This is a genomic window from Bacillota bacterium, assembly GCA_018333655.1.
GTDB lineage: Bacteria > Bacillota > UBA994 > UBA994 > UBA994 > BS524.
Window position 1 is genome coordinate 1 of the sequence record JAGXTJ010000034.1, and the last position, 57,671, is coordinate 57,671.

The 57,671-nt window shown below is 52.8% G+C and carries 52 protein-coding genes, 4 tRNA genes and 1 pseudogene (1 of these 57 running past the window's edge); 39 read left to right on the forward strand and 18 right to left on the reverse strand.

Annotated features, from left to right (window positions below; translation table 11 throughout):
* From KGZ92_06750 to KGZ92_06770, 5 genes and pseudogenes are all read right to left on the reverse strand, one after another.
* A partial coding sequence (locus KGZ92_06750; protein MBS3888983.1) for a transposase occupies positions 1-226 on the reverse strand: 226 nt, incomplete at its 3' end.
* 128 nt (positions 227-354) lie between these two features.
* Complete coding sequence (locus KGZ92_06755; GenBank protein ID MBS3888984.1) at positions 355-1,092, reverse strand: hypothetical protein; 738 nt, start codon at positions 1,090-1,092, stop codon at positions 355-357.
* Positions 1,076-1,921 (reverse strand): DNA adenine methylase, encoded by an 846-nt coding sequence (locus tag KGZ92_06760; GenBank protein MBS3888985.1) that lies wholly within the window; start codon positions 1,919-1,921, stop codon positions 1,076-1,078. Before KGZ92_06760 ends, KGZ92_06755 begins: the two co-directional genes overlap by 17 nt.
* A pseudogene (locus KGZ92_06765) lies at positions 1,918-2,736 on the reverse strand (site-specific DNA-methyltransferase). The gene KGZ92_06760 and the pseudogene KGZ92_06765 overlap by 4 nt, the downstream one beginning before the upstream one ends.
* A gap of 142 nt (positions 2,737-2,878) precedes the next feature.
* Positions 2,879-2,963: transfer RNA gene (locus tag KGZ92_06770), tRNA-Leu, on the reverse strand.
* Positions 2,964-3,119: 156 nt separating this feature from the next.
* Here KGZ92_06770 and KGZ92_06775 point away from each other — a divergent pair.
* Together KGZ92_06775 and KGZ92_06780 are read left to right on the forward strand one after the other, a co-directional pair.
* Positions 3,120-3,464, forward strand: coding sequence for a DUF1657 domain-containing protein (locus tag KGZ92_06775; protein MBS3888986.1), 345 nt, complete (start codon positions 3,120-3,122; stop codon positions 3,462-3,464).
* A 78-nt stretch (positions 3,465-3,542) separates the two neighbouring features.
* Positions 3,543-4,325: a DUF421 domain-containing protein gene (locus KGZ92_06780; GenBank protein ID MBS3888987.1), complete on the forward strand. Its 783-nt coding sequence runs from the start codon at positions 3,543-3,545 to the stop codon at positions 4,323-4,325.
* Here the strand turns inward: KGZ92_06780 and yhbY are convergent.
* The 9 genes from yhbY to KGZ92_06825 form a co-directional block, all read right to left on the reverse strand.
* Entirely contained in the window at positions 4,322-4,618 is a 297-nt protein-coding gene (yhbY, locus tag KGZ92_06785; GenBank protein ID MBS3888988.1) for a ribosome assembly RNA-binding protein YhbY, read from the reverse strand. The genes KGZ92_06780 and yhbY overlap by 4 nt on opposite strands.
* A 77-nt stretch (positions 4,619-4,695) precedes the next feature.
* Positions 4,696-4,772 (reverse strand) — tRNA-Val (locus KGZ92_06790).
* Positions 4,773-4,849: 77 nt separating this feature from the next.
* Entirely contained in the window at positions 4,850-5,827 is a 978-nt protein-coding gene (locus KGZ92_06795; protein MBS3888989.1) for a dipeptide ABC transporter ATP-binding protein, read from the reverse strand.
* Positions 5,824-6,825 (reverse strand): ABC transporter ATP-binding protein, encoded by a 1,002-nt coding sequence (locus KGZ92_06800; protein MBS3888990.1) that lies wholly within the window; start codon positions 6,823-6,825, stop codon positions 5,824-5,826. Before KGZ92_06800 ends, KGZ92_06795 begins: the two co-directional genes overlap by 4 nt.
* A gap of 48 nt (positions 6,826-6,873) precedes the next feature.
* The gene (locus tag KGZ92_06805; protein MBS3888991.1) at positions 6,874-8,433 is read right to left on the reverse strand and encodes a hypothetical protein; all 1,560 of its coding nucleotides are present in this window, start codon (positions 8,431-8,433) and stop codon (positions 6,874-6,876) included.
* A complete protein-coding gene (locus KGZ92_06810) occupies positions 8,420-9,268 on the reverse strand; it encodes an ABC transporter permease (protein MBS3888992.1) in 849 nt (282 codons plus the stop codon). The genes KGZ92_06805 and KGZ92_06810 overlap by 14 nt, the downstream gene beginning before the upstream one ends.
* Before the next feature lie 71 nt (positions 9,269-9,339).
* Positions 9,340-10,311: an ABC transporter permease gene (locus tag KGZ92_06815; GenBank protein MBS3888993.1), complete on the reverse strand. Its 972-nt coding sequence runs from the start codon at positions 10,309-10,311 to the stop codon at positions 9,340-9,342.
* Positions 10,312-10,400: 89 nt separating this feature from the next.
* The gene (locus KGZ92_06820; GenBank protein MBS3888994.1) at positions 10,401-12,380 is read right to left on the reverse strand and encodes a hypothetical protein; all 1,980 of its coding nucleotides are present in this window, start codon (positions 12,378-12,380) and stop codon (positions 10,401-10,403) included.
* 321 nt (positions 12,381-12,701) lie between these two features.
* Positions 12,702-14,672, reverse strand: coding sequence for a hypothetical protein (locus KGZ92_06825; GenBank protein ID MBS3888995.1), 1,971 nt, complete (start codon positions 14,670-14,672; stop codon positions 12,702-12,704).
* 307 nt (positions 14,673-14,979) lie between these two features.
* On the opposite strand from KGZ92_06825, the gene KGZ92_06830 reads away from it, so the two are divergent.
* From KGZ92_06830 to KGZ92_06910, 17 genes are all read left to right on the forward strand, one after another.
* Entirely contained in the window at positions 14,980-16,269 is a 1,290-nt protein-coding gene (locus KGZ92_06830; protein MBS3888996.1) for a L,D-transpeptidase family protein, read from the forward strand.
* Between the two features lie 146 nt (positions 16,270-16,415).
* On the forward strand, positions 16,416-17,042 hold the full coding sequence (locus KGZ92_06835; GenBank protein MBS3888997.1) for a sigma-70 family RNA polymerase sigma factor: 627 nt from the start codon (positions 16,416-16,418) through the stop codon (positions 17,040-17,042).
* 5 nt (positions 17,043-17,047) lie between these two features.
* Positions 17,048-17,626: a zf-HC2 domain-containing protein gene (locus KGZ92_06840; GenBank protein MBS3888998.1), complete on the forward strand. Its 579-nt coding sequence runs from the start codon at positions 17,048-17,050 to the stop codon at positions 17,624-17,626.
* Between the two features lie 193 nt (positions 17,627-17,819).
* Positions 17,820-18,590 carry a glucose-6-phosphate isomerase gene (locus KGZ92_06845; protein ID MBS3888999.1) on the forward strand — a complete coding sequence of 257 codons (771 nt, stop codon included), beginning with the start codon at positions 17,820-17,822 and terminating at the stop codon, positions 18,588-18,590.
* Between the two features lie 170 nt (positions 18,591-18,760).
* On the forward strand, positions 18,761-21,358 hold the full coding sequence (gene polA / locus KGZ92_06850; protein ID MBS3889000.1) for a DNA polymerase I: 2,598 nt from the start codon (positions 18,761-18,763) through the stop codon (positions 21,356-21,358).
* Positions 21,351-22,175, forward strand: a complete 825-nt coding sequence (mutM, locus tag KGZ92_06855) for a bifunctional DNA-formamidopyrimidine glycosylase/DNA-(apurinic or apyrimidinic site) lyase (protein ID MBS3889001.1) — start codon at positions 21,351-21,353, stop codon at positions 22,173-22,175. The genes polA and mutM overlap by 8 nt, the downstream gene beginning before the upstream one ends.
* 24 nt (positions 22,176-22,199) lie before the next feature.
* On the forward strand, positions 22,200-22,802 hold the full coding sequence (locus KGZ92_06860; protein ID MBS3889002.1) for a dephospho-CoA kinase: 603 nt from the start codon (positions 22,200-22,202) through the stop codon (positions 22,800-22,802).
* A 41-nt stretch (positions 22,803-22,843) separates the two neighbouring features.
* Positions 22,844-23,365, forward strand: coding sequence for a lytic transglycosylase domain-containing protein (locus KGZ92_06865; GenBank protein MBS3889003.1), 522 nt, complete (start codon positions 22,844-22,846; stop codon positions 23,363-23,365).
* Between the two features lie 52 nt (positions 23,366-23,417).
* A tRNA-Leu gene (locus tag KGZ92_06870) sits at positions 23,418-23,504 on the forward strand.
* A 28-nt stretch (positions 23,505-23,532) separates the two neighbouring features.
* Positions 23,533-23,615: transfer RNA gene (locus KGZ92_06875), tRNA-Leu, on the forward strand.
* 68 nt (positions 23,616-23,683) lie between these two features.
* The gene (locus KGZ92_06880) at positions 23,684-24,517 is read left to right on the forward strand and encodes an MBL fold metallo-hydrolase (protein ID MBS3889004.1); all 834 of its coding nucleotides are present in this window, start codon (positions 23,684-23,686) and stop codon (positions 24,515-24,517) included.
* Positions 24,518-24,533: 16 nt separating this feature from the next.
* Positions 24,534-24,758 carry a DUF3006 domain-containing protein gene (locus tag KGZ92_06885; GenBank protein MBS3889005.1) on the forward strand — a complete coding sequence of 75 codons (225 nt, stop codon included), beginning with the start codon at positions 24,534-24,536 and terminating at the stop codon, positions 24,756-24,758.
* A 149-nt stretch (positions 24,759-24,907) separates the two neighbouring features.
* Entirely contained in the window at positions 24,908-25,720 is an 813-nt protein-coding gene (locus KGZ92_06890) for a hypothetical protein (protein MBS3889006.1), read from the forward strand.
* Positions 25,721-25,795: 75 nt separating this feature from the next.
* Entirely contained in the window at positions 25,796-27,346 is a 1,551-nt protein-coding gene (locus KGZ92_06895) for a spore germination protein (GenBank protein MBS3889007.1), read from the forward strand.
* A complete protein-coding gene (locus KGZ92_06900) occupies positions 27,343-28,425 on the forward strand; it encodes a GerAB/ArcD/ProY family transporter (protein ID MBS3889008.1) in 1,083 nt (360 codons plus the stop codon). Before KGZ92_06895 ends, KGZ92_06900 begins: the two co-directional genes overlap by 4 nt.
* A gap of 4 nt (positions 28,426-28,429) precedes the next feature.
* Entirely contained in the window at positions 28,430-29,632 is a 1,203-nt protein-coding gene (locus KGZ92_06905) for a Ger(x)C family spore germination protein (protein MBS3889009.1), read from the forward strand.
* 130 nt (positions 29,633-29,762) lie between these two features.
* Positions 29,763-30,275 (forward strand): GerMN domain-containing protein, encoded by a 513-nt coding sequence (locus tag KGZ92_06910; GenBank protein ID MBS3889010.1) that lies wholly within the window; start codon positions 29,763-29,765, stop codon positions 30,273-30,275.
* Here the strand turns inward: KGZ92_06910 and KGZ92_06915 are convergent.
* A complete protein-coding gene (locus KGZ92_06915) occupies positions 30,262-31,524 on the reverse strand; it encodes an anion permease (GenBank protein ID MBS3889011.1) in 1,263 nt (420 codons plus the stop codon). The genes KGZ92_06910 and KGZ92_06915 overlap by 14 nt on opposite strands.
* Before the next feature lie 276 nt (positions 31,525-31,800).
* Here KGZ92_06915 and murA point away from each other — a divergent pair, with 276 nt between their 5' ends.
* Together murA and KGZ92_06925 are read left to right on the forward strand one after the other, a co-directional pair.
* A complete protein-coding gene (murA, locus tag KGZ92_06920) occupies positions 31,801-33,048 on the forward strand; it encodes a UDP-N-acetylglucosamine 1-carboxyvinyltransferase (GenBank protein MBS3889012.1) in 1,248 nt (415 codons plus the stop codon).
* Positions 33,049-33,143: 95 nt separating this feature from the next.
* Positions 33,144-34,952, forward strand: a complete 1,809-nt coding sequence (locus KGZ92_06925) for a GGDEF domain-containing protein (protein MBS3889013.1) — start codon at positions 33,144-33,146, stop codon at positions 34,950-34,952.
* On the opposite strand, the gene KGZ92_06930 is transcribed toward KGZ92_06925, so the two are convergent.
* Positions 34,939-35,406, reverse strand: coding sequence for a pyridoxamine 5'-phosphate oxidase family protein (locus KGZ92_06930; protein ID MBS3889014.1), 468 nt, complete (start codon positions 35,404-35,406; stop codon positions 34,939-34,941). The two genes, KGZ92_06925 and KGZ92_06930, sit on opposite strands and share 14 nt — an antisense overlap.
* A gap of 89 nt (positions 35,407-35,495) precedes the next feature.
* Here KGZ92_06930 and KGZ92_06935 point away from each other — a divergent pair, with 89 nt between their 5' ends.
* From KGZ92_06935 to KGZ92_06965, 7 genes are all read left to right on the forward strand, one after another.
* Complete coding sequence (locus KGZ92_06935) at positions 35,496-35,708, forward strand: DUF1450 domain-containing protein (protein ID MBS3889015.1); 213 nt, start codon at positions 35,496-35,498, stop codon at positions 35,706-35,708.
* Positions 35,709-35,743: 35 nt separating this feature from the next.
* Positions 35,744-36,634, forward strand: coding sequence for a DUF4392 domain-containing protein (locus KGZ92_06940; protein ID MBS3889016.1), 891 nt, complete (start codon positions 35,744-35,746; stop codon positions 36,632-36,634).
* 17 nt (positions 36,635-36,651) lie between these two features.
* Entirely contained in the window at positions 36,652-37,479 is an 828-nt protein-coding gene (locus tag KGZ92_06945) for a hypothetical protein (GenBank protein ID MBS3889017.1), read from the forward strand.
* A 33-nt stretch (positions 37,480-37,512) separates the two neighbouring features.
* Positions 37,513-38,691, forward strand: a complete 1,179-nt coding sequence (locus tag KGZ92_06950; protein ID MBS3889018.1) for an LL-diaminopimelate aminotransferase — start codon at positions 37,513-37,515, stop codon at positions 38,689-38,691.
* A gap of 461 nt (positions 38,692-39,152) precedes the next feature.
* Positions 39,153-40,562, forward strand: a complete 1,410-nt coding sequence (ltrA, locus tag KGZ92_06955; protein MBS3889019.1) for a group II intron reverse transcriptase/maturase — start codon at positions 39,153-39,155, stop codon at positions 40,560-40,562.
* Between the two features lie 167 nt (positions 40,563-40,729).
* Positions 40,730-42,127: a TldD/PmbA family protein gene (locus tag KGZ92_06960; GenBank protein MBS3889020.1), complete on the forward strand. Its 1,398-nt coding sequence runs from the start codon at positions 40,730-40,732 to the stop codon at positions 42,125-42,127.
* Positions 42,128-43,474, forward strand: coding sequence for a TldD/PmbA family protein (locus KGZ92_06965; GenBank protein MBS3889021.1), 1,347 nt, complete (start codon positions 42,128-42,130; stop codon positions 43,472-43,474).
* A gap of 65 nt (positions 43,475-43,539) precedes the next feature.
* Here KGZ92_06965 and KGZ92_06970 read toward each other — a convergent pair whose 3' ends face one another.
* The gene (locus KGZ92_06970; GenBank protein MBS3889022.1) at positions 43,540-44,859 is read right to left on the reverse strand and encodes an RsmF rRNA methyltransferase first C-terminal domain-containing protein; all 1,320 of its coding nucleotides are present in this window, start codon (positions 44,857-44,859) and stop codon (positions 43,540-43,542) included.
* Here KGZ92_06970 and KGZ92_06975 point away from each other — a divergent pair.
* Positions 44,838-46,115 carry a sensor histidine kinase gene (locus KGZ92_06975; GenBank protein ID MBS3889023.1) on the forward strand — a complete coding sequence of 426 codons (1,278 nt, stop codon included), beginning with the start codon at positions 44,838-44,840 and terminating at the stop codon, positions 46,113-46,115. The genes KGZ92_06970 and KGZ92_06975 overlap by 22 nt on opposite strands.
* Positions 46,112-46,972, forward strand: coding sequence for a response regulator (locus KGZ92_06980; GenBank protein ID MBS3889024.1), 861 nt, complete (start codon positions 46,112-46,114; stop codon positions 46,970-46,972). Before KGZ92_06975 ends, KGZ92_06980 begins: the two co-directional genes overlap by 4 nt.
* Before the next feature lies 1 nt (position 46,973).
* Here the strand turns inward: KGZ92_06980 and KGZ92_06985 are convergent, their stop codons facing one another.
* Complete coding sequence (locus tag KGZ92_06985; protein MBS3889025.1) at positions 46,974-48,575, reverse strand: aminotransferase class I/II-fold pyridoxal phosphate-dependent enzyme; 1,602 nt, start codon at positions 48,573-48,575, stop codon at positions 46,974-46,976.
* A 61-nt stretch (positions 48,576-48,636) separates the two neighbouring features.
* Between KGZ92_06985 and KGZ92_06990 the strand changes: the two genes are divergently transcribed.
* The 9 genes from KGZ92_06990 to KGZ92_07030 all read left to right on the forward strand — a co-directional run.
* A complete protein-coding gene (locus KGZ92_06990; protein ID MBS3889026.1) occupies positions 48,637-51,111 on the forward strand; it encodes a hypothetical protein in 2,475 nt (824 codons plus the stop codon).
* Positions 51,112-51,200: 89 nt separating this feature from the next.
* Entirely contained in the window at positions 51,201-51,575 is a 375-nt protein-coding gene (locus tag KGZ92_06995) for an NUDIX domain-containing protein (protein ID MBS3889027.1), read from the forward strand.
* Positions 51,576-51,601: 26 nt separating this feature from the next.
* The gene (locus KGZ92_07000; GenBank protein MBS3889028.1) at positions 51,602-52,780 is read left to right on the forward strand and encodes a glycine C-acetyltransferase; all 1,179 of its coding nucleotides are present in this window, start codon (positions 51,602-51,604) and stop codon (positions 52,778-52,780) included.
* A gap of 151 nt (positions 52,781-52,931) precedes the next feature.
* Complete coding sequence (locus KGZ92_07005) at positions 52,932-53,918, forward strand: HD domain-containing protein (GenBank protein ID MBS3889029.1); 987 nt, start codon at positions 52,932-52,934, stop codon at positions 53,916-53,918.
* Entirely contained in the window at positions 53,908-54,321 is a 414-nt protein-coding gene (locus KGZ92_07010) for a thioredoxin family protein (protein MBS3889030.1), read from the forward strand. Before KGZ92_07005 ends, KGZ92_07010 begins: the two co-directional genes overlap by 11 nt.
* On the forward strand, positions 54,309-54,986 hold the full coding sequence (locus tag KGZ92_07015) for a sulfite exporter TauE/SafE family protein (GenBank protein MBS3889031.1): 678 nt from the start codon (positions 54,309-54,311) through the stop codon (positions 54,984-54,986). The genes KGZ92_07010 and KGZ92_07015 overlap by 13 nt, the downstream gene beginning before the upstream one ends.
* Before the next feature lie 97 nt (positions 54,987-55,083).
* A complete protein-coding gene (locus KGZ92_07020) occupies positions 55,084-56,220 on the forward strand; it encodes a glycosyltransferase family 4 protein (protein ID MBS3889032.1) in 1,137 nt (378 codons plus the stop codon).
* 89 nt (positions 56,221-56,309) lie between these two features.
* Positions 56,310-56,558 (forward strand): hypothetical protein, encoded by a 249-nt coding sequence (locus KGZ92_07025; GenBank protein MBS3889033.1) that lies wholly within the window; start codon positions 56,310-56,312, stop codon positions 56,556-56,558.
* Between the two features lie 137 nt (positions 56,559-56,695).
* Positions 56,696-57,671 carry the 5' portion of an FMN-binding protein gene (locus KGZ92_07030; protein ID MBS3889034.1) on the forward strand. The gene runs 125 nt beyond the window's last position, so the window shows 976 of its 1,101 coding nt (coding positions 1-976); it begins with the start codon at positions 56,696-56,698; its stop codon lies beyond the right edge, outside the window.

Here is a 57,671-nt window from a genome sequence, read left to right on the forward strand (position 1 = left end):
TCATATGCTTGATGTACTCCAAAGACAACATAATATTCACCGGAAAGTTAGGCTTCCCGGTCGTCCCATATAAAGACGCAAAAGGTTCTTCGTCTATTTTGCAGAAGACCTGCTCGTAGAAGATCGGCGCCCAAGACTTATAGAGTTTTTCACGAATCCTAGGGTTCATCCACTGAATGCTCTCAAACAGGGACTGTTGGGCATGATTGTCGTTAGCTCTAAACAAGGATATCCCACCTTTTTATGCTATTAATGTTTAATTGTTCTATAACAATTATAGCATAAAAAAGCAGAAAAACCTAGCAGCATCAATGGTCTTAAGCGAATTTTGCTGACGCTCTCAAAAAACAAGGCCTAGGTAAGAGTTATTGCAGTGGAATCAAAGCTGTATTCGTACAAATGGTAGATCCTGTTGGAGTAAACCATAAACACAGGTGTGACCTGCTTAGTGACCTTGCCAGTCCAGAGTCGGTACGGGTAGTACAATTGCCTAACTAAGAAGTCTTCTGACAGAAAGCTCTTGGCCTCAACTATGGCTAGCTGACGAAACCCCTCGTATCCTCCATCTATCTCAATTTGTGAGTTGGTTACGGAGAGAGCAACTAGCTGGCCACTTTTTGTGTGCCTGATGCGGTAAGAGAATATATCGGAGCTCATCCTGCCGCTAACGGTGGGCAGAAGCCCCTCGTCCTCGAGGAAGTCTGCCATAATTCCTGCAGTGTAGGCACAATTGAGGGCTAGCGCCTCGCTAGTTATGTCGTCGACGGTAATGCTGCTAATGTGCGTAGGTAGAGAAGCGGAGACAATGTCGGAATTGCTGGAGACTTCGAAGTTCATGTACGCATCGAAGTGGGAGATTGCGTAACTGCCTCGGGATATGGGTAGAATAGCGAGTTCGTTTTCCTTAAACAACCTAGGTAGGTTGATGCGATGATCAAATTTTGTCATTAGCCTGGCTTCTCGATACTCATTGATTTGCGTGGCGGTAATTTCACACAATCCTCTGTCCTTCACCTGCTGTAGAATGCGATAATGGTCGAACAACTTTGCCCAAGCCACATCATTCTTGGTAAGCTCAGTACCCAACGCCATAGTTCCTCACCAACACCTCGTCTACTTCGCCACGCCTATCCGCTTTAGAGTTGATGGCCCGCTTAGCTTGCACGACTTCTACACGAAATTCAGCGTACAACTCCCTGATGAAGGAAGTGGAAGAGTTAGACAGTAGAAACTTCACTCCTCTAGCATGTAGGTCGTTGCAAAGTAACTTTAGCCGCTTTTGCTCCTCTTGATTAAACCCTCCCTTGTCATAACCAGTAAAGCTAGAAGTATCAGAGACAGGGTCATAGGGTGGATCAAGATACACAAAATCGTCCTTGCTAGCCGATAATAGAGTGGTGGCAAAATCCAGACATAAGAACGAAACCTGTGCACTCCTGAGATAACTACTAACGGCACGCAGCGTAACTTCGTTGATGATATTGGGGTTCTTGTAATTGCCGAAGGGGGTGTTAAACTCACCTGCTCTGTTCACGCGAAACAAGCCATTAAAGCACGTTTTATTCAGGAACAGTAGCCTCGAGGCACGCTGAACTGGCGTAAGCTTCGCATACAAGGCCTTGTCCCGGTCCTTCTCTCTCACTTCATAAAAGTATTCTGCAGAGTTCTTGTGCTGTTTTAGGTCCTCAACCAAGGCATCTGGCTCATCCCTGATCACTTCATAGAGATTGATGAGTTCAGCGTTAATGTCGCTAACCACAGCCCGAATTGGCTGCAGCTCAAACAATACTGCCCCACCTCCAATAAAGGGCTCATAATATGTACCAAACTTCTTAGGCACGTACTTCTCTATTTCGCCCAAAATTTGCCTTTTACCCCCTACCCACTTGACGACAGGGGCGACAAGTTTGTTTTTAGTCATATAGATCCCTCCGAATCATCATTTATGGTAGCAGATATGATGGCGCTGGGGTACGTAAGTCTTCTAGCGTATCTCCTAGGAGATAAACAGAACGGCCGAATATCATAGCTGGCTGTCTCTTCCTTAATCATGCTCAATTGAACTTCGCCCATCCGTCTCTCAGCAAGCTGTAAGTACTCAGGACTCAAGTCAATGCCGATAAAGCGGCGTCCGAGTTCTAGTGCTGCTACCCCCGTGGTGCCGGAACCACAAAATGGGTCCAAGATAAGGTCTCCCGGCTTGGAGCTGGCACGGAGGATGCGTCTAAGAAGCCCTAGAGGTTTTTGTGTTGGGTGTTTGCCATGTGTTTTCTCCCTTTGCGGAGTGCTAACTATCGGCCACACGCTTCGCATTTGCAGGCCGCCATTCTCAGCCTTCATGGCCTCATAGTTAAAAGTATGGCGCGATGACCTAGCACGAGCAGCCCAAATGAGTGTTTCGTGGCTAGCGGTAAAGTAACGCCCGCTTAGATTCGGCGACGCATTTGGCTTGAACCAACAAATGATGACATGGTAAGTCCCTGACACCCATATAGTCCCATTTGGTTTAAGCACGCGTTTGCACTCCGCTAACTAATTCAGGTTGAAGGCGTGGTCCTCAGCGAACCCCCGGGATTTATCCCACTCGCCCTTGTCAACACTAGCCCACTGCCCTCCTTGGCAGGTCCCACCGCCGTTACTAAGGTTGTAAGGCGGGTCCGCAAACACTACGTCAACGCTTTCAGCGGGTAAGCGTTGCATTATCTCTCTGCAATCACCCACAAACAGCTCGATCATCAGTCGTACTCCGTTCTGCTTCGTTGAGATGATGTTATCACAAACAAATGTTCGTGTATACTGAAAACGTACTTCTTGCGGTTGCACTTAGAGGATGATAGCTAAAAAAGGACCCTCAAGGGTCCTTTGCTGTGGATAAGGGTGGTGCCGAGAGTGGGACTTGAACCCACATGTCCAGAGGACGCTTGATTTTGAGTCAAGTGCGTCTGCCATTCCGCCATCTCGGCACGTCTGCTCAAACAGTATAGCACCGCAAAAAATATTTTTCAATAGCTAGCTGCTACCAATACAGCCAGCAAATACATGGGTTGAGGGCAGAAAGTTCGTCAAATACTAAGATTGGTTCGCCAGCGCGGGCCAAACAAACAAGGAGGTGGCAGATCTTGACCATTGCTAGTCAATTATCTCAGACCCTTGCCAACATGGAAGGGGCAGCCGCTAGTCTAAAGACATTTTCTCTGCAAACACAAGACCAGCAGGCCAAGCAGCTGTTTCAGCAGCTAAGTCAGAGCATGGACCACTCTGTGCAGCAATTGCGGGGCCGTCTCGACTATATCACTCAGGAGGAACCCCAGTACAGGAGTGAAATTGGTGGCACCTATGCCAGCTCCACGGGCTCCACTGGCAGCACTGGCAGCAGTCTAGGCGCCTCAACACTAACCTCAAACCAAACCACCGCCTTGCCAGGCGGCACACAGCGCAAAGGCGGTAAGAACCCGACAAAGTAGTGTGGTAAAGGGGCGGGCCTCTCGGGGCTAGGCAGCCCCTTTTTAGTCGCGGCAGAAAATTAGTCTGGAGGTGTGCAGATGACATTACTTGGCGTGGTCCTACGCACAGGGCTGTCGTTCATGTTGCTATTCTTAATGGTGCGCCTAGTGGGGAAGCAGCAACTCAGCCAAATGACATTCTTTGATTTTATCTCGGGCATTACCATTGGCTCCTTGGCTGCTATTTCGGCCACGGACTTAGAGGCGGCCTGGAAAGCATGGCTGGCAATAGTAATATGGACCGCGTTTACCATTTTAGCCGCGAAAATTGCCCTATACAATCGACAGTGGCGCAAGTTAATCGATGGAGAGCCTACGATTCTCATTCATAAGGGAAAAATCCTCGAGAATAATTTAGGAAAAGTGCGCTACACCATGGACGACTTAAGAACCCAACTCAGGGTCAAAGGGGCCTTTAGTTTAGGGGATGTAGAATATGCTATCTTGGAGACCACTGGTGAGATCAGTGTTATGAAGAATCCGCAGCAAGAACCGCCAGTGCGGCAGGACTTTCTCTTTGTGGGGCAGTACACGGGCTTGGAGACAGAGCTCATTGTCGACAGCGAAATTGTCTACGAGAACCTTAAGTCCTTGCAGAAGGACGAAAAATGGCTGCGTGACATGCTCGCAGCCTTTGGAGTGCAGTATGTTTCTGAAGTAGCGTACTGCTCGGTCGATGAAAGAGGCAAGTTCTACGTAGACCGTTATGACGACAAAATGCTACATATGACTGACCCGAGTGACTACAAAGTAGACGAGTTCATCAATTCTGACTTGCCCCAGGGAAAATCTCAAGCTGCGACAAAGAACCCAAAGATCTAATGAGCCGGTAGCTCGATGACTGGTTTCTCGACGTTCATTCGGTACAAAACAAAGTTTCGGCCAATCACTTGCACCACTTCGGCGTCTATCATGGTGGCGAGTTCGAGTGAGAGTACCTTGATATCGGCCTCATTATTCTTGAGTAAGCGCAATTTGATTAATTCGCGCGCCTCTAGTGCTTCGCTGACGGCGTTTGCCACTGCCTCGGTGAGGCCGCCTTTACCGACATGCATGATGGGGTCGAGAGGGTTGGCGAGACCCCTTAAATAGGCACGCTGCTTGCTTGATAACATATTCTTTCACCTCCTCGATAACTGCATTAACAAGAAAAAATACCAAGGGCACGACCCTTGGTATTGCTGGTTCGCTATGGTGGGAGCAACAGGGCTCGAACCTGTGGCCTCTACCGTGTCAGGGTAGCGCTCATCCCAACTGAGCTATGCCCCCAGCGCTTATGATTATAACGCCTGCGCCCGGGCTTTGTCAACCAGAAGAGTTGCGCCAAATACGGGCTATATTACAAGCTAGTTTGCCAAGTGACAGGCCACATAATGCTCCGGGCGTACTTCCCGCCACTCGGGGGCATCAACTCTACAGCGCGCCACAGCCACGGGGCATCTAGTGTGAAAACGACAACCGGCGGGTGGGTTAATGGGGCTTGGTATATCGCCCTCTAATGGTATGCGCGTTCTCTTGCGCCCTGGGGACGGCTCTGGAATAGCCGAAAGCAGGGCCTGCGTATAAGGATGAAGAGGGGACTTATACATTTCGGCCGAAGAAGTCATCTCGACCATTTTGCCCAAGTACATAACACCAACGCGGTCTGAGATATGCTTTACGACACTCAAGTTGTGGGCAATAAAAAGATAGGTAAGGTCAAATTCTTGTTGTAGATCCTCTAGGAGGTTGAGAATCTGTGACTGAATAGAGACGTCTAGGGCCGAGACTGGTTCGTCACAGACGATAAGTTTGGGGTTTAAGGCTAAGGCGCGGGCTATTCCGATGCGCTGTCTCTGCCCGCCGCTGAATTCATGTGGGTAGCGGCGAAAGTGGTAGGAGGCTAGGCCGACAATGGACAATAGTTCCTTGGTGCGGGCTTCTTGACTGGCGCGGTCACCAATGCCATGCACAAGTAAGGGCTCGCCAATAATCTGCCCGACGGTGAGGCGTGGATTTAAGCTAGAATAGGGGTCCTGAAATATGATTTGCATGTCTCTGCGTTTTAGACGCATGTCGCGTTTGTTAAGGGCATAAATGTTCGTCCCCTCGAATTCAACCCTCCCCGCAGTTGGTTCGTGCAAGCGGAGAATGGTGCGGGCGACGGTAGTCTTTCCACAACCACTTTCCCCTACTAGTCCTAGCGTTTCGCCGCGGCGGATGAAGAAACTGACATCATCGACCGCCTTTAGGTGATTGACTACCCTGCGGAAAAGACCTGCGCGCACGGGGAAAAACTTGCTGAGGCTCTCCACGTTGAGCAGTACATCATTGGTGTTAGTCATGCGGACACCTCCTGTGGGGCACTAGGGGATAAGGGGAAGAAACAGCTAACCTTGTGTGTGGGGCTTGTCTCCATAAGCTCGGGCGCTTCGTTACGGCATTTATCTTCTGCGTAGGCGCAACGCGGATTAAAGCGGCAGCCAGTGGGCATGTACAGAGGGTGGGGGACGACCCCCTCAATGACGTACAAACGACTGCTATCTCCTGTGAGCTTTGGTATCGAATTGAGGAGCCCCTCTGTGTAGGGGTGTTGAGGCGAATTAAACAGGGTGAGAGTATCTGCTTCTTCGACAATCTTGCCGGCATACATGACTATGACGCGGTCGGCAGTTTCGGCCACCACGCCGAGATCATGGGTAATGAGCACCACGCTCATTTCTAGTTCATCGCGGAGTGACTTTATTAGCTCGAGTATTTGAGCTTGAATCGTTACGTCAAGCGCAGTTGTAGGCTCGTCGGCAATGAGTAATTTAGGGTTGCAGGCGAGAGCCATGGCGATCATTACTCTTTGGCGCATGCCTCCCGAGAGTTGATGGGGGTACTCTTTGGCTCGCCGCTCGGGCGCGGGAATGCCCACCTTCTTAAGCATTTCTACCGCCTTGGCCAAGGCCGCCGCCTTGCTGAGACCCTGATGCAGAGCGACCGTCTCGGCTACTTGGTCGCCGACGGTAAAGACAGGGTTTAGGCTGGTCATCGGTTCTTGAAAGATCATCGAAATCTCATTGCCGCGAACTTTTTGCATTTCTTTATCTGTCAGTTGCAGCAAGTTTCGGCCTTCGAGAGAGATACTAGTCGCGTCAATGCGCCCTGGGGGGATGTTAATAAGTTGCATCACCGAGAGCATAGTGACGCTTTTGCCGCACCCGCTCTCGCCCACAATGCCAAGCGTTTCGCCTTTACTAACATAAAAGCTGATGCCATCAACGGCAGGCACAAGGTTGCCGTCTTTGTCCTTGAAGGTGGTTCTTAAGTTGGTTACTTCTAACAGTTTCTCGGTCAATCTCGTATACCTCCTTGCGAAGATTACTAGGCCTTGCTCTGGTAGGTCCTAAAATATAAGTGAAGCGAAAAAAAGACAGTAGGCGTAGGTGTGGCCGAAGGCGCATAAGGTGAGTACATCACCTTGATCTAGTCTGGCGAAGTAAATGACGAGCCAGGCGACTAGGGCACTTGCTGTCATGAGAGAAAGGCCTAGGAAGCCCGGAAGGAGAACCCTGCCCGCATAAGACTTAGCGACAGTGAGCAGAAGAAAGCTGAAGACCACCACCAGCGCCATGTAGTGCGCGTAACGCAGGGGGGGTAGCAGGGCGAGAAGACCTGCCACAGGGAGCAAGATGAGTGCTGAAAGTGCGGTGAGGGCGAGAGCACCCACCATGACGGAAGCTAGGGTGTAGAAGGCGTCGATGAAGGGGCTACTTGGATCTAGCCCGAGCCGGGCAGCGAAGGGTTTCTTAGCTATGTGGCTTTCTTCGGTGTACATTACGGCCAGTTCTTCCCCGTGCATTTCATAAAATAGGATGATGTTTTTATCGTTGCCATGTACTCTGGCGTCAAACTTATGGCCGCCACTTTGTGTTACCGGCCCGTGTTCTAGCATCTGCCCTGAGGCGTCAAGGGTGAGGTGGTAGGCTTGGAAAACGCCAGAGGCGTTGTTTAACCAAACTAGGGTATGCCCGTCGCCGTGATTCTTAGCTATCGCTAACGCAGCGCTGTGGCCGCTTAGTTCCATTATAGTAGTTGAGGTAAGGGCTTCGCCCTGTGACGCTAATTGTCCGGAGATTAACCTGCTTTGTCCGACTTGCCCGCGGCTAAGCGAAGGGCGCAGCCAGAAATACTTGGCGGAACCATCTGCCATTAGCGCTAGCAGGGGCAAATCATCGACATCTCGGCCTGTTTCGCCGATTGTGGCCAGAAGGGTGGCCTGGCGGCCCTCTAGGTCGATGCGCATGTAGCGCACTGCGGCGTGTACAACGAATTCTTGCTTGTATAATAGATGAATTACTCCGGCGTGAACCAGAAGAGAAGGCAGGCGGTCCTGTAGGCCGCCAAAAGTGAGCTGCCTAGGGATGGTGGGGGCCGCGCTGTCCACCTTGAGAGTGGAAAAGAAGACCCCTGCCGTGCTAGGGCTGCCACCTGTCCAAGCTAGGTACAGGTTGCCGAATTCATCCTGGGTGGTGGTTAGATCGGCTATGAAGTGGGGGCTTTGCGTGACCAGCAGTGGCGGTGAGCCAGCAACTTGCAGCCACAAGTAGGAGTAATCGTTTTGGCGCTCATGCCAGACGAGGGCCCAAGAGGCTTGAAATGCGGACAAACCATACCCCACCAGGCCCCTAACGGGGACGCTGGCAGTCTCCCTTTGGCCCCTCTCGGCCACAACTAAGGCCGTAACAGCTGGGTTTAAGGTGGCGACGATGAGGCCTCCATGGTCGGGCATGGCGCTACTAAAGCCGTGTTGACGGCTGCCGGCAGCAAACTTCTGCGGTGTAGACCAGTTCGGCCACTCTTCCGTTAGGGCACGATTGGCTGAAAGAAATAGAAGTGTGGCAAAGAGCCCGCTAAAGACGGCCAGAAAGGCGAGTAGGCGGAGTAGGCGCCTACTTAGTGGCACGAGGGTCTAGGGCGTCGCGCAAGCCATCGCCCACATAGTTAAAGGCCAGCACAGTTACAAAAATAAAGATTCCTGGGATAGTTGTAATCCACGGCGCACTTCTTAAGAGGGGGCGACCACCATTGAGAATGGTGCCCCAGCTCGGCGGTGTGGTCACTCCGAGGCCCAGGAAGCTTAAGCCAGACTCAGTGAGAATGGCGCCACCAATACGCAGTGAAGCATTAACTATAATCGGCGCCATAGTGTTGAGGAGTACATGGGTAAAGACGATGCGCGAATCGGTGGCACCAATGGCCTTAGCCGCTTCCACATAATCCATTTCTCTAAGTGATAAAAACTGGCCGCGTACGAGGCGGGCCAGGCCTGGCCAGGAGGTGGCACCGATGACGATCATGATGTTCATGATGCTGCGGGGCAAGACAGCGATGATGGTCAAGAGGAGGAACATGGTGGGGAAGGAGGCGACAATTTCGGTGAAGCGCATAAGCACGTCGTCAATGATGCCCCCAAAGTAGCCAGAAATGGCGCCTACGACGGTGCCAAGCACGATGGCAATACCTGCCGCGGCAAAGCCCACGCTGAGACTGATGCGGCTACCCCAGATGACGCGGCTAAAGAGATCGGCGCCGATTCTGTCCGTGCCGAACCAGTGCTCTGCGGAAGGGGGCTGACTAATTTTAGTAAAATCCATGTGATCGTAGTGGTAGGGTGCAACCCAGGGTGCCAGTATGGCCATGCCGTAAAGGACAATGAGAATGCCAAGGCTTACCATGGCCAGTTTGTGGCGGCGGAAACGGCGCCAGACCATTTGGACGTAAGTCTCTTCTTTGGGCATCAGTTTCGCTGCGGCCGGGGCAGGTGTCACCTGCTGGGGCATTAATTTTGCTTCCATATCTGTCACCGCCTCTAATTGTATTTGATGCGTGGATCAACAGCTAGATAGAGCATGTCGGCGATAAAAGAACCAAGAACCATCATGGAGGCGCCTAAGAGGTTGAAGGCCATGATAACTTGGTAGTCTCTTTGCATAACCGCATTCCAGCTTAAGAGACCCACGCCCGGCCAAGCAAATATTGTTTCAATGATGACCGAGCCGCTAAAGAGTATGGGTAGTTCAAAGCCGAGCATGGTGACAAGGGGGAGGAGTGCGTTTCGGAAGGCGTGTTTTAGGATGACCTTGCGCTGCGATAATCCCTTGGCTTTTGCGGTGCGCACATAGTCTTGGTTGATGACATCGAGCATGCTCGCGCGCATGTAACGTGTAATGCTTGCCAAATTACCGAAACTAACCACGGTCAAAGGCAAGATTAAGTAGCTTGTTCTGTCCACAATAACTGCCCAGAGCCCCTCAGTCGCGACCGTCACGCCATAACTAGACATACCTGCGGTCTGAATAAAGGGGAAGCGCAGTCCCACATAGTAGAGGAGTAGCAGCGACAGCCAGAACTGTGGCATGGACTGCCCTAAGAAGGCGTAGAAGGTCACGATATGGTCAAACCAGGAATATTGTTTGACCGCCGATATTATACCGATAGGAATGGACAAGGCGTAGATGATGATCAGGGTAAGGAAATTAAGAAAAAGAGTAGCAGGCAGGCGTGCCGTGATCATATCTAGCACCTTTTCGCCAGTGACGAAGGAGCGGCCTAAATTCCCCTGCAGGACTTGGCTGGCCCAGATGACATACTGGACGTGAATAGGTTGGTCAAAGCCGTAGATGGCGGAAATGCGCGCCTTTTCCTCGGCGGTGGCTAGGCGGTCGGTCATGAGGTCCACCGGGTCGCCTGGCGCGATGTGCATAATGGCAAAAGAGACTAGGCTTATGCCAACGAGGAGAATGAGCATTTGTGAAAAACGTCGTGCGATATACCCAAGCAAGTACAACACCCTTTCCTCGCAGAATAGATTGTCAGAGTAACGGGCAGGGAGCGACCCTGCCCGTTACTCTTAGACTGAATTTTGCCTTACTATCTCAAAGTAGCTGGGTCGATGAACCACTTCTCAAAGTGAGTGGTGCCAATCTCTGTCCAGACTATCCCGCGGATGCGATTGACATGGGCGGCGATGTTGTTGCGATTGTAGAGGAAGACGTAGGGCAAGTCGCGATTTAGGATCTCTTGAATCTCCCAGTAGATTTTGCGGCGTTCCTCTTGGTTAAAGGTGGCGCGCCCTCTCTCAATGAGTCTGTCAACGGCGGGGTTTGAGTACCCTACGTCGTTAAAGCCCATGAGCACGCCCTCGGCATTGAAGCCTGATGTGGAGTGGAAGAAGATGAAGTTGTCGGGGTCAATGCCTAAATTCCATCCCCATTGGTAAATCTCAAACTGCCCGGTGTCTAGCTTGCCGAAGTACACAGAGATCTCGATAAGCTCTATGCGCATATCTACTCCGACAGCGCGCCATTGGTTGCGAATGATGTTGAGCATATTCTCGCGGGTTTGGTCGCCAGACGCGCTGATAAGCTCGAATGTGAGACGCTGACCGGCGGCATTCATGCGGATGCCGTCAGTGCCGATGCGACTCCAACCGGCTTGGTCGAGTAGCTGACGGGCCTTCGCTTGGTTGAAAGGATAGGTGTAGAGGTTGGGATTGTGGGCCCACGATACGGGCGGCTTGTCGCCGTGGATAACGGTGCCGTAGCCCTTGAAGAGGGTCTGGACCATGCCCGGGCGATCTAGCGAGTACATAAGTGCTTGGCGCACTCTTAGGTCACGGAAGATCGGGTGATCTTGCTTCATGCCGATGTGCCAGTAGCCGTTTTGCTTAACTTCTCTAAACTGCAGTCTATTGGCGTGGGTTCTGCGCACGCGCTCGATGTCATCGACGGGGATGCTGCCCATATAGTCAATCTGGCCTGCTTCTAGTGCCACTAGTTGGGCTTGTGTGTCGGGAATAATGCGGAAGCGCACGCGCTGAATGTATGGCTCCTGGCCAGCCCAGAAGTAGTTGGGATTGCGGTTTAGTACAACTTGTTGCTGAGGTAGCCAACTGCCGAAGTGGTAGGGGCCGGTGCCGATGGGACTGCGACTATTGGGGTGCTCGCGCAGCCTGGCTACCGGGTGCCCTTGGAAGATATGGCGAGGAATAATGCCGATAAAGAGTTTGCTAAGGAGAGAGGCATCAACTTCGCTTAAACGCATGACTAGCGTATGGTCGTCGGGTGTAGTAATCTCGCGCACTGCCCTGAAATCGCGTCGGCGTACGCCGGTGTAGTCGGGATGCATAATGGTGTCGTATGTAAACTTGATGTCTGCGGCAGTGAGGGGTTTGCCATCATGCCACTGTACACCACGGCGAATGCGGAAGGTGAGTGTCAAGTTATCAGCTGAGACAGTCCAGTCTTCCGCGAGGTCGCCCGTAATCTCTAGGCGCTCATTGGTGCGCAGGAGGCCGCTGTGAATCATGCTAATAACAAAATTGCTGGCGGTATCAGTGCTTAAGAGGGGGTTTAGGGTAGTGGGGTCACCGCTTAGTGCGTAGACCATTTCTCCCCCGACGCGAGGCTCCACAGGTGATGTTATGGCAACGGTGTTGGTCGCGGCATTCCACTCGACATTGCTGCCAAGGGTCTCTGCCACAAAGCGGCCCGGGACCATAGTGCGGCCACTGATTATCTGCGGGGCAACGTCAATGTTAACTGGCGCGCCGTTGACGAAGGCCATTCGTTGGCCTATGGGCAGGGTAACGGTGATATGGCCTCTAGTACCGCGCACGGTAGCCGTTCTTTCGTCCCACTCCACGGTAGCGCCTAGGGACTCAAAGATAGCGCGGAAAGGAACTAGGGTGCGTCCGCCGCGAATTTCAGGGGCGACATCGGTCACCAGGGCTCGGCCATTGACCGTTACCGCAATGCGCGGTGACGCGGTCGCGGGTGGGGCTTGGTAGCTCAAGAGTATACCGCACAAGAGCGTGGCCACGACCAGGATGCCTAAAGCTTTTCTTGACATTAACAGACCTCCTCTTCTTGACTCTGGAACTGCCTTTGATAGAAGCGACACCATGCCATCGCAGGTCCCTGTTCCTTAATTTAGATATACGCCTTGGTAGACGTTAATCCTGATAGAAGTGTGAATTTCGCGAAAAAAGCATTGAAAAGTAAAAACTCATAAATATGCGAGCTATATAGCATAGTGCTGAGTTTAACACAAAAAAGTCCTTGATGCAACAGAGAATTGCATCAAGGACAAATGCGATTTTATGCATGCTTATGCATATATGTGCAGAATATTGTGATTAGTCGCCTCCCAGCGTCATGGCTTTAGGGCAGTCTAGTGCCTGACATGCCAACGTTCAGGGTGAACTGAGCCTGTAGGAGACCAAATAACGCCCTGCACCCGATTGGCGATCGCTGTAACTCCGGTGCGCTGGAACAGCCAGAAGTAGGGCAGCTCGCGATTGAGGATGACGTCGATTTGCTGGTATATACGGCGGCGCTCAGCCATGTCGAGGGTGGCTCGGCCGGCATCGATAAGGGCATCAACCTCCGCATTGCGGAATTGCGGGTCGTTAAAGCCGAGGGTGCGTCCAGCAGGGCTACGTGCAGCCTGAGAGGAGTGGAAGAAGCTGAACGGGTCGGGATCGACACCTAGTGACCACCCGCTCACGACTAAATCGAAGCGCCCGTGTTCCCAACGGTCAAGGAGGACCGACCATTCTAGAATTTCTTCAATTGTTTCTACGCCGATGCGTCTCCAATAGCTGGCCATTAAGGTCACGACGTCGGTGCGAATGACATTGCCGGAATTTGTCTTGAGACGCAGGGTCAAACGCTGGCCGTCTTTCATACGCACGCCATCGCGGCTACCCGCCGGTACGCGCCAGCCCGCGGCATCCAGTAACTGCCGTGCTCTAACTGCGCTATGGGTGTATTCGTTAAGTCCCTGTGCGCCAAAAGCCCAGGAAGTGGGAAGTTGGTGGCTGTGGATAACGCGGCCGCGGCGGTCAAGCACAGTTGCGATCATGGCTTCGCGATCGAGGCCTGTCACTAGTGCTTCGCGCACCCGGCGGTCGCTTAAAATGGGGTGGTCAAGATTGACGGAGACATAGTCGTAAGCATGACTTGGCACTTCCCTAAAGTAGGCGCGATTGGCGTGGTCGCGCAAAATGCGGTCGATGTGGTCGGTCATGAGGGCGCCGAACCAGTCTATGTCGCCGTTTTCCCAGGCGGCCTGCATAACGTTTAGGTCAGGGTAGTTTCTAAAGATGACTGTTTCGATATAGGGGCGTGGCGACTGGAAAAACTGAGGGTTGCGTGTCATTTCGACAAACTGACCGGATACCCAGCGTGACAGTAGGTAGGGTCCGTTGGCGAGGGGGTTGCGGTTAAAGGCATGAGCGCGAAGTTCTCTTACTGGGACATTGCCGAGCACATGGTGCGGCAGTAGCCCTAGGCCGATGTTGAACAAGAAGGGGGCATCAACTTGCCGCATCTTGAAATCGACAATGCGGTCGTTGACGACAACGATCTCTTGCACATGGCGGACGGCACCGCGCCGTGGTCCATCGTAGTCGGCATGTATGATTGAATCGAAGGTGAACTTGACGTCGCGTGCAGTAACGGGAACGCCGTCCTGCCACTTGGCGTTAGGGTTCAGCCAAAAGCGCCAGGTCAGTGTGGCGGGGTCCCATGCCCAACGGTCGGCGATGGCGTTCATGGGCTCGAGGTTCTCGCTTAGCCTGACAATCCCCCAGTTGGTGCGTAAGTGGATCGCAGCCGAAGCTGTGTCGGAGGAGAGTATGGGGTTAAGAATGACTGGGTCCGCAGTGGCGCCAAATACCATGGAGCCGCCCACTCGAGGGGCAACATAGGGGGTGTGGTTGACCGTTACCGTCACTGCGCCGTCCCAAGTAACTTCTGCACCTAGCGCTTCAGCCACAAAGCGCAAGGGAACCATGGTCCTTCCCCCGACAATGGCGGGGGGTACCTCTAGTTGTCGCGATGGACCGTTTACCCAAGCGGTGCGGTTGCCAATTTGCAGCACCACAGCCGATTCCCGCCGATAGGCGTTAATGGTGCTAGTGGCGTCTTCCCAGTGGACCTGTGCGCCGAGCGCTTCAAAGATGGCGCGCATGGGCACAAGGGTGCGTCCTTGCTCAATGCGTGGAGGCACTTCCATGGGTAGGGGCCTACCATTAATGAGGACGCGCCAGGGAGAGTTTGCTTGGGCGAAAGACAGGCCACTGAACAGTGCGACGACCATGAGAACGGCGAGAAGGCTGGCTAGGAATCGTTTGGGCACAATTAATCACTCCTCTATTTGTTTTTGGGCAATGCCCCACTGGCAGGTTTTTGCGACAGGAAAAAAGTTCTTGTGCATAACATTTTAGCAACACAACAGGCCTTATAGTATTGAATATTGAGAAAGTAACAAAAACTTAATGTGATGATCGCAATTTCGACAATATTTGTGCAAGTTCCTGCATGTCGCTGCATATACTAAACAGGCATTAAGCAAAGGAGGTGTGGCCTTGGCAGAGAGGCGCGTTATGGTGACTATTTTATTGGTGGTGGTGCTATTTATCACATCACTAGGGGTGGGGAGTGCGATGCCACCGGCACATCGCATTGTCATTAATCTGCCAGCCTACCGGCTTTATCACTACGTAGGCGATGGGCGGGCAGGCGTGTACGATATTTCTATCGGCCATGTATCCACGCCTACCCCGGTAACGAGCAGTAATAGGCGCTTTGAGATTTTTCAAATGGTAAAAAACCCTGTGTGGCGTAATCCGCGTACGCGTCAGCTGGTGCCGCCTGGGCCTAGTAACCCTCTTGGTACGAGATGGCTCGGTCTCATGAAAATTGACAGGGTAGTGCTCACCGGGCGCGAAACATGGGAAGCTTTGGCGCGTCAGTACAGAACCACGGTGACAGAAATATTGCGGGCCAACAACCTGCGCCAAGGTGCTGTGGTACGGGCGGGGCAGGTGGTGGAGATTCCTTATCACAATGGCTATGGTATTCATGGCACTAATGTACCTTTATCCATCGGTACGGCAGTATCGCTTGGCTGCATGCGCATGCGGAATGCAGACGTAGAAAGACTCTTTGACGCCTTGCCTAGTGGTCGTCGCGTTCCGGTAACAATTCTTTACGAGCCCTGGCGCGAGTACCGCGACTTGGTCTCTTTGGAGCCCTACATCGAAGTATTCTTTGATGTATATCGACGAGTGCCTGACTGGAGCGCAGGACTCACGGCAGCTGCGGCTCGCATCAATGCACCCATTTCGAGATGGCAACTCGAGGCGTTGCTGCAGCGATTTACAGGTTCGCACATCTTAAGTCACAGTCCCTTGGTGCACAACAACAACACCTTGGTCATGGTCGGTGCGCGCCATGTAGAGGGAGAATTCTACTTGCCGCCGAGAGTGGTGGAGCAGATGCTAGGGGTCGAGTACCGTGCCGTCTACGGGGAGCATTTTCTGGGGGAGTGGCGGCTAAAGGAACGAGATATCTACCATAAGGAGACGGGGGTCCTGGTGTCGGCCCGTGTCATTTCGGAAATAGCAGGTAGAGCCTACTTCTTCGATGAGCTACGCAACACGCTTGAATTTTCCGTAACACGACTGGCTGTTCAGGGTAATTTTCTTGGTTATAATCGTGTTTTGCTGCATCATGATGCTGGTCCGATGGTTGCTGTGGCGGATGTAGCGCCTCATCTCGGTCTTGCAGTGCAGGGGGCGCAAGAGGGACGAGTGCGAGTGGGGGGCCTTGAGTTAGTTGGTTTGTCTTTTGGTGAACAGACTTTTGTCTGTTTGCGCGAACTGCGCAGGCTGCCCCTAAACGCAGAGTGGGACCCGCGAAGCGGCTTGCTAGCCATCAGTCACAGGCGGTAGTCATGGCTTGTCCTAGGCATCAGTTAGCTCTGATGCCTTTTTTTCGTTAAGGCTGTTATAATGAAATTGGGAACTCGCAGGACTTAGAAAGCGTCATTATATAAAGCGGTTCAGATAAAGCGGTTGAGAAAGGGCGTGGCAGTATCTTGCGCTCTCATGAAGATGACAGAGAATTAGTAGCTAAGTCTCTAAGGGGAGATACCGAGGCTTTTCGGACGATTGTGGAACGCTATCAAGAACGAGTGTACAATGTGGCCTTTCAAATGACTGGCAGCCATGAAGATAGCTTGGATCTCGCCCAAGATAGCTTTTTGCGGGTTTTTCGTGCGCTCAGCAGTTTTAAGGGTGATAGTTCGCTTGGCACTTGGATACATCGCATTGCCCATAATATTGTGATTGATGAGCTCCGCAAGCGCCGTAGGCGCCCTGTTGTAGCCATGAGTACGGATACCGTAGTGATTACAGAGGACGGCGAACACATGCTTGAGTGGAGCGCACCTATGGATGAGGCTCCTGAAGAGCAGTTGTTGCGCGCGGAAAAGAAGCGCGAAATTGAGCAAGCTCTGCAAAGAATTTCGCCCGAACATAGGTCGGTTCTCGTCATGAGAGACATTGAAGGTTTGACGTACGAGGAGGTTGCGGAAGTGCTGGGCCTTAACGTCGGTACAGTAAAATCGCGCCTCAATCGGGCGCGTTTAGCGTTACGAGAAAAACTCAAGGTAATGGAACAAGGCACAGGAATGCGGCGTCTAATAGAACAGAAGGGGGGGTAGTAGATATGAACTGCACTTGGGTCAAAAACAATCTCTGCGACATATTGGACGGTCTACTGCCTTCTGACACTGAGGAACAGTATCAGGAGCACTTGGCTGACTGTGCTGAATGCCGCATGTTGCTGGCAGAAATTGCTCTCGACCAGCAAGCCTTGACTAGTTTGCCCCGTGTGTCTCCACCCGCCGAACTGATTGCCGGTGTACTAAGCGCTATTCGCCAGCCTGTAAAAAAAGCTCTCTGGCCATTTTTTGCCCCTCGCTTTGCCCCTGTAGCCGCCGCGCTAGCGATTATGGTCCTAGGTCTCAATTTCTGGATGGCCTACTTTCCCCATCCGTCAGCGACTCGCGAATCGGCCCTGATTGAGACGCAGATGGCGCCGCGCCTGTTTGTGGCCGGAGGCGAGGAACCGGATTCAGAAGCCCCTGCAGCGACGGACAAGAGAATGGGCACAGCATCGCTAGATGCCGCCAGCGAAAGTGCCCTGCCAGAGCGGCCCTCGTTCCTCCTTGTATCATCTGCGCTCGGTGGCAGTATTTTCGTGGTGTGGGGTGCCATCGTCTTAGTCTGGTATAAGCGTTCGTAGGAACACATGCTTCATTGTTAATGCGACAGCGGGGACGGTTCTTTTTGTCGGTTTTTGCGACAAAAAGAACCGTCCCCGCTGTCGTGCCGTCCCCGCTGTCGCTAATGTTGGGTAAAGTTTGCATACGCCCTTGTCGTGACATGGTAAAAGCATGTAATATTGTAACCAGAGCTAAGTTGTAAGGGGGTATTTTATGATCAATTTGCAGACAACGGCCTTCCTAGATATTAAACTAGGTGACGGGCAACTGTCTTTTGGCGAGAGCGTAAAATCAGTGGAACCGGCTTGCCGTACGTTAGATGAAGCGCGCTATGCCTTTCTGGACGCCGAAGTAGCTGGAAGAACAGATCTATACTACATGTATCGCGACGTGGCGCGGGAGATTGATCGTGCTCACCTGGCTAAGTATGGTCTACGTTTTGACATCACCGTCATTATGCCTGGGCTTATTGGGCAAGAATTTAACAAGACTGTGGGGCATTATCATCCCGTCAAGAGTGGGACTACATACACCTATCCAGAAGTGTACGAAGTGCTCTCTGGCGAGGCGACATATCTTTTGCAGCGCCCAGGGCCTCTGGTGGGTAGAGTGGCAGACGCTTATGTGGTTGTAGCGCGAGCAGGCGACAAAGTCGTTATTCCGCCCGGGTATGGACACATCACCATTAACGCCAAAAGCGTCCCGCTGGTGATGACGAACTGGGTAGCGGCCGATTTCGCTTCGGTGTATGGCGAGATTAAGGACCTCCGCGGGGGAGCATACTACCTGCTAGAAAAGAACTCTACTTCTCTGTGGATGCCTAATCCCCGGTATACGGGACTGCCTGCTTTGCGGTTTAGGGCTCAAGAAGACTATGCTCAATTTGGCCTAAAGGCCAGTGAGCCTATGTACAAGCTGATTTTCGAGTCTCCAGAAAACTTGCGCTTCCTTACACATCCCGAAGAATTTGCTTGGGTAGAGTAGGAGATTCGCGTTTTCGTAGGCTTAGGCCACCGCACCCACAACGCCCGCCTGTGCACCTAGCAAGGCGGGCATTATCTTTACCCCCCGTCATACGCAACCTGTAAGGCTTTCTGCAGGTCAGCGGGGTTTGTAGTATACTAGCTTTAGTGATGATGTAGGATGGTGAGTTTATGCCGCGCTTATTTTTGTTGGACGGATTCTCCCTAGCTTTTCGAGCTTTTTACGCCATAGACGTAGGGTTATCGACCAAGGATGGTCGTCCTACCAACGCCATATATGGTTTTGCGCTCATGCTCAACAAGCTGATTGAACACTACAAGCCAGAATACATGGTGGCAGCCTTTGACCGTGGGCAACCTGTGGCCAGACTAGAGCGATACGCTGCCTACAAGGCGCAGCGTCCCAAGGCGCCTGAGGAATTGAGCCAGCAAATGGACTCCATCAAAGAGCTGCTCGCAGCATTCGGATGCCAAATATTAGAAGTAGAAGGCTACGAGGCGGATGATGTCATCGGCACTCTGACGGCAAGGGCTGAACAGGCGGGTATTCAGAGTGTGATTGTTACGAGTGACCGTGACAGCCTGCAGCTCGTTAGTCCACATGTTAAGGTTTTACTGACTAAGAAGGGTGTAAGCGAGACTGAACTTGTGGGTGAAAGTGAAGTGCGCGCCAAGTACGGCCTTGCTCCCGCCCAATTGATCGAGCTCAAAGCTTTTATGGGCGACCCCTCAGACAATATTAAGGGAGTCAAGGGCATTGGTGAAAAGACGGCCCTCGCCCTTGTGCAGGAGTTTCACAGCGTGCAGGGTGTCTATGACAACATTGCCAATGTTAGCAAGGTAAGAGTGCGAGAGCTCTTGCAGGCAGGGCAGGAAGACGCTATGCTCAGCAAATTTCTCGCGACCATTGTCAGGGATGTCGCGTTCGATTTCGCCATGGAGGGCCTCTTGCCTAGAGAAACAGATGTCGCACGCTTAGCCATGCTGTACCGGGAGGTAGGGCTGAGTAGCTTGCTCTCACGGCTTCTAAGTCAGGCGCCTGCCCCCCTGCCTCCCGTTAATGACTCTCTTGTGGGAGAGGTGGTAGTGGCCAAGACGGCGGAGGACCTGACAGCCTATATTGCACAGATTGACACGGCACGGCCAGTGGCCCTGTTTAAATCCGCGCCGCATTTCTTTGTGCTGGCTACTGGGAACCGCGCTCTAGCTGTGGAGACTCTAGGGCAGACTCTGCCGCCTAGCATGGAGAGGCTTCTGGCTGATGCTCGTCTGACGTGGGTAGTGAGCGGCTACAAGGAGCTCTTGGTGGACTTTAATAGGCGTGGCCTCACCTGGGCGGGTGAAGTTTTTGATATCGAGCTAGCAACCTACCTGCTCGACCCCACCCGTTCAAGCTACAGCGTGGGAGAGCTGGTGACACATTATCTAGATAAAACGATGGCTGACGATGCACAAGCTTTTGCTCTCCTCGCCCTAGAGCCAGTTTTAAGGGCGCAGCTTATCGAAAAAGAGCTTATCGACTTGTACAGTCAAGTCGAGCTGCCTCTTAGTCGGGTGCTGGCTGAAATGGAGATCACCGGCATTGCGGTCGACAGTGGGGTTTTGCGAGAGATGGCCTGGCAAGCGAACCTGCGCCTTAAAGAAATCGTTACGGACATTTATGTTTTGGCGGGGGAGGAGTTTAACATCAGTTCCCCGAAGCAACTAGGGGTCATCCTCTTTGAAAAACTGAAGTTGCCCACTTCTAAAAAGACCAAAACCGGTTACTCCACCGATGCCGATGTCTTAGAGTCTTTAGCAGATCAACACCCTTTAGTCGGTAAGATACTTGAGCACCGTACGCTGGCCAAGCTGCATTCAACTTACTTGGAGGGACTACAAAAAGTAATTTCTCCTGTAGGCAGGATTCACACTACTTACAACCAGACCGTAACCGCAACTGGGCGTTTGAGCAGCACAGAACCTAATTTGCAGAACATCCCCATCAGGCTGCCCGAGGGTCGGCTTATCCGCAAAGCCTTCAAGCCAGGGGCTAAGTTTACCCACATTTTAGCGGCTGATTATTCCCAGATTGAGCTACGCATCCTAGCGCATCTATCCAAGGACCCGATCTTGACCGCTGCTTTTTTACAGGGTGAAGACGTCCACCGCCGCACTGCCGCCGAAGTGTTCGGCGTAAGTCTAGATGAAGTCACCCCTAGCATGCGCGGGAGAGCTAAGGCCGTAAATTTTGGCATAGTCTATGGTATTAGTGATTATGGCCTGTCAAGGGACATCAAGGTAAGCCGCGCTGAAGCCAAGGCTTACATTGACAATTACTTCAAGCGCTATCGGGGCGTAAAGGAGTACATAGAGCGTACTATTGCCGAGGCCAGAGCTACAGGTTTTGTAACAACACTGCTGCATCGGCGGCGCTTTCTGCCCGATATCAATAGCAAGAACTTCACTTTGCGCTCTTTTGCCGAGCGCACGGCTATGAATACGCCCATTCAGGGGACTGCAGCGGATTTGATCAAGCTTGCCATGGTAAAAATTGCTAGCGAACTCAAGCTTAAGGGTCTTTGCTCGCGCATGATTTTACAGGTGCACGATGAGCTAGTTTTTGAGACGACCGAAGCAGAGCTAAGCTTCTTAGCGCCCCTCGTGTGCCAAGCCATGGAGACAGCACTGGCACTAAGCGTTCCCTTGCAAGTGGACTTTAAGATGGGCTTAAACTGGTACGATCTTCGTCCCCTGACTATGGATAGGGCCGAGGCTCCACATGCCTGAACTGCCCGAAGTTGAAACTATACGCCGTAGTTTGTTGCCACATCTTGTGGGCTTGCCTATCTTGGGGTGCGAGATTTACCTCCCCAAGTTGCTACAAAATCTCAGTGCAGAAGAGTTTAGCCAAAGCATTAGAGGTCGCCATGTAGAAGACATCTTAAGGCGTGGCAAGTACCTTGTGCTCAGGCTCTCAGGTGGATATACGCTGGTGGTTCATTTGCGCATGACCGGGCAGTTGCGGTTTGTTCACGAAGATGCGCCGTGCCCGCCACATACGCATATTGTGCTTAAGTTTGCGGCAGGAATGGTGCTGCGTTACACTGACATTCGTCAGTTTGGTTACTGGTTTTTGGCCCCGGATAGCGGAATCGAGCAGGTGGCACGCCTAGAGCGGCTCGGTGTAGAGCCGCTAGCTCTAGATTTTACTGTTGGGCATCTCGAGGCGCTATTGCGCGGTCGTAGGGGTAAGATTAAGGCAGTGCTGCTTGACCAAGCGCGAATAGCGGGAGTAGGTAACATTTATGCCGACGAAGCCCTGTTTGGGGCTGGTCTGCACCCTGCGCGTGCTGCCGGTAGCCTTGCCCCGGAGGAAATTGCGCGTTTGCATAGGCACTTGCAGGAGGTGCTGAATCAAGGTATTCTTATGCGTGGCACTACTCTGCGCGACTATGTCGATGGCTCTGGCGAGAGTGGCGGTTTTCAGCATAAACTAAAAGTATATGGGCAGAAGGGCCAGCCTTGCTCAAAATGTCAGACGCCAATTGCACGCTTGGTCATCGCAGGTAGGGGCACGCATCTCTGCCCCAACTGTCAGGTATAGGGCAACGAGAAGGGGAGAGAGGGCATGGCAGTTCTTATTGGCATAACCGGGGGTATCGGTACAGGCAAGTCGACGGTGGCGGGTATGTTAGCCGCACTTAAAGTCCCCATCGTAGACGCCGACAAAGTCGCGGCTGAATTAATGCAGCCCGGTGAGGACGTATATAACGAAGTAGTGACTCACTTTGGGCGTACCATACTGCGACCAAATGGCATGATTGACAGGGCGAAGCTAGGAGCCCTTGTTTTTGCCGACGGCGAGAAGCGGCGCTTACTCGAGAGCCTGTCTCATGGCAGGATATGGTCTGAAATGATGGAAATATTTCGCTCGCTAGAAGTCGTGGGGCATTGCGCAGTAGCTTTTGAAGTGCCCCTCTTATTTGAGGCAAAATTAAACCAACTTGTAGATGAAGTATGGGTGGTTGTGTGCACGCATGAGACCCAGCTCCAGCGTGTTATGGCGCGCGACCTCTCGGAAGAAGAAGCCCTGGTGCGCATGGCGACGCAGATGCCGCTAGCTGAGAAAATAGAACTTGCCCACAGGGTGATATACACCGAGGGTAGCCTTGGGGACACTAAGATGCAAGTGGAGCGCTACTACATGAGCATTTGCGGAGGCGAAAACTAAGCGTGCGTCGGTATGCCTTGTTGCTGACATTGGTCGCAGTCATGGTAGTTATGGCAGTACTCATCGCCCCGTCCCTGTGGCGCATTATCTACCCTTGGCCTTATCGAGACATAGTTCTGCGTTATGCCGAGCTACATGGCTTAGATCCCTTTCTAGTCGCGGCGGTCATACGGGTAGAGAGTAGCTTTAGAAGCAAGGCTGTATCGCCCAAAGGTGCGCGAGGGTTGATGCAAATTATTCCTACCACGGGGCAATGGATTGCCAGCCAAGTAGAGGTGCCAGATTACAGTGAAGATAGGCTCGACAACCCCGAGACTAACATTATGATGGGCACATGGTACTTAAGAAATCTTAAGGAACAGTTTGACGGCAACCTGGTCGTGGCGCTGGCCGCCTACAATGGAGGCAGAGGTAATGTCAAAAATTGGCTCAAAGAGGGTGTTTGGAGCGGCCAAGTGGCAGACATTGCGAGCATTCCCTTCTCAGAGACGCGACACTATGTTTGGCGCGTGCTGCGCATCCAACAAGTTTATCGCGAACTGTATGGCCGTAAAACACAATAATCTCCCTTGACACACGGACAGTTTGCTTGTAAGATAAGTATCGGCGGTTGAAGCCGAAGTGGTGGAACTGGCAGACGCGCTGCGTTCAGGGCGCAGTGAGTGAAAGCTCGTGTGGGTTCGAATCCCACCTTCGGCACCACTTACCTATTTTCAACGAGACATCAGCTGTCCGAGTGGCGGAACTGGCAGACGCGTACGTTTGAGGGGCGTATGGGAGACCATGTGGGTTCAAGTCCCACCTCGGACACCACAAAAAACTAACACCAGGTAATACTGGTGTTTTTTTACTATACAAAGGAAGAAAGAGGCGTTGTGTTAATGAGGCGCATTTTGTTTGCGGCTGTGATTGTGCTAGCTATACTTTCCCTCCTAGGTTGTCAGTCCCACTCGACTATACCAGCCCTCTTCACGGCACATTTTATTGATGTGGGCCAAGGCGACAGCATTCTCTTGCAGGCTGGTGCGCAGAACATACTTATCGATGCCGGTGACCGGGCGAGCGGTGCGCGGGTCGTTGCCTACTTGCGAGCCCAGGGCGTCCGCAAGATAGACCTCTTAATCGCGACTCATCCACATGCAGATCATATTGGGGGACTAGAAGAAGTGTTTCAGCAAATGCCAGTGGCGCGCATCATCGATTCTGGGCAAGTACATACCACGCAAACATTTTTAAACTACCTGAGGACAATTGACGACAAGAACATACCTTTCGAGACACCTGCTGGGCAGATTATCGAGTTGGCAGCCAATGTAGAGCTTAGGGTTATTGGTCCGCTCCGAGCTTATGATAACTTGAACGATGGTTCAGTGGTCGTCATGGTTAGGGCAGGGACGGTCAGTCTTTTGCTCACCGGCGATATGGAGAGTGACGCGGAGAGGGATCTGTTGCAGGCGGGGGGCTTGTCGGCTACAGTGCTCAAAGTCGGCCACCACGGCAGTAATACTTCGAGCACCACAGACTTTCTGCAGGCGGTGCGCCCAAGGGTAGCCATCATCTCGGTTGGAGCGGACAATTCGTTCGGCCACCCCTCCCCAGCCGTGCTTGCCCGCCTCAGGGAGGTAGGCGCTGACATCTACCGCACCGATAGACATGGCACTATAGTCCTCAGGACGGACGGGGAGACTTTTTCTATACGGACAGAGCGAAAATAACCTAGGGGGTTTTGGCGTGAAGATGATTGCCGTTGTGGATCGCATCGAGTCTCTGCAGGCAGTTCTTCTGCTCGGAGAAGAAGAGGTAAGGGTGTGCCTACCGTTGACTTGTTTACCGCCAATCAGCGAGGGGTCGGTACTCGACATTGCGATTACGCTCAATAAGTCCCAAGAAGAACAGCGACGATGCGAGGCTACCATGCTTATGCAAAAGTTAAAGCGACCGCGCACAGAGACATAAGTCGGGGTGCTTCGCGGTTTGTCGCGCTAAAATGCCTCATTTGTCTGAATTTAGCGAAATGTTTTTTGTCACTAAAGTAACTCCATGGCAGGAACTCACAATATGGGTGTGGTATTCACCCTAAAAGTTGAGACGTGGAGGCGAGTTAGATGCAAGAACAGAGTGTTTACTACTGCGTGGTGCACGGAGATCGAAGGGATATGGCCTTTTCTTCGGACCGTGCCAAGCAAGAAATGGTTAATGCCCTGGCGGAGTGCAAAGCTTTCTCTAGTATCCATGTGTATGCCTTTGCTTTTTTGGAGTCACAAGTCCACCTCGCACTACAGGGCACAAGTAAGGGCTGTGTTGAGGTGGTCTCTCGGCTCTGTCCGACACGGGCAGGCGAGGGCCTAGGCGCGCGCTTTGAACGACATGTCTGTCATCCCGATCGGCGGCTTCTCACCCTTGCCGCCTACTTGCACCAGCTACCCGTGCGCTATGGGCACTGTCAGCACCCTAACTTAGCGCGTTATACCAGTCATTCCGCTTACTTGGGCGGAGAGAAATACCCGTTTGTAGATAGCGCAGCAATGCTCGCCTTACTTAGCCCCGACCGTAAAGAAGCCATTCGTCTTTATCTTGGCCTTTTGAAGAGAGAGGTAAGTCCCGCGGAGCTAGAGCAGGTATTTTGCCGCGAAGAGAATTCGCGTTCACATAGTGGCGTGCGGCATGTGCCAGATGTATTAGAGGCAATTGCTACGCATATTGAAGAGGTTACGGGAGTGGCCCTAAGCATCATGCGCGGCAAGGGGCGCTCTCCACGCGTGGTCGAGGCGAGGCGTCGCCTGATCGCCAGTGCTGTTCTTGAGCATTCTGTCCCAGTCTCCGAAGTCGCGAAGTACTTGCATGTTCATCACTCCTATGTTTCGCGGCTGACCTTCTCACATTGTGACAGTGTGGGTAACGAAAGGCCTATCGCCTAATTGCCTCTAGTGTGGGCATCTCTGCATAGTCTCCCAGTCTTTAGAGAAAAATACCCCTGAGGTCAGGTGAGGTCTGTGCGGAAGAAAGTAAGAGCATTGCGAAAACCACTACCGGTCAAGGAATTTGCCAAGACTCCCACCGCGGAGGGCTGCTTCAGCGGCCATCTGGCTCATGATTGCGCCGGGTTAAAGGCCATTTTGGCCAGCTCTGCCGATCTTAGAGAGCGCTTGTTAACCACCAGTAAAGGCACTCAGGGCGCGGTGCTCTACTTTGCCAATGTGGTCAATCTGCCCTTTGTCAGCGAATCCATCGTCGGGCCTCTGCAGAGACATGGGGGACGCTCTGACATGGAGTACATAGCGCAGCAGATTGTGCATGTGCCGGAATACAGTCTTGAGAGCGATCTGCAAAAAGTAGCCTGCGCTTTGTCCGATGGTGCTGTGGCCGTGCTCTTGGCGGGCGAAACATGTGTGCTACTAGTGCCGCTCTTTGCCATGGAACACAGGCCGATTGAGCGAGCCATTCAAGAGGATATATTGATAGGCCCACACGAAAGCTTCTGCGAGAGTTTAGGCAGCAACATAGCCTTGCTGCGGCGCAGGATAGCGACTCCAGATTTTAAAGTAAAGGAACTGACTATTGGTCGTCGCTCGCGCACCACGGTGGCCATTTTGTACTTAGAACGCATTGCAGCAGCCAAGTTAGTCGACGAAATGGACGAGCGGCTACGGAGCATCGACATCGACTTTGCCTTAGGTATCACCTACTTAGCCGATTTTCTAGAGGACGACCCGAGGTCTGTCTTCCCTACTCTAAGGTCGACAGAAATCCCCGTCAGGGTAATGGCCGCACTAATGGAAGGGCGCGTCGCGGTCATGGCGGAGGGCGATAGTAGCGCGCTCATTGCGCCGACCTTTGCTCCAGAGTTCTTGCAGGCCTCCGAAGACTACTTTGACCGACCGATGTCGGGCACGTTTTTTCGCCTTATTAGGCTGGTGGGTCTGCTCCTCTCGGTTTTTCTCCCTGGCATGTGGATAGCGCTGGTGGCCTTTCACCATGGCATAATTCCGACTCCTCTATTTGACTCTATTGTCGCGGGCAGAGAGGGTGTCCCCCTGCCCACGGTACTTGAAATATTCGTGCTTATACTGGCCTTTGACCTGATCGTGGAATCGAGCACCAGGATGCCCACCCGCATTGGCCAGGCGCTTGGTATTGTCGGAGGCATAATTTTAGGGCAGGCGGCGGTGCAGGCGGGCTTAGTGAGCCCGGCCATGGTGATTGTCGCCGCCCTCACCGGGTTATCAATCTTCACGCAACCCTCTGTCACTTTTCTTTCACCACTACGTTTTCTCAAGTACCCCGTGCTTATCGCTGGTAGCATTTTAGGGGTATTCGGTGTAGTCTGGGCACTAATCTATATTTTGATTGCTGTAACATCCTTGCGCTCCTTTGGTTATCCCTACATGTACCCCATAGCGCCCTTTAATTTGCGGGGGGCGATAGATGTTTTTGTCAGAGTGCCAAAGTTCATGCATCAAAAGCGGCCGTCAATACTGGCCTCGCCGGAGGAGATGCGCATGGACACCCCACTGCCCCGCCCCACACGCAGGAAAAAGCCATGACCAAAATCAGCATAGGTCTGTCGCAGGGCTTCTTAATGATTGTGACGGTGACTGTGGGCACGGTTTTCTTCCCGGTGGCGGGTGTAGTTGTGCCGTTAGCCGGGGCTTCGGGCTGGATAGCGGTACTTCTCGCCTTTGCCGTGGCTTTGCCATGGTGTGCCATGGCCGCTTATCTCGCCCGCCACGGGCCGCCCGGCAACTGGGGAGGAGCCGTGTTGTCGTGGCTTGGGCCCGTGGTGGGGCGCATATTCTTGCTTTACTTTGCTTTTGTCTGGCTGTGGCTCGGTGGGTTACTGCTCGGGCAAACTGGTTTTGTTTTTCACGATATGGCTATGCCGCGCACACCGCCCGATGTCTTGAATTTTGCGTTACTGCTGCTGGTCGTGTTGGTGGACTACAAGGGGCTCGAGGTATTTGTGCGGACCATCGAAGCCTTGACGTGGCTAAGCATCATAGGTCTTTTGGGCTTTGTCGTCGGAGTGGTGCCGCTGACAGAGTTAGATAACTTGCTGCCGGTAATCGATGCCGCCCCCGCGCTCATTGCCCATGCCGCTCTGTTTTGCCTACCCTGGGCTATGGAAGGGGTGTTATTTGCTCTTTTCATGGGTGTGTTTCTGCGGCAGCGGTCAGGCCTGGGGGGGCTGTTTAGCCTTGCGGTCGGGGGGGCGGGAGTCTTACTGGCACTGATGACCGTGTTTACGCTCGGAGTACTGGGGAGGGGAGTCACAACTAGTTATCTCTACCCCACAGCCATACTGGCGCAAACCTCGCGTCCGGGCTTTTTCCTCGAGGGCATGGAGTTGTTTCTTTATCCGCTGTGGATTGTGGCGTCATTTGTGAAAATAGGGGCGGCGTTTACCATGGTTTCCCTGAGCCTAGCAGGAGTATGGTCGGGTTTTAGGCAGCCCTATCGTAGTTTGTTGCTTGGGGTGGTCTTCTTTATTATTGCCACGACACCCTCGCATATCTTTGCGCTTGTAGCCTCGATTTCTCGCGTCGACAATTCCTTCATAATGTCTTTTTATCTTATTCTGCCGTTACTCGCCTTGTGGGTGCGACTTAGGCGGCACGAGGAGTGAGACAGTGAAAAGAGCCAAAATGCTACTTGTCGTCATTTTAAGCTTGCTCCTCGTTGGGTGCTGGGACCAGCAAGAGATTACCGCCCTCGCCTCCATTTCAGGATTAGGCTTTGATGTGGGCAGCTACGCCCACACCATGCGTATTTCGGTGTTAACATCACCGCCCCAACCATTCGGGGGTGGAGGTGGGGGGGGTGGTAGCAGACTGCGTGTTATCACCGTAGAAGCGGCATCCTTTACTGAGGGTATAACATTGCTGCAAGGACATTTGCGCCGCGAGCCGTTTTTTCTGCATCTCGGCTTTGTTGTCTTTGGCGAGGAGCTAGCTAAGAGCGGGCTCGATGGGGTGCTATCCGCCCTGCAGGGGCGTACGACGATTCGTGGCTCTGTGCCCGTCTTTGTGGCTCAGCAGACGGCAGAGGAGACGCTTAAGGCTCGCTCGGGGGGTGGGCATGCTCCCGGCGAAGATGTTGCTGATCTACGTGATAATTTTGCTACGGCCCCACTAGGTCGCCACGTTAGTATTCACGAGGTGCGTAACACTTTGCTCGCACTGGGTAGTGAGCTAACCTTGCCCATCTTGGAGCTTGCTCCACTACGACTACAGGCTGGCGACGAAACTCCTGCGACTGGGGTCGGGGTCGCTGGCGAACAACTGCACGAGGTGTTTGTGCGGCGGATGGCTGTGTTTAGCCGCGACAGATGGGTGGCGGACTTAGATCAGTACTTAGTGCAGACCTTTGTCATGCTTAAGGGGGATACTAGAGTCGGCAGCGCTACCATTGTCGACCCCGCCGATCCCACCAGTCATATGGGGCTTACTATTGTGAACTTCTCCGCGCGGTTTGATATCAAGAGTGGCGAAGAAACCGTCGAAATTACCATTTCGCCTCGCGTGCGGGCGGTAGTGCGCGAGGTTACAGGTACCTACAGCCTGCGAGATAGGGGGTTTGCGCCCATCGCCATGAACTTAGAGCAGGACATAGATCGCCAGGTACAGCAGGTGGTGGCCTTCTTGCAGGAAAACCAAGCCGATGCCTTAGGGTTTGGTCATATGCTGCGCCGTAGTAATCCCGCGGCGTGGTCTAAGCTAGAAGATCGTTGGAGCGAGGTTTTTCCGGCGGTGACTGTGCGCGTGAACACCGAGGTGAAAATAGAGGGCACGGCCATGGTGGCCAGATTCTTCGAAGTTAAGCGTGAGGACTAATGCACTTTGCGACAGCGGGGACGGTTCTTTTTGTCGGTATTTGCGACAAAAAGAACCGTCCCCGCTGTCGCTGATCTCTTGGACATAAACAAAGACCCCGCCGGATATACTCCCATGGGGGGTGTATATTTTGCGGGGTAAGTTGTTTTTCGCATTAGTCGCAGTAGTTGCGGCATTGCTTGGTGTTTGGACAGTCTATCAGAGCTATATTGATTCGTCTCCACTAGGGACAGATGGTAGAGAAGTAAGACTCTACTTTTCTAACCGCGAGGGCACGCAAGTCGTGGGCGAAAACAGGGCGCTGGCAGGGACAATTACGGCGGAGAAGATTGTTCGCGAGCTTATCAAAGGACCAGAGGCCCCTCACCTCTACCCGACTTTGCCGCCTAGCACGAGGCTCCTGAGTTTGCTTGTCCAAGGGCGAATTGCCTATGTAGACTTCTCGCGCGAGGTCCAAGACAATTTTCTGGGCGGCACGGCGGCTGAGTTGATGCTCGTGTACTCGGTGATTGCCTCCCTCACTGAAATGCCAGATATCGCGTCAGTGCAATTTCTCTTAGAGGGTCAAGTTAAAGAGAGTATTTGGGGGCATATCGACACTAGTGTCCCTCTGACACCAGACGCGCAGTTTATAGCCAGATAAACCAGAGGAACGCTGCACCGATGGTGACTGCCACTATCGTCGTAGGCACGCCAATCTTCATAAATTCACCGAAAGAAACGCTATGCCCTTGCCGCCTCAACATGCCGACAGCGACCACGTTAGCTGAGGCACCGATAGGGGTGATATTGCCCCCTAGGCTAGTACTGAGGACAAAGGCAAACATAAAGAGCAAGGGATTAACGCCCATGCGTTCTGCTAGTAGCTGTGCTACCGGCAGCATGGCAATGGTGTAGGGGATGTTGTCTACCAAGGCGGATACCGCCACGGAAACGACCACAATCAGCAGGAAGGCAGTAAGCAGGGAGTCACCCGCGAGAACAGTCATGACATTGGCGACTTCCGTTATCACCCCCGTTACAGTGAGGCTACTAATGAGGACAAAGAGTCCGGCCAGTAAAAAGAAAGTCTGCCAGTCGAGCTTCGTCAATTCCATAGCAAAGAGGTCGTTGCTGTAGTTCCACAGTAGCGCCACTAGGCCGACCGCAACAGCAATGAGGCCCGGCAAGAAATCTGGTCTGCCCGGTACAAAAGAGGAACCGGCAAGCAGCATCACCAGTAAGCCTATAAAGAGCGTCGGTGTCCAAGAATAAACGCTAGGTAATTCCATCTTGCTGACAAAGCCTTTTGCATTGCGGAGAAACCTAAAAACGATGAACATGGCCGCGATAAAGCCGATTTGTACGGCGAAAAAGATGCCCGGCCTATTGTTTACCCAAAAGAAATCCATAAAAGTAAGGTTAGCGGCCGTAGCCAAGAGTATGCTTGGTGAGTCGCCGATCATGGTGGCTACCCCCTGCATGTTGGCGGCTATCGCTACCGAAATAAGTACGGGCACAGGTGAGGCTTTAACTTTGCGCGCTGTCTCTAAGGCTAGGGGCGCGACAATAAATACCGTCGCCACGTTCTCTACAACTGCGGAGAGCAGGCCAGAGAAGACGACAATAGATAGAAGAGAGAGCGCCGCGCTGCCGGAGGCGTTGACCATGCGCGTAGCCATGTAGGCTGGTGCTCCCGAGGCGACAAACAGCTCGGCTAAAATCATGGTGCCGAAAAACAGTCCTAGAACATTCCAATTTAAGGCTTGCCAGGCTTGGTTTATGGTGATAATGCCCATCACCACGAGGAGAAGTGACGCGCCCCAGACAAAGTAGAGTGAACGTTCTCGTTTTAGGATGAGCAAGAGATAGGTGAGGCCGAATACCAGGACAGCAATGGCTTGGTCGTTCAATTTAAACACCTCCGAAAATCTACACACATTACAAAGACCTCTGCCCGTTAGGACAGAGGTCTCGCTGCAAAGCATCGCTTTGTGCAGGGCCGGCGCGTCAGCGCGAGATGGCGACCATGCATTATTAGCTACTCCCCTCATGTGCACTAACAGTGTATCAGATTAGGTTGGCACTCACAACCCACTTTTAGTAGTATCCCCGCGCTCTCCTCGCATTGACAAGCCCACATGGCTCAAGGATAATTGGGGGGTACAGATGTAAGTGAGGGTGAGAAAATGAGCGCCATATTGGTCAAGGGTGGTAATAAACTTAAAGGCGAAGTGTCGGTCAATGGGTCTAAGTATGTGGCTCTCGCAGCTATACCAGCAGCGCTTTTAGCGAACAGCCAGGTTGTTCTGGAGAATATTCCGGACCTAAGTGACGTGCGCGTTTTCTGTGAGATTCTAGAGGGGATGGGGGCAAGGGCCTCCTTTGGGGGCGGAGTTGTCACTATCGACCCTCGGGGACTACGCCACGCGGTTCCTAACCCGGCCTTAGTGAGGCAGTTGCGTGCTTCTTACTACCTGCTAGGTGCCCTGCTCGGCCGCTTTGGTGAGGCGGAAGTGGCCTTGCCTGGCGGTGATGATATCGGTCCCCGACCCATCGACCAGCATGTCAAGGGTCTGTGTGCACTAGGCGCCGAGACAAAGATCCTGCACGGACATATTAAGGCGACATCGGTGGGGCTTAAAGGTGCCTCCGTCTATCTTGATGTGGCTAGCGTGGGGGCGACGATAAATATCATGCTCAGCGCGGTTCTTGCCGAAGGACAAACCATCATCGTCAACGCCTACCCGGCTCCGTGGATTATTGATCTCGCCAACATGCTTAATGCGATGGGGGCGAGAGTCTATGGGGCAGGCACAGAAACAATTCGCATTCAGGGTGTGAAAGCGCTCCATGGCTGCCAGCATGCCATTATTCCTGATCAGAGCGAGGCGGCCACCTTGATGATTGCCGCTACCCTCACGGGGGGAGATGTAACGCTCCAAAATGTCATCCCCCTCCACTTGGGGTCAGTTACTGCTAAGCTACGCGAGACTGGGGCGGTAGTCTTACCTACGGAAGACAGTATTCGTGTCATCGGCCCACAGCGCCCTTCGGCCGTGAATGTCAAGACGCTGCCGTACCCAGGTTTCTTTACGGATTTTCAGGCACCCATGAGTACTCTTCTAACAGTGGCAGAAGGAACGAGCCTAGTCACAGAGACCATTTGGGAAGACCGCTTCAGGCATCTGGAAGAGTTGATCAACATGGGGGCTAAAGTTCGTTTTGAAGGGCGTAGCGCTTACATAGAGGGCGTGCCGAAACTTACAGGCGCTCTCGTGCGTGGAACCGACTTACGGGCGGCGGCCTCGCTGGTCATGGCGGGCATGGTGGCCGAGGGGGAGACGCTGGTAGAAGGCATTATGCACATGGACAGAGGTTATGAAAAACTAGACCAAAAGCTGCGCGCGCTTGGGGCCGACATCACCCGGCAATAAGGGCGTAATAAAAAAACTATTTGTCGTGAAAGGTATTTGTTGGTCGTGTAGCGAAGATATGTCTAGGTATTTGTTGGACATGGATGGTGGTTACTATGAGTTCATCAAGATGGCGGACCTACCGGAGTCTCTTAGTCATGGTGTCGCTCTGCATTGCGGTGATTGTAACTTATCTATGGCCTTTACCAGCACTTAACGCTTTGCTAGTTCTTGTGCTTGGCACGGTGGTTGGAGCTATTTACTACGGCTGGGTAGGCACGGGCATCGTCATGGCGGTGTATGCCGTGCCTGTAGCAGTTATGCACCTGCTAAATCGCGCGTCCATGGCGGAGTGGGCGTTGCTTTTGGCGACGATTTTTTTAGCCGTTCTCATAAGTTACCTTGCCATGCTCATCTCGGGACAAATTGTGCAGGAGCTTCGCCACAGGCGCCTAAAAACTCGCCAATTGCAGCGGGAGTTACGGCGCGTCAGATGTGTTTTGCATGCCACCGAGGAGATTATGAGGCGGTCTGACGTCCCAGATATTTTCGACACTGCCGTCAAGCGTGCGTGTAATATTTTGGGTGGCCATGGAGCGGGTGTCTGGCTATGGGAGGGCGAAAACTATACGCCGGTCTGCTTGGTAGAGTGGCCGAATGAAGTGCTGCCAAGTAGTTTTGTCGAGCGCAGAACAGAGCCAGCCAAGTATGAGGCTAGGCATTTTTATGAAGGCGGGCACAATGTGCTGCAGGCCACATTCCCCCATGGTGAGCATGCTGGCATTATCGCAGTTGTGGTCAAGGGTCCCCGACGTAAGTATAAAACAGCCCTGCAATCGCTCACTTCTTTAGCGCGTCTCCTAGGCGTCGCCTTGGCTAATGGCCGAACTCTAGAGTCGCTGCGTGTATCAGCAGACTATCTCTCCCTGCTCAACGAACTAGGGCGGCGATTTGCGTCGAACTTGAGCTTAGAGGACTTGTTCAGTACCATGTACCGCGAAGTGCGCAAAGTTATGGACGCGGAGGCCTTTTTTGTGGCCCTGTACAGTGCTCCGCAGCAAGAAATCGACTTGCGCTACATCTTTGACCAAGGAACTAGAATTGCTCCGATGAAGTACTTATTGAACGACGGGCCTACATCGCGCGCCATCAAGTCACGAAAACCGGTGCTCTATCATGCTGATGCACGTCTCATTCCTGGCGTGACGGTTATCGGTCTAGACACGCGCGTAGTGCAATCTGTGCTAGTGGTTCCTATATTTCTTGAGGACAAGGTCGTGGGTGCGCTTTCCGCACAGAGTTACAATGCCCACGCTTATTCCGAGGAGCATGTGCGCGTCTTATCCATTATTGCCAGCCAAGCCGCTATAGCTATAGACAATGCTAAACTCTATGAGCAGACTCTAAACATAGCGATGAGTGATGGCATGACTGGGCTAGCCAATGCGCGCTCACTGCATCAATTTCTCGAGGACTTACTGCAAAACGCGCACACTAACGGCCGTGAGGTCTCGCTTCTCATGCTCGACTCCGACTGTCTAAAGTTAATAAACGATAAGTTTGGGCACCTAGCGGGTGATGACCACATCATCAACCTGGCTGAGGTGCTGAGGGCCAATGTTAGAATTGGCGATTTGGTTGCGCGCTACGGCGGAGACGAGTTTGTCGTGGTTCTGCCTAATACCGCGACTGAAGAAGCCTGCCTAATTGGCGATCGCATTCTCTCCGCTGTGCGCCAGACGCGGCATCAGGCAGGCAATATAAGCATGGCTGTCACCACGAGTGCCGGGGTAGCGACCTACCCCCACGACGCCACCACTGTCGACGAGTTGATTCGAGCTGCGGATGTAGCCATGTACCGCGCCAAAGAGGCTGGCAAAGACAGGGTAGTCTACGTGGGGGACCAGGTAGCTAGGACCGCCTAGCCTTGCCGGAGATGTTGACGATGTCGATGGCGATAACGGTAGTTTTAGCCATCCCTGCGGCGGTAACGGGCGAAAACGGCACTTGTGCGTGTTTCTCAGTCAGCGCCGTTAAGGCCATCAATTTTTCCTCGGCATCACTTACAAAGCGTGCCACACCCTCTACGATAGCACTGCGATAGTAGGTTCCATACTCGCATGCGCTGCCGCCACTTTTTATACCGTCTAGAAATGATACGGCAAAAGTGCACTGTGGGTTCTGGCGGAGGATTGTAATCTTGCGCCCCTCTGGTGCGCAGTGAAAGTAAATGCTTTGTTTATGCCAGACGAAATGAAGCGGAATGGCGTAGGGTATGTTATTCTCAGCAAGGGCTAAGTACCCAACAGTGGCCTCGCGCAAGTAACTCTGTGCTTCTTCATGGTCCACAGCGCGGTCAAGACGTCGCATATCCATCATTTGTTTCCTCCTCATGGCGGTCTGTTGTTCGCCATATGCTAGCAATATGATATCTCTAAAACGGCGCTCTGGAAAGGAGGGGGATTTCGGTGGAGATCGTGATATGCCAACTGACTCTCGAAGCCCTAGATAACAATCTTAAAGAGTACCTCACCCAAAACTGCGCGGACGACACTGTGCTAGTAGCTAAATGTATCGGATGTTGTGGGGAATGTGCCTCAACATATGTCGTTCTAGTTGATGGCGACCCTGTCGTGGCCAGTAGTCGCGAGAAATTGCTAGAGCGTTTGCACTCGCTTTAAAGACAACGAGAGGGAAGCTAGAGGTGAAGGGCGCCATGTGGCAAGGCATAGAGAGATGGTTGTCTTTTGACCCGGGCCGACGCGGCTTTGCGGGTAATTTGCGACCAGGTGACTTAGAACGTGGGACGAGGCGGCTGCAAAGTGCTAATAGCATTGCTGTCGCTACAGGGTTTTTCATCCCAGCGGCGCAGGCAGTAGAGAACGATGGCCCCTTGGGGGCTGTTTTTCTGGCTCGGGCACTGCTCGCTTTAGGTAAAGAGGTAGTTTTACTAGTTCCGGATACGGCAGAAGCGGCGTGCCAAGTGTTGTGCCAAGCGCTCGGCCTCAATTGCCGAGCGGTGCTCCTGTCGCCAGGACTCGTGAGCGAGCAGTTTATAGAGCAACTAGGTTGCGACACACTGGTCGTCATCGAATACCCTGGTCAAGGGGGGGACAAAACCTGTCGCAATATGCGAGGCGCGGACATAACCCCGTACGTTCCGCTGCTTGATACGGCCTTCAACTACGCTAAACAGTGCGGTATCTTTACCATAGCGGTGGGGGATGGCGGCAATGAACTAGGTTGTGGCGGTAGAGGCAGTGTGGCGGTAGCACCCTGTGGCACCCCCATTGCGGCAGTGACTGAAGCAGAGGTGGTGCTCGCTGCTGGGCTAAGCAATTGGGGCGTTTATGCCCTCTTGGCAGCTTTGTCACTTCTAGAGAATAAGAATATGGTACCAACTCCGAGTGAGGAGCGTAGTCTCTTAGAGAAATTATGCCAGGTAGGAGTGGTAGACGGCTACCATTGCTTATGCCAAGCGACGGTAGACGGGCAAGCAGCCGAGGTGTTAGCCGATGTACTACAAGATCTGCATAGAGCGGTGACAGATAGTCTTGACACACAGCGTAGCGTGGCTGTATCGTCAGTTTGGGTGGCAAACAGTTAATGAGCAGGAGGAGAAAGATGAATACCAAAGAAATCATGGCTTTAGCACTAGAGCTTGCCGGTCTTACAGAGGTACCCTCAGACTCGGCCATTCTCGTGGCAGGTGAAAACATTAAGCGCGTACTGGTGGGCGTCGACATGGGCACAGCCGAAATTATGCTGGCCAAAGAGCTTAAAGTTGATTTGGTCATCGGGCATCACCCCGTTGGCGGAACGGCTCGCACCGAATTTCCTGAGGTCATGAAACGCCAAGTAGACAAAATGGTGAGTGCTGGCATCCCAATTAATAAAGCGCAAAAGGTCTTAGCCAAAAAGATGGGCGAAGTTGAGCGCGCTGGGCATGCCGCGAATTATGATCAGGCTTGGTCGGCGGCGAGGCTCCTCAACATGCCCCTTATTAGTCTTCATTCGCCAACCGATATACTGGCGGAACGGGCCGTCGAAAAGAAAATTGCCGACAAACTAGGTGACAATCCGCGTGCCACCTTGCAAGATGTCTTAGATGCCCTAGGGGAGATGCCGGAGTACCAAAAAACCCTGGCTAAACCAGTAATCAGGGTGGGTTCGCCCAAGGACTTTGTCGGCAAGCCACTCGTCATCATGGCAGGAGGCACTAATGGCGGGGTTGACGTCATTAAAGCATATTTTGAAGCCGGTATTGGCACCACTATCTCTATGCACATGCCCGAGGACGTTATCAAGGCGGTTAAAGAGCAAAACATTGGCAACTGCATTGTGGCAGGGCACATGGCGAGCGACTCGGTGGGCATCAATATCTTTCTCGCAGCACTCGCGGAGAGAGGCATTGAGGTCTTACGCATGAGTGGAGTTATAGATCCCAAGTAAATGATAGAGAATTCTAGCCTAAGGAGGAAGTAGATGCAAATTGCCGATCGCATTACGAGCATGCCCAAGTACCTGTTTGCAGAAATAGACAGGCTGAAGTGGGAGGCGCGGGCCAAGGGAGTCGACCTCATCAACTTGGGGGTGGGTGACCCAGATGTACCGACGCCGGATTTTATTGTCAATGCTATGGTTGATATTGTCAAAAATCAGCCTGCCACACATCAGTATCCGGAGTACGATGGCGATCCAGCTTTTCGCCGCAGTGCCGCAGCCTACTTAAAAAAGCGCTTTTCACTCGATGTTCACCCTGACAAAGAGTTAGTAGCTTTGATTGGCTCCAAAGAAGGTATAGCCCATTTTGCTTTGGCGGTGGCAAACCCGGGTGACGTAGTTCTAGTGCCCGACCCTGCCTACCCAGTCTACTACATGTCGGCAGTTCTCGCGGGTGCCGAGCCATACCTTATGCCTTTGCTAGAAGAGAATGACTACCTGCCGGACTTTGCCGCCATACCCGCACACATACTGCGACGTGCCCGACTAATGTACTTAAACTACCCCAATAATCCCACCGCCGCAGTGGCAGACCTGTCTTTTTTTGCTAAGGCGGTCGCTTTCGCCAAGGAACATAATATCGTCATCTGCCACGATAACGCCTATGCCGAGATTACTTTTGACGGTTTTGTGGCCCCAAGCATACTGGAAGTACCGGGCGCCGAAGACTGCTGCATTGAGCTCTACTCGCTGTCTAAGCCGCTCAACATGACAGGGTGGCGCATTGCTTTTGCCTATGGACAAGAGAAACTTATCGCGGCTCTCCGCAAGGTTAAAACGGCGACTGACAGCGGGCCCTTCACGGCTATTCAGTTCGCGGCCATAGAGGGGTTAGCTAACCCCGACGCGACGATAGCCGGCATGCGCGATATCTATACGGCACGTCGTGACCGTGTTATCGCGCTGCTCAAGTCACTCGGGCTACCCTGTGCTTCGCCAAGGGCTTCGCTCTATGTGTGGCTACGAGTGCCAGAGCAGTTTCCTTCTTCGCAGGCCTTTTCCATGGCTCTTCTCGCTAGTCAAGGGGTAATTGTCTCTCCTGGCGTTGGTTTCGGGCAGTATGGGGAAGGTTACTTCCGCATATCGCTCACCACCCCCGATCATCGCCTCGACGAAGGACTCGAGCGCCTACGCAACTTCCTCTTAGAGAGCAAAAGTTAATTGGCTGCGGCTCTAACCATAGGTATTTATAGGCTACCCCCACGCTACTCTAGGCGTGGGGGTAGCCTATGTGCGCCCGGCATGGGCGTTATCTCTAGGGTGAAAGTCCCGAACGGTGAAGGTAGCAGTAACCGTAGCTTAAGGCAAGGGTGTCCGCGGCGACGCGGAATCTGAAGGAAGCCGGCGGCAAACCTCTGGCCCGAGGAACACGAACCTCAAGTGAGGCTAGCGACAGGTGGATGAGTCTGCATAGTGAGACAAAGTCCTTGCTGCCAAAGTCTGTCGAGAGTAAATGAGGCGGGTAGATGGAGGGAAAGATAGCGCTCTTACCCGGGGAGACCTGCCAGCGTACCGACTAAGTTGGGAACTCGTACAGCAATGTGCGACTGAGCGGGCAGGAGTCAGCAGAGGCCATAGTACCCGCCTGCGGGGAAGGGCTGAACATGAAACGAGGTGAGCAAATGACAAGTTCGCGGAAAGAGCAAGGACAGCAGAAAACCCTTAACAGGGGCTCCTCACAGGAGGAAGTGGTGAATACACAGGGGACTGTGAGAGTGCAGAGCTCTTCCCCGGCACAAGTCAAGAGCTACACCTGCGGGACCGAGTATACCCTGCTGGAAGAGATGTTGAAGCTAGATAACATGATGGCAGCCCTCAAGCGCGTAGAGCAGAACAAAGGAGCAGCCGGAGTAGATAAGGTAGACGTAAAATCCCTACGACCCTACCTCAAAGAACACTGGCCTCGCATCAGAGGAGAGCTACTAGAGGGAACCTACAAGCCTCAGCCAGTCCGCCGAGTCGAAATCCCGAAATCCGACGGTGGCATAAGGCTCTTAGGTATACCCACTCTAGTCGACCGTCTAATCCAACAGGGCCTCTCACAAGTTCTAACGCCAATCTTTGACCCCAGTTTCTCAAACAGTAGCTACGGCTTCAGGCCGAACCGTAGCACCCACCAGGCAGTCAAACAGGCAAAACAGTACATTGAGGACGGTTACAGGTACGTCGTTGACCTAGATCTGGAGAAATTCTTCGACCGAGTCAATCACGACATCCTAATGGCCCGAGTAGCCCGCAAGATCAAAGATAAGCGGATACTTGGACTCATCAGAGCCTACCTCAATGCAGGAATTATGGCCAAGGGAGTATGCGTAAGAAGTGAACAGGGGGTTCCACAGGGTGGGCCACTTAGTCCAGCTCTATCGAATATAATCCTTGATGACTTGGATAAGGAGCTAGAGAGAAGGGGACACCGCTTTGTTCGTTACGCCGACGACTGTAATATTTACGTCAAGACGGAGCGAGCAGGGCAAAGAGTCATGGAGGGCGTAAAGAGATTTGTAGAGGATGAACTAAAACTCAAGGTCAACGAGCAGAAAAGTGCTGTTGACCGCCCATGGAAACGAAAGTTTCTAGGGTTCTCGTTCACAGCTGAGCGCAAAACACGTACACGTATAGCGCCCAAAGCCCGGGCAAGATTCGAGGACAAGGTGAGGGAACTCACCAATCGTTCGCGAAGCATGAGTATGGCGAAACGAATTGACCAGCTAAACGTGTACCTACGAGGATGGATGGGATACTTCTGCCTAGCTGACACGCGCAGCGTCATTGAGTCCCTAGACCAGTGGACTCGGCGACGCCTCCGTATGTGCTATTTAAAGCAGTGGAAGAAACCCAAAGCAGTCTACCATAACCTCGTCAAGCTTGGCCTAAGACCAGACTTCGCCAGAAACCTCAGTGGCTCAGGCAAAGGATACTGGCGATTAGCCAACACGCCGCAGATGAACATAGCCCTTGGTTTGGCCTTTTGGGCTAACCAAGGACTATTGAGTTTGGTTCAGTTATATGACAAGCACCGTAGTGTTTCATGAACCGCCGTATACCGAACGGTACGTACGGTGGTGTGAGAGGACGGGGGTTAGTCACCCCCTCCTACTCGATTCACAGGCGAAATCTTCTTGCCACCAGCAGGAATAATTGTTCACAGGGCGAAGTAAAAGCTAGGACAAGCGAAGTATTTTGGAGGGGGGATTAAGGCGTGCTATCTAAACCGTTGCTAGAAGATGTCTTGCTGGCCGCACTCAGCACAGGAGGAGATTTTGCTGAAGTCTTTGTAGAAGATCGCTTCAGCACAACGCTCTCTATGGTCGGGGGCAAGGTGGACAGCGGTGTGTCAGGCCGCGACTATGGCATTGGCATTCGTATTCTCAAGGGAACAAACTATGTCTATGCCTACACGAACGACTACGCTCGCGACAATCTCGTTAAGGTCGCGAAAGAGGCTGCGGCAGCTATACCTGGCCAGCTAGAGACAAGCGGACTCACTTTGCGCTTTATGAAGGATGAGCCGCGGCAGATCAACCGCATCACCATCTATCCCCACGAGGTAGCCAAGGAGCGCAAGGTTGCTCTTATGACTCAGGCTTACCATGTAGCTAAAGGCTACGACCCAGTAATTTCTCAAGTTATGGTGCGTTACTTTGACGAAGACCAGAAAGTGCAAATTGCCAACTCTAGCGGTCTCTATGTTGAAGACCGCCGCGTGCGCACGCGCACGTCTATTACCGCCATTGCCTCTAAAGGGGCAGAAAAGCAGTCAGGGTTTTACGGCCCGGGTAGTCATAGGGGTTTTGAGTTCTACGATACTATTAACATCGACGATTACGCCCGCGAGGCAGCCAGAATAGCCACCACCATGATACACGCGCCTTATGCTCCTAGTGGGCGCATACCGGTTATTATCGACAACGAATTCGGCGGGGTTATTTTCCACGAGGCCTGTGGTCATAGCTTGGAAGCAACTTCGGTGGCCAAGAAGACGTCAGTGTTTGCGGACAAGTTAGGCGAAAAGATTGCCTCTGATGTCGTGAGCGCGGTGGATGACGGCACCATACCTAATGCTTGGGGCAGCCTCAATGTCGATGACGAGGGGCATCTCTCACAGCGCAATCTACTTATTGAGAATGGTGTGCTTAAAGGGTACATGATCGACAAGTTTAACGGTCGCCGCATGAATATGCCTGCTACCGGCAATGCGCGTCGTCAGTCCTACAAGTTCGCACCTACCTCCCGCATGACGAACACCTTTATTTTACCGGGCAAAAGTACGCGCGATGAGATAATCGCGGCGACAGAATACGGCCTCTTCGCCCGCTACATGGGGGGCGGCTCGGTTAACCCAGCTACAGGCGAATTTAACTTTGCCGTCAATGAGGGCTACTTGGTCCGTAATGGCAAAATTGCCGAGCCGGTCAGGGGCGCTACTCTTATCGGCAAGGGGTCGGACGTGCTGATGTTAATCGACATGGTGGCAGACAATTTGGCCTGTGGGCAAGGTATGTGTGGCTCTATAAGCGGCTCTTTGCCTGCTGATGTTGGGCAGCCAACACTACGTGTCTCAGAAATGATTGTCGGTGGTAGAAAGGGGGACAAGTAAGTGGAAGTGAGAGCATTCGTCGACCAACTCTTTGCTCTCGGTCATCGCCAAGGCTTTAGCGATATGGAGGCCTATGTGGCGATGCGCAATCTCTTTCGCGTTGGGGTATTTAAGTCCGAAATAGATAGCTATACCCTAGCTGAGTCGCGCGGGCTGGCCTTTCGCGGCTTGATTAACGGCCGCATGGGGTATAGCTTTACCGAGAATCTGGCACTAGACTCCGTTAGAATGCTGGTCGAAGACGCCGCCGCCAATGCCTTGATTATTGACAGTGAAGACATAGAGGAGATTTATAGCGGGGTTTTATCGGATACATACCACGAGCTAGACTCTTTTTCACCGGAGCTTGAAGAAGTGCCGGCGGCAGACAAAATAGCTTGGGCGAAAGACTTGGAGCAAAAGGCCTATGCTTTGGATAGTAGGGTGTCCACCGTACAAGTCAGTATGGGCAACAGTTCTGGAGAGACGCGCATTATGAACACCCGGGGGTTAAATTTGGCCCACAAAGGAAACTTTGCCGATAGCTACATCGCGGTGGTGGCCAAGGAAGGTGACGACACTAAGAGCGCCTACGCCTTCTTCTCTTCGCGTGATTTCGCTAAGTTTGCGCATGCTGAACTAGCCAAAGAAGCGGTACAAGAGGCTACCTCTCTGCTTGGTGCCGAGTCAATTGCCTCTGGCACCTACAAGGTTCTCTTGCGGCACGATGTCGCTAGCGAGCTTCTCGCTACTTTTGCCTCATCCTTTTCTGCCGAGGCCGTGCAGAAAGGGCTCTCTCTCCTTAAAGACAAGCTAGGTGAGGCCATCATGAGCTCGTCTATCACTATCATCGATGATCCCCTCCTCCCTGAACGGCCCAATTCTGCGCCTTTTGACGCCGAGGGCGTTGCCACCAAGACAAAAACAGTGGTGGGAGAGGGCAAGCTAGTTACTCTGCTGCACAATCTAAAAACGGCGAAGAAAGATGGCGTCGCCTCTACCGGCAATGCGCATAAGGCGGCGTTCAATGCCCCAGTAACAGTTGCCCCCACCAACCTCTATATTCAGGCGGGCGGCAAGGTGTACGCCGAACTCGTAGCAGAGTTAGAGAACGGCCTAGTAATCATCGCGGTGCAGGGTACTCATTCCGGTGCCAATCCTGTTTCGGGCGACTTTTCGCTGTCTGCCTACGGCTACCTAGTGGAGGATGGCAAAGTAGTTCGCCCCGTCAACCAAATCACTATTGCGGGCAACTTCTTTGCTATGTTGTCAAATATTCAAGGTGTTGGCAACGACTTGCTGTTTAAGTACGGTTCTGTGGCCTCCCCCTCCTTGCTTATCGGCTCTTTAGCCGTTTCTGGCAAGTAGTAGCGGTAGTCAGCGAGAGCTATGGTAGTGAAAAGAGGCTGACTCGAGTAATGCGAGTCGGCCTCTTAAAGCTTACGCAGTCCCTTGGGTAGATGATTCTTGACCTGCCCTTGTGAGGCCTTGCCAAGCCCAAGGGGGAAGCCCTCGCAGCAGATGAGAACCCAGCCTTCTACGTCGAGAGCACAGGGAATGACATGTCCGTGCAGGTAGGAGAGCAGTCTAGGGTCATCGCTTTTATAGTCAAGGCGCGGAAGATGGGGCGGAGTGAGAGATAGTGCGAAGGCATGGTCGGGGTGAAAGCGCTTCTCGTGTGCTGTGCCGAGCTTAAGACCAAGGCGAACGATGCGTACCCCCACCAGGTCAGGCATGCCTCGCGGTATGCGGTAGAGGGTGTCGCCCTGGGCATGGAGGCGCGCGGAGTCTTGGGAGTATGACGGGCCCGCAAATTCTTGCATCAGTTTCACGGCTTTGCCGGGTGGCGCAGCCGGGCGAAACAAGCGCACTTTAGTCTCTGTTAGTGGTGTCGCTGTGTTCTTGGTCAGTACGGCACTAAACTGACCTTCGCCAGGCACTAGATGCGGCAGCAGGCGAACAGTTGGCTGATGTAACTGCAGCGAGCTCTCTTTGGCCGCCATATTCGCCAAAAGCCATTCATTTTCTTCCTCGGCAAAGGTGCAGGTTGAGTAGACCATTTTGCCACCACTGCGTAGCATGTGCAGGGCAGAAGTGAGGATCTCCTCTTGGCGGGCAGCCGAAGACGCTACGTGTTCGCTCCGCCAGCTTTGTCTTGCGGCGTAATCTTTGCGAAAGAGCCCTTCGCCAGAGCAAGGGGCATCGACTAGGATGCGGTCAAAATAGTTAGGCAGTGCCCGCGCTAGAACGGCAGGGGGTGAGTTAACCACCGCGAAATTGTCTGCACCGAAAGACTCGAGATTGTAAACTAGGGTTTGGGCTCGCGCTGCGTCTACTTCATTGGCGACAAGCAAGCCCTGTCCCTGTAAATGAGCCAGTATTTGCGTGGCCTTGCCTCCTGGTGCCGCTGAGAGATCGAGTACTTTATGATGCGGTTCTACGTCTAGGGACTCTACTGGGTACATGGCGGACGCATCTTGGATATAGTAGAGTCCAGCCCAGTGCAGCGGATGCTGTCCGGGCTTTTCGTCACCAGCATAGTAGTAACCCGCACTGCACCAAGGGACTGGTGAAAGGTGAAAAGGCAGCCAGCGTAGAATATCTACAGGACTTGTTTTCAGGGTATTAACTCGCAAGGCATAGGTGCGAGGTCCTTCTAGGGCGTCGAGCAATGCCTGCCCATGCTGGGGGTCTCGCGCCAGGATACGCGCCACAAACAGGGGGGGTAGTGATGGTAACGGCAGCCGAAGCACCTTCTTTCCAGAGTAAGCTACTGCCTCTGCTCTACTTGGCCTCGCTCACTGTTTTTGTTAGCAATTTTAGTTACTTTCCCTTTGGTACCGCTTTTCGCTTCAGTCTCGCTGTGAGCGCCTTTGCTTTGTTCTTGCTCCTACGTTCTGATGTCAACCCCGCTGTGGGGGGGATAGTCACGGGAGTGGCCATTGTTCTTTTTCGCACCGTGCTCAGCACTTACATGGCGGGCCTGCCCATGGTGCCTGCCTTCTTGCGCCACTACCCCGCAGGTGTGTACTATCTCTGTTTCGGCAGTGGGTTACTCCTGGCGCGTCACCTCGTAAGTAGCACACCTCTGTACATTATTTCACTACTTGGTGCGCTCGACTTTTCCTCGAACATCGCTGAACTTATCTTGCGTGGTGATTTTGCTCTGCGCCTTGAGCCAACTATGTTCTACCTGCTTCTAGCGGTGGCTGCCATTCGAGCCACCTTAACTGGCTTAGCCTATACCGCCTACCTGCAAAAGGAAGATATTCTCAGGCGAGAACAAAGACAAAGGGAGTTTGAGCGCCTGCTGCTCCTGACCTCAGATGTTAACGGCGAATTGCTGTATTTTGAGCATGCTCTGGAGGATGTGGAGCGAGTAATGCACAAAAGTTACCAGCTGTATCACAAACTGCGAGATGACAACCGCGACGAAGCGGCAATTGCGCTCGCGGTGACGCGAGAAATCCATGATGCCAAAAAAGACTTTGCCCGCCTAGGGGCACGCCTAAACGCAGTATTGCTGCGCGAGCGCGCCGACAAAAGTTTGGCCCTGCACACCTTAGTCGAAGTAGCAGTGAAAGCAAATCAAGCACTGGCCCTTGAGTTAGGGAAAAAAGTACAGATTCATTCTGAAATTACGGGTGCTGCGGACATCAGCAATTACCATCACGTTCTGTCAATAATCAATAACTTGATGAGTAATGCTGTCGATGCGATTGTGCATCAGGGCGAGGTTTGGCTCAAGTTGGAGGTTAATGCCAGTAGTTTAGCGGTGACGGTCGCCGATAATGGGGTAGGCATTAACTTAAGTGACCTGCCAATTATCTTTCGCCCAGGTTTTACGACGAAGTTCAACCCGCATAATGGACAAGCCTCTACCGGTCTTGGTTTAGCGCAGGTGCAGAACATTGCGGAGAGTCTCGGTGGCAAGATCACTGTTCGGAGCGAAGTGGGGAGCGGCACCCTGTTTACAGTAACACTGCCTATAGGGGGAAGCTTTGTATGATAAAGTATCTCTTCTACATAGTTGATGACGATATCGCTATTAGGCGCATGCTTAGGGAGTTTGTCCGTGAGGGGCAGCTCGGCGAAGTAGTTGGTGAGGCCGAACGGGGCGATACAGCCCTGCAGTTCTTAGCCAGCACACCGGTCGACATTGTACTCGTTGACTTGCTGCTGCCGGACATGGATGGCATAACATTGGTGCGGTCAGTCAAGTCGAGAGGGGATACTGCCTGTGTGATGATTTCCGAGGTGCAGGCCAAAGACATGGTCGGCGAAGCCTACGAGGCTGGTATCGAGTTTTTTATCCACAAGCCACTTAACTCGCGAGAAGTACAGGCCGTGTTGGGCAAAGTTAGCGAGACTTTGCGCTTGAAAAGAGCGGTAGGGAATATCTATCGTTCAGTTTCTGAGATTGCCAGCGTGGAAAGGCCTGCGCCAAGGTCGCGCACCGACCGAGCGCGCGCTAAAATGAGAGGCGTACTGCACGACATGGGGATAGGTGGCGACAGCGGCGCCCGCGATCTAGAAGAGGCCGCGCTGTTCATTGCCAACTGTCAGGTAGGCGACATGTTCGCGGTGAAGGACTTGCTGTCCTTTGTCGCGGGGGAGAGTCAGACATCACAAAAAGCAGCCGAACAACGCATGCGGCGTGCGATTTCGGCTGCGCTCCGGCACTTGGCGGCGCTAGGGTTAGAAGATTACGGCAACCCCCGTTTTGAGAACTACGCCGCAACCTTCTTTGATTTTAATGAAGTGCGCCGTGAGATGCGTAGTCTCGAAGGGGAGGAAACCTACGGCGGGAAAGTAAGCCTGAAAGGCTTTCTCTCTGCCTTGGCCCATTACTCACTTGCTCCTTAGACTAGCGGATAATCTTGATGTGCTCGGCAGTGGGGTCCTCAGTACCGTAAATCTGGACATCGGCTTTCTTTAGTCTGCGTACATAGTCAATGATGTCCTGCGTCAAGATCTCGCCCGGGCAGATAAGGGGTATGCCCGGTGGGTAAGACATAAGCATTTCAGCGACGATTTTCCCTTTGGCCTGTTCTAGAGGTACGCGCTTACTGTCAGCATAAAAAGCTTCGCGGGGGAGGTAGGCGAGTGCGGGAATAGGTGGCAATTCAATCACCTGCTCGCGCACGTCTTGTACAGTGTACTTGCGCGCAATTTCAGAGAGCGCGTGCACTAGGGCTCGTACAGTTTCCTTGGTGTCAGCGATAGTGACCACACACAAAACGTTGTAGAGATCAGATAGATCCACCTGGATGTGGAAACCCTGACGCAGAATGCGCTCGATTTCAAAACCGGTGATACCTAGGGCACGCACATTGATACAGAGCTTAGTGGGGTCGTAGTCATGGCAGCCAAGTTGCCCGACTAGGTCATTGCCATAAACATAGAGACCGGGGATGTTGTTGTTAATCTCGTAACGTGCCCAGTTGGCAATGTTGATCGCGTGTGTCAACATCTCGTGTCCGCGGAAAAACGCTTGTTTGCGAGAGACGTCAATGGAAGCTAAGAGGGGATAGGAAGGACTTGTTGTCTGGGTCAGATTGAGGGTGGTCTTGGTGTAGTCGTGGTCAACCAAGTCGCCCCGCGTCAAGAGTAAGCTGCTCTGTGTCATGGAGCCGAGCAGTTTGTGGGTGCTCAACGCCGCCATATCCGCACCTGCCTCCATAGCCGAAATTGGCAGGCCGGGGTGAAAACACAGATGTGCCCCATGAGCCTCATCGACCAAGACAGGAATTTCGTAATCCTCGGCGATTTCAACGATGCGTTCTAGCTCGGGGGCCATACCATAGAAAGTGGTGTTAGTAAGCAAAATGGCTTTAGACTCAGGATGCTGGCGCAAGGACTGGCGAACCTCATCCGCAGTAATAGCCATGGCAATGCCAAGGTAGTTGTCGACATAGGGCTGAATGTAGACGGGCTCGGCTCCGGTGAGAACAAGGGCAGAGACAACAGATTTATGAACATTGCGGGGTACAACTATCTTGTCCCCAGGGCGTAGCGTGGTCATCATCATGCAGTGAATGCCGGCGGTGGTGCCGTTACTGAGAAAATGAGCAAACTCCGCGCCAAAGGCCTCTGCCGCTAGTTCCTGGGCCTCGGCAATGGGGCCGTGTGGCTTGTAAATACTGTCTAAATCTGGCATGATAGTGAGATCGATGTTCATGATGTTTCGCCCTACAAAACGGGTGAACTCAGGCAAACCTTTGCCGTGCTTGTGCCCAGGTACATGAAAAGAAAGTGTGCCTGCTCTCACATAGCTACGGAGCGCGTCAAATACGGGAGTTCGGCTTTGCCTGCGCTCAAGTGCAATGCGGGCTTGGTCTTTCCTATTTTTCAATGTGCCGCCTCCTTCTGCCGCTCGCGCATCTTGGCGTGAGTTTGATGACTTATACGCGTATAACGTTATATTAAACGCATAGGGGGGAATCTTCAATAGTTCTACAGCAGACATGGCAGGAAATTTTCAGTCCGCGGCAAAGAGCTGGTCAAAACGGTGGTAAGGAGTGAGCAAAGTGGACGCGCGTATTATATCTCCCGAGGAGTATCTAGGGTTTGCAGTTGGGGCTGACCGCTGCCTTGCTGATTGGGAACAAGTAGTGGGGTATTTTCGCCTGGCTGCAGAAGCGAGCCCGAGAATTGCCTTTTCCGTAATAGGTTCGTCTACTGAAGGGCGGCCGCTAGGTGTGGCGACCATTACTTCGCCGGAGAATCACCTGCACTTAGAGGAGTTTCGCCAAGTGCAAAAGCTTCTCGCCGATCCAAGGCTACTTAGTAATGACGAAGCAGCTTTGCTTTTGGATTCAGGCAAGACAGTGGTGCTTATCACCTGTGGCATACATGCTACCGAAGTGGGAGCCGCGCAGATGAGCATGCAGCTTGCTTACGAGCTGGCGACAGGTGAAGATATAGAGACCAGAGAAATTCTTGCTAACACTATTCTTCTCCTCGTGCCCTCTCTAAATCCCGATGGGCTGGACTTAGTGGTCAATTGGTATAGAGAAACCCTAGGCACTCGTTTCGAAGGGACGGCCCCGCCTGTTCTCTATCACAAGTATGCGGGTCATGACAATAATCGAGATTGGTTTATGTTTACGCAACAGGAGACTCGCCTTGCGGTCCTGCACTTGCACAACCATTGGCACCCGCAAATTGTACTGGATATGCACCAACAAAACGCAGACGGTCCTCGCATGGTGTTGCCGCCCTATATTGACCCATACGACCCGAATGTCGACCCCCTTATTAGACAAAATGCCGCCTGGCTCGGTCAAGCTATAGCAGCAGAGCTTACGGGCAGGGGTAAAACGGGGGTGATGACAAATGTAATTTATGATGCCTACTCCCCCAATCGCGCCTACCAACACTACCATGGCGGGGTGCGTATTCTTGCTGAGGTGGCCAGCGTGCGCCTTGCTACACCCATTGCTCTAGACTTCGGTGACTTACAGGCAGGTCGCGGACAGGACCCGAAAATTGCCACTTGGAATCATCCCGCAGTGTGGCAAGGAGGGGAATGGCGCCTTAGAGACATCGTAGAATATAGTAAGATTTGCGCGTGGGCCTGCTTGCAACATGCCGCCAAGTTTCGCCAGCAATGGTTGCGTAATTTTTATGCTGTGGGGTGCAAGGCCGTTGCCGCCAAAGAGAGCCCTTATGCCTACCTTGTTCCTCGTGAACAAAGGGACGCCCAAGTGGCGCGCGAAATGCTCGAAATACTCATGTTTGCTGGGGTTGAGCTTCATGAGGCAGGGCAAGCGTTTGTCGCTGACGGCATAGACTATGCAGCGGGAACCCGGGTAGTCCTTATGCAGCAGCCCTATGGTTGTTTCGCCAAAACAATGTTAGAAAAGCAGACCTATCCCGACCTACGTCTTTATCCGGGTGGGCCACCAAGACGCCCTTACGATTCCACCGCCCATAGCTTGCCCATGCAAATGGGTGTGGTAGCAGTGGAAGTACGGGCAGCCTTTGTGGCCGAACTGACAAAAGTGACGCACCTCTCGCCGTTTGTACGGTCTGGTCGGCCTAAGCCAAAAATGAAGTGGCTGTACATACGCCCCGAGGCGAACCGTAGCTTCACGGCCATTACGCAGATCATAAAAGCTGGTTACCGGGTGTATAGGTTGTTCTACGAGCTAGACTCGCCACGGCTTCCGCCAGGTACCTTTGTCGTTTCTTCCGCGGCCCACAGGCTGGCTGTAAACTTAAGTGAAAAGTACGGCCTGGAAATCGGCTACCTAGAACATCTAGACCTAGAGGGAGCAGAGCTGCTTAAGATACCCCGTATTGGTGTCTACAAGAGCCATGTGCCCAACCCAGACGAAGGTTGGCTGAGATTTGTGCTTCTGGAGTATGAATTTTGTTTTGACATTTTAGATGATGCCGCGATACGCCACGGGGCTCTTGGCGAACATTATGACGCCATCATCTTACCGTCAGCGCTGACTAAAGTTTTCAGCGAAGGGCACGCACAGGGGACATATCCTGCTCCCTACACGGGTGGGCTGGGTACACTCGGTGCAAAGGCGCTCTACCTTTTTGTCGAGGGCGGGGGCACGGTAGTTGCTGTTGACGGTGCCTGTGAATGGGTAGTACGTGAGCTAGCCTTGCCCGTACGGAATGTCGTTGCTAATTTACCTGAGAGCGAGTTTTACGCTCCTGGTTCATTTCTGCGTGTAGCGCTAGACACACATCATCCTTTAGGGTACGGCATGCCTCGCGAGGCCATCGTGGTCTCTAACCATAGTCCGGCTTTCGCTGTAGACAATGGCGGCAAAATAATCGGAAGGTACCCTGTGGGCAGCCCCCTTGCGGCTGGATGGTTACTTGGCGGCGAGAAACTACAGGGTAGAGCGGCGCTAGTAGAGTGTTCTCTTGGGCTAGGTAGAATCATCTTATGTGGCTTTCGTCCTTATTTTCGGGCCCAAGCGAGAGGAACATACAAGGTGCTTTTTAATGCGTTACTGCACTCTGTCCTAGAAAGGTAGATGGCGCAGGCGATTGGAAGGGACATCCATTTGCGAGGAAAGGCCTGCTCTGATATTCTAAGAGAAGATGGCGAGTGGAGGAGAAGTACATGGATTATCGTAAAACGAAGGTGCAAGCAGTCATATTAAATGGGCACTATGTCCTCATGGTAAGAACGCCGGGGGGCATTTGGGGTTTACCGAGCGGTTATGCCGAAGAAGGAGAGACGCCGGATATCGCTCTCTTGCGTGTTGTCAGCGAGACTACCGGTTATGAGGTGCGGGTCAGAAAGCACCTCACGCGTGAGAAGCTGAACGACGAGAACTGCAGGCTGTTGCTGACTTTTCTGGCGGAGGGTCTCTCTAAGCAGTACGACCCTAAGGCACATAGGGGCCCCCTCGAAGTAGATTGGCGAAGCATACGCTCGCCCGAGCTCAAAGAAGAAATCTATGACAAACACTTGGCGGGCAAAGAAAGAATTTAAGGATAGGTAAGTAGGGAGGCGTGAATATGTCAGAGAAGTTGCGTTTTGTGGAAGAGGTAGTTAACGATCTCAAAGACAGCGGCTTGTACAATGATATTAAGGTAATCGGCAGTGCCCAAGGGGCCTGGATTGAGATTTTGGGCCAGAGGGTTCTCAATTTATGTTCTAACAACTACTTAGGCCTCGCTAACGACCCGCGTCTATGTCAGGCTGCCAGCGAGGCCATTGCGACTTTTGGTGTGGGCCCTGCAGCAGTGCGTAGCATCGCCGGCACGACGGCACTACATGAGGCCCTAGACAAGCAAGTTGCTCAGTTTAAGCGTGTTGAAGCTGCACTGACACTGCAGTCTGGTTTTATGGCCAATGTGGCTGTTATACCAGCTTTAGTGGGTAAGGGCGACACCATTGTCTCAGATGAGCTCAACCATGCCAGTATCATTGACGGTGCACGCCTAAGCCGCGCCGAGATAAAACCATACAAACATAATGACATGTCTTCACTAGAGGCTATACTCAGTGAAATCAAAACGGGGCGCATCTTGGTCATCAGCGATGGGGTCTTCAGCATGGACGGCGATATTGCGCCCTTGCCAGAGATCGTGGCCATAGCTGATCGTTTCGGCGCCATGACTATGGTAGACGATGCCCACGGCGAAGGTGTTTTAGGCGAGAACGGGCGAGGCATTGTGGACCACTTTCACTTGCATGGTAAAGTTGACGTAGAGGTGGGCACTTTTTCTAAGGCTATTGGCACCATTGGTGGTTTTGCCGCAGGTAGCACTAACCTTATCAATTATCTGAAGCAAAAGGCCCGTCCTTTCTTGTTTAGCTCCGCACTCACACCCGCCGATGTTGCTTCAACCTCTAAGGCGATAGAAATACTGACCGAGAGTGGCGCACTGGTCGAAAAATTATGGGAAAACGCTGCCTACTTCAAAAGCGGTATGAGCAGCCTAGGTTTTAATATCGGCATTAGTCAAACCCCCATCACCCCAGTTATGCTAGGTGATGTGCAGTTAGCGACGCAATTTAGCCGTGAGCTGTTCAAACGTGGTGTCTTTGCCACAAAAATAGGTTTCCCCACCGTGCCGCATGGTAAGGCACGCATCCGCGCCATGATCTCTGCTACCCATAGCCAAGAAGATCTCGACTTCGCCCTCGCCCAATTCGCCATCGTTGGCCGCGCCCTCTCCGTCATCTCTTAACCTCCCCAATCCCCCCCTTTCCCAGTTCTCGTCTCTATCTTCTTGTTTCCTGCTTCTATCTTCTTACCTCTAACTTCTTGCCTCTTGTCTCTTGTTTCTTATCTCCTGCCTCTTGCCTCTTCTATCTAACCTCTAGTTAAGGCGGTGTCGTTTGAAAAAGATATACATCAGAGATCTTGCCGTGGGCATGCAAATCAAGAGTCCTTTTATTGTGGTCGATAGAAGGCTCATCAATTACACCCGCAATGGGGCACCAGCTTGCGGGCTCGTCCTGACGCTCGGGGATAGGACGGGCAAAGCCTCGGCGGTTACCTGGCACGAGGCCCTTGTCAAAGACTCATCCTACCGCAAAGATGATGTCGTGTTGGTCATGGGTAAGGTGCAGGACTACAAAGGCGAGAAGCAAATTTATCTGGAAGAAGTCTCTAAGGCCAACTTGGCAGAAGTGAACGCCGAAGATTTTTGTGCTCCTCCACCACGGCCCATAGATGCGATGTGGCGCGAGCTAGAGGGGTACATGGCGACCATCAGTAATCCCTATCTTAAAGCGCTGCTAGCGGCTTGCTTTGCTGACCCGCAAATTAAACATGCCTTTTGTCAGACCCCTGCCGGACGCGAAGTCCATCATGCCTACACGGGGGGTCTCTTGCAACATACTCTAGAAGTTATCTCTTACGCGGAAAAGATGGTTGAAGTGCAAGGCAATTACCTGAATCGAGATTTGCTTCTAACGGGCGCAATTCTCCACGATTATGCTAAAGTGGACGAATACGAGCTGCGTGCTTTTACATATGACTTTACGGACCGCGGGAGGCTCATCGGGCATCTCGTACTAGGTTCGGAAAGAGTCGGTAAACTTGCTCTGGGCATAGAGAACTTCCCCCCGTTGCTTCGTGATGAACTTCAGCACATGATCTTAAGTCATCACGGGCACCGCGAATGGGGTTCTCCTGAAGAACCCAAGACCGCTAACGCCGTGGCCTTACACCTGGCAGATCTCACCAGTGGGAAGATAGGGCAGGTAGAGCGAATCATTAAAGACACTTTGTCGCTTGGCGAACGTTGGTCCGCCTGGGACAAGCGACTAGAGTGCGCAATTTTAGCAGCTAACTGGGGAGGCGAGGATCATGAAGCGTAATCTGTCCATTCTCTTGGTTGTCGTGGTCGTGGGCATCGTTTGGTACCTGTCTAGACCGGCGGTTCCCGCTATAAAGTCTGTCGCACCGCTTACCGAGTTCCATCAGGCCATCGAACGAGGGCGCCCGATTTTCATTATGTTTACGAAGACGGGTTGCAGTTCCTGTGTGGCCATGTATCCCATTGTGCAAACCCTCAAGGATGAATTTGAGGACCGTATGGCGATGATTGTTGCCGACATCGGGGACGACCAAGGCTGGGAATTGTCCAGAGAGTTTGACTTTAGGGCTGTACCGCACTTTATTGTGATTGGCAATCAAGGGGGCCAAGATACCTATACCGGGCACACAACGGCAGAACAACTACGTGGAATGATAGAGGCAGCGTTGGCGTGGGCGCCTTAGAGACTTTGCAGTCCCTGCTGACGGGCAATTTTCCGGTGGCCTTGTTGGCCTCTTTTTTCGCCGGACTACTCACAAGTTTTTCTCCTTGTGTCATTGCCATGTCTCCTGTAGTGCTCGGCTATGTTGGTGCCTATGGTGGTAACAATAAATTGCGCAATTTACAGTTAGTCGTGTTCTTGGTAGTCGGCCTAGCAGTGGCCTTTGCCATACTCGGGCTCATTGCTGCGCTCATTGGGGGTATTTTCGGTCAGCTTTCTGACGTAGCGCCGCTAGTCCTCGGAGCCGTGCTGATCATTGTGGGGCTAAACTTGATGAAACTAGTTACTATTCCAGCCCTTGGCCTAAAGAAATGGCCAGTCCGCGTCAGCGGCAGAGGCGGCGCATTTTTGACAGGGCTCTTTTTTGGTGTGGCGGCCTCGCCATGCGCTACTGGGTTTCTGGCCGTTATTATCAGCCTGGCAGCGGTCTCGGATCGCCCCCTGCAGAGTGCAGCCCTGCTCTTTGCCTACGGCCTAGGACATGGCGTCCCCCTCATAATCGTGGGACTGACCGCCGGAACTATTAAATCGTTGCGTCAATTTAGTCAGTACTGGGATTATTTCTCTTATGTGGCAGGGTTGCTGTTCGTCGGTGTTGGTGTTTACCTGTTTGCCTTGTGGCTGTAGTCATAGTCATAACGTAGTTCGACAAGAACCTGTGAGTCTTTCACAGGTTTTTTGCTATGGCATAAACTAAGGCAAAAGCAACAGGGGGTGGAGAAATATGAGGGTGCTATTCGCCCTGCCCCCAGCGCCAGCAGTTTCAGGGTTGTCCCTAGTGCGAATCTATGTCCTTCGCCTTGCGGCTGCTCTCGTTCGGCGGGGAATGAGTGCGTATGTGCTAATGCCACATAACACAGAGCCATCCTATCCAGAGGTGGCAGGGCTCAAAGTAATCTACTGGCCAGACAATGACAATCCGAGTTTGCGTGCCATCCTGAGGGAGATTCGACCCCATGTCGTGCAGGTAGAAAACCGCCCGGAGCTAGTACCCGACATTCGCCAGGCCTTTTCTGGGCAATTGGTGCTCAACTTGCACCATCTATGGCCCCTAAGGAGGGAAAATATATCGCGAGATGCCTTGCGCGTGGCGCTATGCCTCGTAGACCACATTGTACTCGGCAGTTACTATGAGAAGAGTCTCTTCTTGGGTCGGTTTTTTGGTTTGCGCTGTCGCACCCATGTGGTCTATCCGGGGGTAGATGTGGAAGAATTCCGACCGTATACCGGCGACGCCGTACTGCAGCGCGAGAGAACCCAGTGGCGTCAGCGCCTTGGTCTAGCAAAGCAGGATTTTGTCGTCCTCGCGGTGGGCCAGAGTGGCGCACAGTCGGGAATAGACATCGTTTTGCAGGCCGCCAAGCTAGCCAATATCAGGCATCTAAAGGTGCTCCTTGTGAATGCCAATCTCGATGACTTATCGACTACGGGGTATGTGAACCCAAGCTTAGCTCCTGCTCTAATTGCTCCCCCTGCTCGCCTATTTGACACCGCTAATGCGCGCGATTTACCCGCCCTCTACCGTGTTGCCGATGCCTTTGTCTCACCCAGTCAGGTGCGCACTTCACTGGGCATGGTCAACTTGGCGGCACAAGCGTCTGGCTTGCCTCTAGTGACCGGCCTGCGCGGAGGTATTGTGGAGATGGTGGACCATAGGTGGACGCTTCTCTTGCGCAAGCACGGTGAGGCCAGTGCTTGGGCCAACGCCCTGCTTACCATTCTGCGAAGTGAAAGACTGCAGACGGAGATGGCCTTTCGTGGTCGAGAATTTGCCAAAGGTTTTGGCTGGGAACAGAGCGCACGGGGCTTTTTGCCGCTCTATAGTGGTTTTGCGCCACCCCGACCCTTCGGTTCCAGCTAACTTTAGCGCGTAATAGTACGAATTGTGTCGCAAAGAAATGCTTGGCAATTTCGTGGCAAAATGTTATCATTTTATCAAAAGACAGGAGGGTGATGGTGGTGTTTGTCACCTTGGTTAGTACGGAAAAACAAGTCGCTGCCATAGTCCGTTTGCGCGATGATAGCCAGGTAGAGATTGCCACCGAACAAAAATCACTCTCCGAACTGCTAAGTCAAATCTATCGACCCATGATGACCCCCATGGAGTTCGCGCTGGCCAATCACCTGCTCAACGGGTTTCGCGAGCTTGGCATTACTTGGGAAGTAAGGCTGAGAGAAGAAAGTATGTGTATAGAGTAGGTGCCCGCAAACTGTCGACGCAGTTGTCGGCAGTTTTTTGTTTGAGGCCGAGAAGAAACTTAAGTGTTGAATGTGGTTAGCGAGTCTAGGGTGTGGTAGAATGGGCAATGGAGAGTGCAGATGCGGAGGGGTTTTTTATGCGCGAAATCATCAAGTTAAGTCTAATACTTGCCATTATTTGCTCTGTTGCCGGCGCGGCATTAGCAGCCACCTATTCTGTAACGAGCAATATCATCGCTGAGCGGCAGCAGGCGGAGTTAAATATGCGCCTGCAGGAGCTCCTACCACTCGCGGATACTTTCACCCCTGTGGTGGCCGATGGCGTGACTTACTACCTGGCAACCCGCGCGGGGCAGCCTGCAGGGGCCGTGATGGTGGCGGCGGGCAGGGGATATGCCGGACCCATAGATTTGTTGGTGTCTTTTGCGGCTGATGGCAAGGTGCAGGGTGTTAAGGTCACCGGTCACAGTGAGACGGCGGGCATTGGAAATCGGGTAGAGACGCCAAGCTTTTTAAGACAGTTTGTTGGCAAAGAACAGGGGCAACCAGTTGCTATCGGCCAAGACATTGTCGCTGCTACAGGCGCTACAGTCTCGGCGCGTGGGGTCGCGGCAGGCGTGCGCCAGGCCATTGCCGACTTTAATGTGCATGTACTACGCGCTCCCCCAACTATTGAAGAGTTCGACTTGTCGCGCGTGCGCGATGGCGTATATAAGGGAGAAGCTCCGGGCTTTTATGGCCCAGTCACGGTTGAGGTCACCGTTCTCGGCAGCAAAATCACACAAGTCACGGTTAGCCACGTTGATACGCCAGAGGTGGCAGATGAGGCTGCGGAGATCATTCCGCGTCGCATAGTTGACAAGCAGCATTTTCGGGTCGATGTAGTGTCAGGAGCGACCGCTACAAGTGAAGCCATCATGCTGGCGGTGCGAAATGCAGTACCAGAGCCCGTCTTAGAAATTAGCGAGTTGGCAGATGGCGAGTATGAGGGTGAAGGCGAAGGCTTAATGGGCCCCATCCGGGTTCGCGTTACAGTACAAGGTGGTAGGGTGGTCAACATCGGAGTTCTGGCGCATAGCGAGACGCCCGACTATGCTGCCCGTGCTTTTCCGG

What these genes read in the sequence shown, in the direction of transcription:
- KGZ92_06810 (MBS3888992.1), bottom strand. Translation starts at nt 9,268, where the DNA reads ATGCCCAAAGAAGAGACTTACGTCCAAATGGTCTGGCGCCGTTTCCGC.
- KGZ92_06865 (MBS3889003.1), top strand. Translation starts at nt 22,844, where the DNA reads ATGGTAGTTATGGCAGTACTCATCGCCCCGTCCCTGTGGCGCATTATC.
- KGZ92_06880 (MBS3889004.1), top strand. Translation starts at nt 23,684, where the DNA reads ATGAGGCGCATTTTGTTTGCGGCTGTGATTGTGCTAGCTATACTTTCC.
- KGZ92_06975 (MBS3889023.1), top strand. Translation starts at nt 44,838, where the DNA reads ATGGTAACGGCAGCCGAAGCACCTTCTTTCCAGAGTAAGCTACTGCCT.
- KGZ92_06830 (MBS3888996.1), top strand. Translation starts at nt 14,980, where the DNA reads ATGCCACCGGCACATCGCATTGTCATTAATCTGCCAGCCTACCGGCTT.
- KGZ92_06930 (MBS3889014.1), bottom strand. Translation starts at nt 35,406, where the DNA reads ATGATGGATATGCGACGTCTTGACCGCGCTGTGGACCATGAAGAAGCA.
- yhbY (MBS3888988.1), bottom strand. Translation starts at nt 4,618, where the DNA reads ATGTTATCAAGCAAGCAGCGTGCCTATTTAAGGGGTCTCGCCAACCCT.
- KGZ92_06755 (MBS3888984.1), bottom strand. Translation starts at nt 1,092, where the DNA reads ATGGCGTTGGGTACTGAGCTTACCAAGAATGATGTGGCTTGGGCAAAG.
- KGZ92_06900 (MBS3889008.1), top strand. Translation starts at nt 27,343, where the DNA reads ATGACCAAAATCAGCATAGGTCTGTCGCAGGGCTTCTTAATGATTGTG.
- KGZ92_07020 (MBS3889032.1), top strand. Translation starts at nt 55,084, where the DNA reads ATGAGGGTGCTATTCGCCCTGCCCCCAGCGCCAGCAGTTTCAGGGTTG.
- KGZ92_06925 (MBS3889013.1), top strand. Translation starts at nt 33,144, where the DNA reads ATGAGTTCATCAAGATGGCGGACCTACCGGAGTCTCTTAGTCATGGTG.
- KGZ92_06780 (MBS3888987.1), top strand. Translation starts at nt 3,543, where the DNA reads ATGACATTACTTGGCGTGGTCCTACGCACAGGGCTGTCGTTCATGTTG.
- ltrA (MBS3889019.1), top strand. Translation starts at nt 39,153, where the DNA reads ATGACAAGTTCGCGGAAAGAGCAAGGACAGCAGAAAACCCTTAACAGG.
- KGZ92_06760 (MBS3888985.1), bottom strand. Translation starts at nt 1,921, where the DNA reads ATGACTAAAAACAAACTTGTCGCCCCTGTCGTCAAGTGGGTAGGGGGT.
- mutM (MBS3889001.1), top strand. Translation starts at nt 21,351, where the DNA reads ATGCCTGAACTGCCCGAAGTTGAAACTATACGCCGTAGTTTGTTGCCA.
- polA (MBS3889000.1), top strand. Translation starts at nt 18,761, where the DNA reads ATGCCGCGCTTATTTTTGTTGGACGGATTCTCCCTAGCTTTTCGAGCT.
- KGZ92_06860 (MBS3889002.1), top strand. Translation starts at nt 22,200, where the DNA reads ATGGCAGTTCTTATTGGCATAACCGGGGGTATCGGTACAGGCAAGTCG.
- KGZ92_06980 (MBS3889024.1), top strand. Translation starts at nt 46,112, where the DNA reads ATGATAAAGTATCTCTTCTACATAGTTGATGACGATATCGCTATTAGG.
- KGZ92_06795 (MBS3888989.1), bottom strand. Translation starts at nt 5,827, where the DNA reads ATGACTAACACCAATGATGTACTGCTCAACGTGGAGAGCCTCAGCAAG.
- KGZ92_06950 (MBS3889018.1), top strand. Translation starts at nt 37,513, where the DNA reads ATGCAAATTGCCGATCGCATTACGAGCATGCCCAAGTACCTGTTTGCA.
- KGZ92_06940 (MBS3889016.1), top strand. Translation starts at nt 35,744, where the DNA reads ATGTGGCAAGGCATAGAGAGATGGTTGTCTTTTGACCCGGGCCGACGC.
- KGZ92_06820 (MBS3888994.1), bottom strand. Translation starts at nt 12,380, where the DNA reads ATGTCAAGAAAAGCTTTAGGCATCCTGGTCGTGGCCACGCTCTTGTGC.
- KGZ92_06945 (MBS3889017.1), top strand. Translation starts at nt 36,652, where the DNA reads ATGAATACCAAAGAAATCATGGCTTTAGCACTAGAGCTTGCCGGTCTT.
- KGZ92_07010 (MBS3889030.1), top strand. Translation starts at nt 53,908, where the DNA reads ATGAAGCGTAATCTGTCCATTCTCTTGGTTGTCGTGGTCGTGGGCATC.
- KGZ92_06995 (MBS3889027.1), top strand. Translation starts at nt 51,201, where the DNA reads ATGGATTATCGTAAAACGAAGGTGCAAGCAGTCATATTAAATGGGCAC.
- KGZ92_06845 (MBS3888999.1), top strand. Translation starts at nt 17,820, where the DNA reads ATGATCAATTTGCAGACAACGGCCTTCCTAGATATTAAACTAGGTGAC.
- murA (MBS3889012.1), top strand. Translation starts at nt 31,801, where the DNA reads ATGAGCGCCATATTGGTCAAGGGTGGTAATAAACTTAAAGGCGAAGTG.
- KGZ92_06890 (MBS3889006.1), top strand. Translation starts at nt 24,908, where the DNA reads ATGCAAGAACAGAGTGTTTACTACTGCGTGGTGCACGGAGATCGAAGG.
- KGZ92_06840 (MBS3888998.1), top strand. Translation starts at nt 17,048, where the DNA reads ATGAACTGCACTTGGGTCAAAAACAATCTCTGCGACATATTGGACGGT.
- KGZ92_06985 (MBS3889025.1), bottom strand. Translation starts at nt 48,575, where the DNA reads ATGTCTGCTGTAGAACTATTGAAGATTCCCCCCTATGCGTTTAATATA.
- KGZ92_07000 (MBS3889028.1), top strand. Translation starts at nt 51,602, where the DNA reads ATGTCAGAGAAGTTGCGTTTTGTGGAAGAGGTAGTTAACGATCTCAAA.